Raw genomic sequence first — 57,366 nt, 5'->3', positions numbered from 1 at the left:
CAGCGCGGCGCCCTGCTCGACCATATTGTTCGAGTTCATCAGCTTGGTATAGGGCGCGGCGATCCAGCGGTTCGCGGCGCTGGGCGTCGCGATCTCCGCGGCGGTGTGCGCACGCGGCGTCCAGGCATACGGGTTGCGGGCGGCGACCTCGCTGAACCCCGCCCACAGCGCGCCGATCGCGTCGCGATGTTCGGCGATGGACCGGCCGGCGCCGAGCCGCAGTGCCTGTTCGAACAGGGGGTAGATATACGCGGGTCGGTCCAGCCCGGCCCGCATCTCGGTCTCCGAACGCATCGGCACCTCGGGAACGAGGATCGGCGCGGCCGGTACGGATTCGTCCTGCACCGTCCAGTCCGGTCGGATCCCTTCGGCGCGCAATTTCATCCGGGTCCGCCACGATTCGGCACCGCCGATCAGAACGACATCGGTCCGTCCGGCCGCGATATCCTCGGCGGCCGCATTGACCAGCACCTGCGGGGTGCTGCCGCCGCTGCCGGTGTATCCGGTATGCCGGGGTTCGGCGCCGATCCGGTCGCCCACCAGCGCACCGGGGTCGCGGTAGCGCCACGACAGCAGCCCGACGATCCGCACCGAGTCGACGAGTTCGAGCAGTTTCGCGCTGCCGGCTTCGTCGGCCGCACGCCGTGCCGCGTCGGCGATCAGGTCGACCGGTTCGCGGCCACCCGCGCGGTCGCTGATCTGACCGCCGCCGACGAGTACCGGGGTCCGTGGATCCAGGGTCACGACCGCACCGCCTCGAGAATCCGCTCCCGGGATTCGGGCCGGGGCCAACCGCCGAGTATCAGTGTGGTCAGGCAGGTGGGTTTCCAGCGTTTCACGATGTCCTCACAGATCTTGTCGACCGGTCCGATGAGCGCGACATCCTCCACCATTTCCGTCGGCACCGCCTGCGCCGCGTGGTCGGTCCGGCCGCTCAGGTACAGCTTCTGGATTTCGGCGCAGACATCGCCCCAGCCCATCCGGACGAACACGTCGTTGTGGAAGTTGGCTTCCTTCGCGCCCATCCCGCCCGCGTACAGCGCGATCACCGGTTTGAGCCGGTCCGCGGCGCGTTCCACATCCTCGTGCTCGACCAGCCAGCAAATATTGGCCACCTCGAAATCCTCGGCCCTCCGGCGCGCTCCGGGCCGGGCGAAGCCGTCGGCGAGCGCGGCGCGGTAGAAATCGTCGGTCTTCGGGGAGAACCACAGTGGGGTCCAGCCGTCCGCGATCTCGGCGGCCAGGGCCACATTCTTGGGGCCCTCGGCGCCGAGGTAGACGGGAATGTCGCGGCGCAGCGGATGCACGATCGATTTCAGCGGTTTACCGAGTCCGGTGCCGTCCGGGTACGGGAGCTCGTAATGCCGGCCCTGGTACGTCACCGGTTCTTCCCGTGCCCACACCGCGCGCATGATCTCGACGTACTCGCGAGTGCGTTCCAGCGGCCGCGGGTACGGGCGGCCATACCAGCCCTCCACCACTTGGGGGCCGGACGCTCCGATGCCGAGGATGAGCCGGCCGCCGCTGAGGTGGTCGATGGTCTGCGCGGCCATTGCCAGCGCCGTCGGCGTGCGGGCCGAGATCTGGCACACCGAGGTGCCCAGCGCGATCCGCTCGGTGCTCGCACCCCACCAGGCCAGCGGTGTCAGGGCATCGGAACCGTAGCTTTCCGCGGTCCAGAAACTGTCCACTCCCAGCGCCTCGGCCTCGGCGATCGTCTGCGCCATCCGCCGCGGCGGCCCCGCGCCCCAGTAGCCGGCCGCGATTCCGACCTTCATCCTCACCACCTGCCGTTCCGGCGTTTCGTCACAGCTGTCGTCCTCTCAGTGATTGCGGTAGACCGGCGGGCGCTTCTCCAGGAAAGAGTGCACGGCTTCGCGGTGGTCCTTGGTCATGGCGCTGAGGATCTGGGTGCGGTTCTCCAGGTCGATCGCGGCACGCAGACTGGGCACCTCGAGGTTGGACCACATCACCTCTTTCGTCATCCACACCCCGAACGGGCTGTTCCCGGCGATGACCTCGGCGGTGTCCAGTGCCACGTCGAGCAGGCGCTCCGCGGACTCCACCGATGAGACGATCCCGATGCGCTCGGCTTCGGCCGCATCGACCGATCGGCCGGTGAGCAGGATCTGCGCCGCCCGGGAGAAGCCGATCATCCGCGGCAGCAGCCAGCTCACCCCGATATCGCAGTTCGACAACCCGCGCTTGATGAAGGAGGCGTGCAGCGCGGCGGTATCGGCCATGATCCGGATATCGGCCATGAGCGCCAGCGCCATGCCCCCGCCCGCCGCGGCGCCGTTCACCGCGGCGATCACCGGCGCCCGCACACCCCGGAACGCCTCGACCAGCGAGGCGATGTGCTGCTGCACCCGGAGCCCGGCCTGCGGCCGCCCCTCTCCCTCCGCCGCACCGGGCGGCGTGCCGTAGCCGCGCAGATCCAGTCCGGCACAGAACGCCTTGCCGTTTCCGGTGAGCACCAGGGCACGGACCTCGGAATCGGTGCGCACCTCGGCCAGTACGCCGTGCAGTGCTTCGATGAGATCGGTGTTCATCGCATTGAGCGCCTCGGGACGATTCAGGCGCACGAGCAGCACACCCGGCCGCGGCCGCTCGGTCTGGATCAGGTCGGACATGTATCGCATCACCTCGGACGGTCGGCACAGCCCTTCCATCGGGTCGGGCAGTTGCGACTAAAGCTAACGCCTTTAGATTAATTCCTCAAGGCCCGCACCACTCCACGCGCCGCGCGACAGCGCTCCCGGCAGTGATCGCACAGAGGACCGGCCGCCACCCGCCCGGCCGGGCGAGCACCGCATCACGTCGAACCCGCACAGCACCTCCAACGGGCGGGCATCGACAAACTAAAGCTAATGACTTTAGATTAATTATCGGAGATGTCACCGCCCGGGAAGCAGAGGTAAACCATGGCCGAAGCGCACGAACTACAGGGGAAGGTCGCCGTCGTGACCGGTGGCGCGAGCGGTATCGGCGCCGCGACCTGCGCCCTGGTGGCCCGCCGTGGTGCCCGGGTGGTGGTCACCGATATCGACGACGACCGTGGTGAAACGGTGGCCGCCGGCCTGGGTGAACACGGCTGCTACCTGCACACCGATGTCACCCGCGAGGACCACCTCGCCGCCGCCGTCCGCACCGCCGTCGACCGCTTCGGAAGACTCGACGCGATGATCAACAACGCCGGCCGGGTCGGCGCGTGGACCTATCTCGCCGGTACCACCACCGAGGAGTGGGACAACTCCTTCGCTGTCCTGGCGCGCAGCGCTTTCCTCGGCACCAAACACGCGGCGCGGGTGATGCGCGACCAGGGCTTCGGCGCCATCGTCAACGTCTCGTCGGTGGCCGGTGTGCGCACCGGATTCGGGCCGCATCCGTACGGCGCGGCCAAAGCGGCCGTCCTCCAGCTGACCCGCAGTGCGGCACGGGAACTCGCCGAGCACCGGGTCCGCGTCAATGCCGTCACCCCGGGCGGGGTCGCGACCCGCATCGTCGGTCATGGGGCCGGTTTGGCCGGGCCGGATCTCGACGCCGGCGTCGACGAGGTCCGCCGCGGACTTCGGAAATTCCAGCCGATCCCCCGAGCCGGCGAAGGCGACGATATCGCCGCCGCCATCGCCTATCTCGTCTCCGACTCCGCCTCCTTCGTCACCGGCCAGAATCTCGTGGTCGACGGCGGGCTCACGCTCGGCAAGGCCTGGCCGGGCAACTACCGCGCCGAAGCCGAGGCGACCGCGACGCGATCGCACATCGGCTGATTCGGCGGGTACTCACCCGGCCACCGACACCCGTCCGGGTACGGTCACGCCGGTTCGGCGGCCTGCACCGGCGGGTGCGCCGCGGCCGTACCGGACGGCTTCCGCGGAACCGACGACACCAGCACCGCGGCCGCCACACCGGCGCCCGCGAAGGCGAAGTAGGCCCAGTTCGCGCCGAGTGCCGAATCCATGATCAGACCGGTCAGCACCGGCCCGAAGACCCCGCCCAGCCGGCCGAGACCCACCGCCAGGCCGAGCGCCGTCCCGCGTGCCGCGGCCGGATAGTAGACCCCGACGAACCCGTAGACGCTAGACCGGGCCACCCAGCCAGACCCCGACCTCCTCGCCGGATACATGCCGGCCCTCGTCGCTCACCAGGAACGACACCGTGGCGGCGATCGACTCCGCGGGAATACGGGGCCAACTGGCCGCCAGCGTGTTCACCGCGTCCGGACCGCCGGAGGCGATGATGTCGGTCTCGACGAATCCGGGCATGACCGCGTTGACGGTGATGCCCCGGCGGGCGACCTCGAGGGCGAGGGTGCGGGTCATACCGAGCAGGCCGGCCTTCGCCGCGGCATAGGCGCTCATGGTGGGGGCGGGCCGGCGGCCGCCGGACGGGCTGCTGACGAATATCACTCGGCCCCAGCCGTTGTCGTACATGGCGGGAAGGGCGGCGTGGGTGCAGTAGAACGCCCCACTCAAGTTGACACCGATCACCCGGTCCCACTCTCGGGGTGACTGTTTGCGCGCGGAGCCGGCGAGGTTCATTCCGGCGTTGTTCACGAGCACGGTCGGCGCGCCCAGTTCGGCTGTGGTCACGGTGATCAAGGCGGCTGCCTGTTCGGCGTCGGAGATATCGGCGCGGACAGGTACCGCCCGGCCGCCGGAGGCGGTGATCTCGCGGGCCACCTCTTCCGCGTGTGCAGCGCTCGACGAATAGTTGACCGCGACCGCGAACCCGTCGGCGGCCAGCCGCCGGGAGATCGCGGCGCCGATCCCCCGGCCGCCACCGGTGACGACCGCGACCCCCCGGTCTTGCGTAGCTTCCGTTCCGGCGTCCTGGGCGGTCATTCGCTCGACCTCGTATCCGCCGGCGCCCGGTCCGCGCGCAGCACTTCGACATTGATTCCGGTGAGATGGGATTGATTGCTCAGGGCGTCGTACCCCGCCCGGCCGGTGGGCGCGAGGTGGTTCGCGTTCACGCCGGCCTTGTGCCGGGCCACGCCGAGGCCGCGGGCGCGATGCTGACCCCAGCCGTGGGTCATGGCGACGACGCCGGTGCGTAGTGATTCGTCGTACTGCAACTCCGCCTCGACCGCACCGTATCGATTCCGGACGAGCACCGAATCGCCTTCGACCAAACCCCGGTGCCGTGCGTCCCGCGGATGCATCCACAACGGGTTGCCCCGGTGGATGCCCTGGTCGAAGACCGGGAGGTTGTGCAGCCAGCTGTTGACCATATGGTGTGTCCGCCGGGTGATGAGCTTCAGCTGATCGGGCTTTTCGGCCGCCAACTCGGTGAGGATCGCTTCCGCGGTGTCATAGGAGCGGCCGAACAGCTCCGGGCAGCAGTCGATCAGGCCGTCGTCGTGCTGCACCGCGATATCGAAAACGTGCGCCGGGTCGGCCTCCGGGAGGACCTGGGTGCCGCACGGCAGCTCGGCGAGCCGGTCCAGGCTGGTACCGGCGTCGCGCAGGACGGCATCGACGGGCGCGAAGGGGTCCGGGTCGGGGTCGTCGAGCAGCGTCGGGACGCCGAGTTCCTCCTGGATACGCGAGAGGATCCACCAGTCGTCGCGCCGCTCACCCGCGGGTTCGACGACGGCGGGCGTGTATTGCACGTACGGTTCCAGGGCCACGCCGAGGGTGTTGAGGAAGTTGATATCGGCATGTTCCAGCCAATCGGTCGCGGGCAGCACGTAATCGGCCATCTCGCCGGTGACGGTCCGGTACAGATCGATCGTGACGAGGAGTTCGAGCTTCTCGAACGCCCGGCGCAGCCGCTGTTCGCCGCCCACCGAGAGCAGCGGGTTACCGGAGACGACGATCAGGGCGCGGACCGGTTCATCGGCCTGTTCGATGAACTCTGGCAGCAGGGCCGCCGGTAGATCACCGCTCACCGTGCGGAGTTCGCCCAGCGGGCTGTCGAAGTACGGATCGGTGCGGCGCCGTGTGGACCCCCGGACCGCGTCGGCGATGCCCCGGGAGTAGATATTGCCGCCGCGCCGGCCGAGGTTCCCGGAGAACAGGCTGATCATGGTGAGCATCCAGTACGCCGGCGCGCCCAGCCGGCCCTGATTGACGCCGGTCGCCATGTAGACGCTGGCGCTGGGGGCGGCGCAGAGGTCGTCGGCGACCCGGCGGATCACCGCCGCGTCGATACCGGTCACGCCGGCGACCCGGTCGGGCGGGTAGCGGCGGACGAAGTCGAGCAGGCCGTCGATATTGCGGGCATGCCGGGCGACGGCGCCGTGGTCGTAGCCGATCCGGAAGACGATCTCGTGCAGCAGCGCGGCGAGGAAGAAGAAATCGGTATCCGGCACGATCTGCAGGACGTCACCGGTGTCCGGGGCCGAGGATTCGATGCGGCGCGGGTTGACGAAGAGCACGGTCCCGCCGCGCGCCCGCACGGCCCGGATCTTGGCCATCGGATCCGAGATGTGCAGCAGGGTCATATGGGACACTGCCGGGTTGCTGCCGAGGCACAGAAAGTAGTGGGTGTGCAGCAGATCGGGAATCGGATGGGCCATCGCGGCGCCGTAGACGGCTTCGCTGGCGGCGTATTTGGCGGACGTGTCCTGAGTTCCGGCGCTGAACCGCATCCGGGTATCGAAACCGCGCGCGATCCGGGCGGCATTCGCGTAGTAGGCGCCGTTGAACGCGGAGGGATTGCCCTGATAGACGGCGAGAGCGTTGCGGCCGTGGCGTTTTCGCAGCTGCTGTACGCGGGCCGCGATCTCGCCCACCGCGACATCCCATTCGACCGGCTCGAATTCGCCGGAGCCGGCGCTGCGTTTCAGCGGACGATCGAGGCGGTCGGGGTCGTCGTGCACCTGGAGGTAGTGCACGCCTTTGTGACAGCAGAACCCTTTGTGCACCGGGTGTTCGGCGTCGGGACGCAGTCGGGTGACCTTACCGTCGTGCACCTCGGCGAGCAGGCCGCAGCCCGGTTCGCAGATACGGCAGAAGGTGTGGATCTGATCGGCGGCCACGGGTTCACCGCTCGCCGCGGTCGGCGGCGGCGACCAGCGCGGCCTGCACGCGATCGACGATCTTGACCCGGGGCCGTCCCGACTCCTGCCCACGCCGGCGCTCGTATCGGTCGATCGCCCGCCAGTCCGCACCGCTCAACGCCTCCGGGCACCGTTCGCGAAGCAGTCCCGCGAACTCCGCGGTGCCCGCCACCGGGGCGGGCAGCCGGCCGTGCCGGTGATCCTCGACCAGCGCCGCGACCGTTTCCGCGGCGCAATGCCGGTTGGTTCCGATGACACCGGTCGCGCCGCGCTTGATCCAGCCGGCCACGTATTGGCCGGGGACCGGTTCGCCGCTGTTCGGATCGATCACGCGACCCGCCGCATGCGTCACCGTCCCGGTGGTCTCGTCGAACGGGAGACCGGCGATCGGCAGCCCCCGGTAACCGACGGCTCGGATCACCAGCCCGCACGGGATCGTTTCGCTCACCCCGGTTTCCGTGCCGCGTACGCCCAGCGCCTCGGCGCGCTCGACGCCGTCCACCGATACCGGCGTGTACCCGAACCGCAGCACGATCCGCTTGTTTCCCGGCTTCGGCCGCCGCCGGGCGTACTCGGCCAGCACCCGGGTCTTCATCGGATCGCCTGCTGTCACGGCGACCGGACCGTCCACCAGGACATCGACCCCCGGCAGCGAATCCAGCGCCAGCAGTTCGGGAGTCGTACAGGCCGCGGACTCGGGACCGCGCCGGCCGAGTACGACCACCTCGTCCACCGCACTGTCCGCCAGCGCCGTCAGGGCGTGATCGGCCATATCGGTGGCGGCCAGCGTCGCGTTGTCCGTGACCAGGATGCGTGCGATATCCAGGGCGACATTGCCGGTACCGATCACCACCGCGCGGCGGGCCGACAGGTCGAAGGTGCGGTCCGCATGGTCGGGGTGGCCGTTGTACCAGGCCACGAACTCGCGTGCGGAATGGCTTCCCGGCAGGTCCTCGCCGGGAATACCGAGCCGGCGGTCCCCGGCGGCACCGGAGGCGTGGATGACGGCGTGGTGGTGCTCCAGCAGCTCGGCCACGGTCACATCCCGCCCGACCTCGATACCGAGGTGCATGGTGAATCCATCCCGGCGGGCGGTGCGGGCGAACACCCGGTCGACGGTCTTGGTGCGCCAGTGATCGGGTGCGACGCCGAACCGCACCAGGCCACCGGCCACCGGCAGCCGTTCCAGCACAGTCACATCGGCGGCGATATCGCGGCGGGCCAGCAGTTCCTCCGCGGCATAGAACGCGGACGGGCCGGAACCGACCACGGCCACCCACAGCGGTGCCGCGTCGTCGCGGCCGGCGGTCGCCAGGGACAGCGGTAGCGGCTGGACGTGGGCGCCCGGTGCCGCCGTACGCGGATGACGGGCGAAGTACTCCGCGGTCAAGTCGCGGTACGGCTGCTGGTCGGGGCGCAGCGAGTCCGCGGCGGCGATGGCGTCCACCGGGCACACATCGGCGCAGGCACCGCAGTCGATACAGGTATCCGGATCGATGTAGAGCATCTCGGTGGTGTGGTACTCACGTTCACCGGGCGTGGGGTGGATACAGTCCACCGGGCAGACCGCCACGCAGGTCGCGTCGTTGCAGCAGTTCTGGGTGATCACATAGCTCATCGGGGATCCTCCTCGCGGCAGCGGGTGACGGTGACCGGCACACCGTTGAAGATCGGCGCCGCGGTCAGCGGTTCGAGCGCGGCGGTATCGTCCACCAGCGCGTTGTAGTCGGCGCCGGGCGCGGCAGCCGAGCGGGTGGTGCGCAGGCCGGGGCCGCGATGCCCCCAGCCGTGCGGCATGCTCACCACACCGGGCCGCAGGGCGTCGTCGAGGCGCAGTTCCGCGGTGACCGAGGTGACCGGTGAGGTGACGAGCACCCGGTCGCCGTCGACCAGGCGGTGCCCGGCCGCGTCGCCCGGGTTCATCAGCAGCGCGCACTGACCGTCATCCGGTTGCGGCAGGGCGTTGTGCAGCCACGAGTTCATCCCGCGGCGCTGGCGCCGGTTGATCAGCAGTAGTTCCGGCACCGGGCGCACGAGACTCGCCCGCAATCGGGGGATATCGGCGACGATCATTTCGGGTACCAGATCGATCCGGCCGCCGGGTGTGCGCAGCACCTCCGGCAGCCGCGGACGCAACGGTCCGTAATCGATACCGTCCGGATGGGCTTCCAGCAGTGCGAGGGTCAGCCCGCCGGGCTCCTCGCCGAATCGGTCACCGTAGGGGCCGCTGCGCAGCCGCAGGTCCAATAGCCGCTGCGGACCGCGACGACCGGCGGTCGACGCATAGGCCCGGTCCGGTGCGACTCCTGCCAGCTTCGACGCGCGGCGTGCGGCGACAACCGCAACCTCGTCGTCCAATTCCGCTGTCGTACGCCCGGTTTCACCCTTAGCGAGCGCGGCCAGCCGCAACAGGATCTGCCATTCGGCGAGCTCGCCCTCGCCGAGATCGAGCAGCGGCGGGGTATAGCGGGCGACATTGCGGACCTGGAAATGAGCCAGCGTGACATCGTGATGTCCCCGGGTCGCCAGCGGCGGAGGCGGCAGGATCACATCGGCATGGCGGGTGGTCTCGTTGACGTAGCAGTCCACCGACACCATGAATTCCAGTGCCCGCAGCGCCTCTTCGACATGCGCGGTATTGGGCAGCGACCGAGCGGGATTGCCCGCCACGGTCATCAGGGCACGAGTCCGTCCCGGCCCGGAGTCAGGATCTCCTCGGCGAGGCAGACCGCGGGCAGTTCCCCCATGGCTTCGGGCAGCCCGCGGACCCGAGACCGCCACCGGCCCACCATCGGCCGCGCGGTGGATATCGGCCAGGTGTTCGGCCCGCCGCCGGGGGGCAGGGCGAACATCGCGCCGCCGGGACGGTCCAGGTTCCCGGTGACGATGGTGAGCACCTCGACCAGCCAGTTCGCGAGGGTACCGAATTCCTGCATACAGCTGCCCATCCGGGAGTGCGCCACCGCCGAATCGGCCGCGGCGAAGCCCCGGGCGACCCGGCGGATCAGCTCGGGCTCGACACCGCAGGCGGGGCCGACATCCTCCGGCGAGAACTCCCGCGCCAGGTCCAGTACCTCGGGCAGCCCGTCCACCTGCTCCGGTATCCGCTCCGGCCGCACCGCACGCTCCGCCGCGAGTACCGACAGCACACCGAACAGGAAGAGCGCGTCGGTCCCCGGCCTGATCGGTACGTGCAGATCGGCGAGCGCGGCGGTATCGGTCCGCACAGGATCGACCACGACCAGCGTGCCACCGCGGGCGCGCAGCCGGCGCAACCGCTCGGCCATACCGGGCGCGGTGATCGTACTCCCGTTCGACACCACCGGATTCGAGCCGAGGATCAGCAGGTGGTCGGTGCGGTCGATATCCGGCAGGCTCAGCCCGAGCCCGGTGCCGTACAGCAGGATATGCGCCAGGTTCTTGGGCCAGGTGTCGACGCTCGCCGGTGAATAGATATTGCGAGTGCCGAGGGCCGCGATCAGTTCGCCCAGATAGAAGGTGGTGTCGAGATGATGCGCACCGGGGTTGCCGTGGTAGATCGCGCAGCTGCCCGGATCGCCGCTGACGTACTCCGGCAGCCGGCGGCCGATCTCGGCGAACGCCTCATCCCATGTCGCGGTGCGGAACTCGCCGCTCGCGGTGCGCAGCAGCGGGGTTCGCACCCGGTCCGGATCGGATTCCAGCGCGCCGAGCCCGAGGCCCTTGGCGCAGCTGTGCCCGGCGCTGAACACATCGCGGGGATTGGGCGTGACGCGGCTGATCCGACGGTCGTCGATATCGACGAGCAGGCCACAGGTCGATTCGCACAGCGGGCAGATCCGATACGCGGCGCGCACGGTCGTCATCCGGCCTCCGGGTTCGGTCGGGGCGCCGGTTCCACGGAGACCGGTATCGCCGTCATGGTCGGCATCGCGTTGATCGCCTGCGCCCCGGCGGTTCCGGTGAGCGCGTTGACGTTCACACCCAGCTCTTCTTCCGGGTCGAGCGAGCCGAAGCAGTGGGTCATCGTGACGGTGCCGGGCGAAACCGTGGCGTCGGCGCGCACGGTGGTGCGCACCCGGCCGGCCGCGGAACGGACAGTAACCGAGGCGCCGTCGCCCAAGCCGAGCGCGGCGAGGTCGGTGGGGTGCAGTGCCGCCGGGTTGGTGGCACCGGGCACCAACCCGGGAACACGAGTGCCGGTGGAGTTGATCGCTTCCCGGATCCGGCGCACTATCAGGCGTAATGGGAAGCCGGGTGCCGGCACGGACTCGGTGAGCGCGTCCCGCAGCTCGGCCCGGACATCATCGGGCATGGTGCGCAGGCGGTGACCGGCCGCGCCGGGCTCCGGGGGCCCGACCAGCGCGCCGGACGGGCCCGCGAGTACCCCGTGCGGTGCGCCGGTGAGCTCGCCGAACGGCACCCGCCCGCGTTCGGCCAGCATGGCCAGCAGTTCGTCCGCGGTGGGCGGCCGCCGCGGATCGAGGATCCGCCCGGCGAATTTCACCGGCCGGCCGGAGGCGGCGGCGAGGTCGAAGAAGAACCGCCAGTCGTCGATCACTCCCGGCGGCGGCTCCAGCACCGGCGGTGTGTACTGGGCGAACGGTCGCGGGAAGAACGGTTCCATGATCGCGGTGTGGTCGGCGCGCTCGTACATCGTGGTCGGCGCGATCACGTAGTCGGCCAGGCGGGCGGTGTCCGAGAGCCGCGGGTCGATGCATACCAGCAGGTCGAGCGATCGCAACGCCCGCAGCGTTTTCGCCCGGCCCGGTAGCGCCGCCGCGGGGTTTCCGCCGGACACGATCAGCGCGCGTACCCGGTCCGGGCCAGGGGCCAGGATCTCGTCGGCGAGGACACCGGACGGCAGTTCACCCCGGATCGCCCGCACCCCGGCCCGGCTGCGAAAGCCCTGGACAGAATTCCGAGTAGGGGGCGCGACCTCCGCACGGGCCGGGATATGACGGGTGAGCACGGCCCGGTCGTCCGCGCGCTCCCCCTCCCGCAGGTAGCGACCGCATACGACGTTCAATGCCGCGACCAGATGTTCGGCGAGATTCGAATGCGGTCCCATGCACACCCCGGTGCCGGTGGTGGCCATCCCGCGCTGCCCACCGGCGAAAACGCGTGCTGCCGCGGACAAGTCGTCCTCGGGTACACCGCAGATCCGGCGGACCACCGCGGGCGTCACCGGCGCGACCGCCGCGGCGAGTGCGGGCAGATCCGCGACGTAGCGGGCGCAGAAATCCGCGTCGTGCCGCCGCTCGGTGAGCACCAGCCGCAGCAGTCCGGCAAACAGCACGGCGTCGGTGCCGGGTCTGGGTGCCAGGTGCAGATCGGCCAGGGCGGCGGTTTCGGTGCGGCGCGGGTCCACCACGATCAACCGCAGACCCCGGGCGCGGGCGGCACGCACGGTGACCGAGGGGTTCTGCACCACCGCGCCGTCGCCGTCGCCGCCGTTTCCGGAGACGATCGGGTTGGTTCCGGCCAGCAACCACACATCGGCGTCCTCGAACCGCTGCCTGCCGCCGAGGTAGGTGCCCATCCGCTCGGCCACCACCCATTTCGCCGACTGGTCGACGGTCATGGTGGAGAACAGCTTGTGCGAACCGGTCCCCCGGAACCAGGCGCGCGCCAGCATCGGTGTGAGCGCCGCGAAATTCTGCTGGGTCCCCATGAACAACGCCACCGAGTCGGGGCCGTGCCGAGCGACGAGGGCACCGAGCCGGTCGGCGATCTCGCGCACCGCCACCACGGCCGGCACCGGCGTGTGCTGCCCGGTGCGGGTACGGCGGAACGAGGTGGTCAGCCGGTCCGGTCCGTGCGCGAGGTCTCCGGCCCGGCGGCCTTTGGGACACGAATAACCGCCGGAGATCGGGTGTCGCGCATCGCCGAGAACACGCTGCACTCGTCCGCCCTCGATATCGAGGAGCACCCCGCACGAAGAGGCGCACAGGCGGCAATAGGAAATGCGGCGCTCGGTGGTTTCACGCGCGGGTGCCACGGCGGCTACTCCTTCCGGATGCCTGCGGACCACCCGGCCCGCACCGCTCCGGACCGGGCCGGAGCACCGGCATCTCCCATTCGACCGACCCGGCAGCGACCATCGCGCCACCCGCTGCCGCCCTCATCGCTTTCGGCAGCGAGGCCCGCTGGAACACCGCGGCCGCGCCGATCGGCCGGCGCCGGGCCGGTCGTACCCGCAGTCGTGCGGCAGCGAACGGACGGAGCCGCACACTCATGCGCCGGCGGCGCTGCGCTCGACCGCCACCGCATCGGCCGGCACCTCCGGGAACCGCTGCCGCAGCGTGGGTTTGGCGAGTTTTCCGGAGAACGTGCGGGGCAGCGGCTCGTCCGATGCCACCGCGTGTTTCGGCCGTTTGAACTTCGCGAGATCGGTCTCCGCCACGGCCGCGATATCGGCGACGACCGCCGCGGCGGGGCGTTCGCTGTGGAAGATCACCATCGGCACCTCGCCCCAGCGATCGTCACGCACCCCGATCACCGCGAGATCGAGAAGCCCCTCGATACCGTGCAGCGCTCGTTCGATCTCCGCCGGGTACACGTTCAGGCCGCCGGAGATCAGCATATCCTTGCTGCGATCCACGATCTTGAGGAAACCGCCCTCGTCCTGTATGCCCAGATCACCGGTGCGCAGCCACCCGTCGACCAGCGTGGCGGCCGTCGCCTCCGGTTTGTTCCAGTACTCGCGCATCACGTGCTCGCCCCGCACCATGATCTCCCCGACCTCGCCGGGTGCGGTCTCCACACCGGGTTCCCCGATTTTGACCTGGGTGCCCACCAGCGCGAGCCCCGCGAATCCGGGCCGGGTGCGGGCATCGGCATAACTCAGTGTGGCGACCATGCCCGAGGCCTCGGTGAGACCGTAGGCCTGGGTGAGCGGAATCCCGTGCGACCGGTAGAACTCCACCAGGTCGAGGCTCACCGGGGCGCCGCCGGTGCCGGCGAAGGTGAACTTCGCCAGCTTGCGGGAGCCGAAATCGGGCAGGGTGGTCATCCGCTCCCAGATCACCGGCACGGTGGTGGTGGCGGTGATCTGCTCGCGTTCGAGGGTGTCCAGCGCGATCTCCGGATCGTATTCCCGCAGCAGCACCATGGTCGCGCCCGGAACCACCACCAGCTGCATGAAGATCGACAGCACCGACCCGGTGTACACCAGGGGCGCCGAACACAGGACCCGGTCGCGAGCGGTGAACCCGTGGCTGACGGTCTGCGAGATACCCGGCGCCATCGCACTCCGATGAGTGACCAGGGCGCCCTTCTGGACCCCGGTGGTGCCGGAGGTGTAACAGATGAAGGCCGCGTCGTCGCCGGCGATATCCACCCGCGCCGCCGGGCCGGGGTCGAACAGGCTGTCGTACGGGCGGTGCGCGTCGCCACCGATGGCGAAGGTCTCGAAATCGACCTGTTCGGCGGCGACCTCCAGCAACGGAGCGAAATCGTCCTCCACGATCACCACCCGCGGCGCCGCATCCAGCACCATCGGAGCCAGCTCCTTGGCGGTGAGCCGGAAGTTCAGCGGGACGCTGATGGCGCCCAGTTTGAGGGTGGCCAGGATGAGGTGCGCCAGTTCCGGGCGGTTGAGCATCATGACCGCGACCCGGTCGCCTTTGCCGACCCCGCGAGCGGCCAGACCACGCGCGAGCGCGTCGGTCACCGCGTCCACTTCGGCCCAGGTCTCGGCGGAATCGCCGAACACGATGGCCTGCTGGTCCGGGCGGGTCTTGCCCCAATAGCGAGTCAAGTCCGCAAGATTCATCTGAGCTCCTCGTTATCCGCCGGAGACGCCGGCCGTAGACAGGGGCGATGTGATCGCGCTCACTGCGTGCCGTAAACCTAACACCTGTAGGTAGCTGGTGCAATACCCGATTTCGGCGAAATGCCCGGATCCACCTGCGCACACGACGACGACACCCGCGGCGAAATGCACACCGGGGCGTCGTCTACAGCGGTATCGCTGAATCAGCCCTCCGCGGAGGCTCCTTCACGTACCGATTGCCCGTCGGTAGCCGCGGCGATCCGCTCATCGTCGTAGCCCGCGATCTCACGCAACACCCGCGCGGTATCGGCCCCCACCGCCGGGGGCAGAGCGGGCGCGAACTTCTCCCCCGCGACCCGGACGGGACTCACCAGGAACTCGAGCTCCCCGGCGCCCGCATACTCGACGCGGTAGGTGTTCTCCCGCGCCCGGAAATGCGGATCGGCGAGCATATCGGACACCGTATTGACCGGGCCGCCGGCAATCTGATGCTCGACGAACAATTGCACCCACTCGTCCCTGGTGCGCTGCGCGAAGATCTCGGTCAGCGCCCGCCAGACGAGATCCGCGCGCGCGGGCGCCTCGTCGTCGGTGCCGGTCAGGTCCACCTCGACGAGATCGTCCCGCCCGACCGCGACCAGGAAATTACGCCAGAACTTCTCCACATGGGCCCCGAAGAGAATGGCCGCGCCATCCTTGGTCCGGTAGGCCTCGAGTCGTGGCCAGTCCGGTAGCCGCCCATCCGGCAGCCAGGTGGGCCGCGGTATCGACCGGTCACGGTTCAACTCCGCGTCCGCCAGATCCGGCATCCACGCGGCCGCGATATCGATCCCGGACACCTCCACCCGGCATCCGGCACCGGTGGCACGGGCCCGGTGCAGCGCCGCGAGCAGCCCCATCGCCCCGTACGCGCCGAGTGCGTACATGGCGATAGGCGGGCTGGTGGAGCCGGCGATACCGGTGACCGGCGGCTCGTTCGGAGTGGTCACCTCGCGCAATCCCGCGTAGGCGTCGAACACCGGGCCGCCCGTGCCGAGAGTGCGGTAGGGGCCGTCGGTGCCCATCCCGGATACGGTGCACAGCACGATCGCCGGATTCACGGTGCGCAATGCGTCGAAGCCGATACCGAGCCAGTCCAGATAGCCTCCGCGCATCCCCTCGATCACGGCGTCGCAGGAGCGTGCCAGATCGAGGAAGGCCTGTTTTCCCTCGGGCGTCCGCAGATCGAGTGCCACCGACTTCTTACCCCGGTTCCAGCGCAGGTGCATGAACGCCGGGCCGTCCGGTTCACCGACCGCGCGGCTGCCGCCGACCCGCACCGGATCACCCACCGGCGCGGATTCGATCTTGATTACCTCGGCACCGAGATCGGCCAGGTGCCCGCCCAGTGAAGACGGTGCGAGCTGGGCCACCTCGAGTACCCGCACGCCGTTCAGCAGCGAGAAACCGCTCATCGCCCGGCTCCTTCCTGTCCATCGGAGATATTGTGTGTCTGTCCGGGTTTCAGCTCGATCCACAGACCGTCCGCTTCGGCGAGCAACTGATCACCGTGGTGGAGCGCACCGCGCATGAAACGCTTCCGGCCCTCCTGCCGCACAAAATGAGCGGTCACCGTCAGTTCGGTGTGCAACGGCGCGGGCGCCCGGAAATCGACGCCGAGATGCGCGGTCCGCGCCCACGGCCGACCGTGGTTGGCCAGCCGGGCCAGGATCTCGTCGAATATCAGTGGGGTCACGCCACCGTTCATCGCGTACCGCCCGGAGTGGAAACGACCCACCGTGACCCGGCCCCGCGCCGAGGTCGCGGTGATTTCGTCGAGATGCAGTGGCGGCGCCAGAGCATGCCCGCGTCCGGCCAGCTCCCAGCGCTTACCGGCGGTCTGCGTGTCCTCGTCGACCTCGAATTCCCGCATCGTGGTAGCGATCTCGGACAGACACGCACCGGCTGCCGCGGCCACCGCCGGAGTCGGCCGACTCCTGGTGACCGCCTCCTGCACGGCCCGCAGGGCCCGGACGAGTCCGGAGTATTCGTCGCCGGACTCTCTGGTCGGCCGGAAGGGATCGTCCCAGCCGAGGTCATTCGCGCCGGTCCCACCGGGCACGGCCGAGTCCCCGGCGGGATCGTGCTGCAGTACCACCCCCGGGCCGGACCTGCTCGCGCTCTGTTCATCCGGCCCGAGCGAAGGCCCTACCCGGTCCTGCCGCGCTACCACCTCGGGCCTCGACCCACTCATACCTCGACCTCCGGATCCCGGCTCCGGGCCGCGAAGAAGGACGAGAACATCTCGGAAATCGGCTGCTCCGCCAGATTCGATCGCACCGCGGTGTTCTCCCGGTCGAACCGGTCACGCAGGCTCCGCCCGGCGCCTTCCAGCAGCAGCGCCTTGATCTCCCGCAACCCCGCGGCCGGCCGCTCGGCGATCAGCTCCGCAAGACCCACCGCCGCCCCCGCGACATCGACCGCGTAGCGATGCAGCAACCCGATCCGATGAGCCTCGGCGCCACGCACCTCGCGCGCTGTCAACAGCAGGTCACGAGCGTGCGCCCCGCCGATCAGCGAATCGAGCAGCCAGGTGAGGTTCACACCCCCGTATTTCGCGGCGGAGACGGCGATCGAGGTCTCCGCGCCGCCGACCCGCAGGTCCGAGCACACGGCCAGCATGGTGCCCGCACCGTGCGCCGCGCCGTGCACGGCCGCCACGGTCGGTTTGGGAAAGGTGGCATACCGCCACAGCAGCTCCTCGCGCTCGGCGGTCGCCGCCACGGCCTGCGCGGGCGTCATCGCGGCGAGTTCGGCCAGGTCGTACCCGGCGCTGAACGCCCGGTCTCCCGCCCCGGCGAGAACCACCGCCCGCACCGAGTGGTCCGACGCGGCCGCGGACAGCTCGGCATCCATCCGCCGGTGCAGGGCCAGGGTGATCGCGTTACGCACAGCGGGCCGGTTCAGGGTCAGCCGCAGCACCCCCGGCACCGGCCGGTCCACGCGCAGATCGTTATCGCACACGATGCCGCTACCGGCTGGGCACCGGCCGGGCCGCGCGCTGCCGATCGAGCGTGGCGACATCGGCGGCGACCATATTGTGGAACATCTGGCCGGGCAGTTCGTTACGTCCGTAGATCAATTCGCGAACCTGGCCGTGCGCGGCATTGTCGGTGATCGTCTTGGTGACGAACCAGTCCTCGGCGTGCAGGGTCTCCATGAGCAGTTCCCAGTTCTTCTCCAGGATCCGTTCTTCCCGCGGCGTCTCCGGTTTGCCGGGTGACAGCAGCCGGATGGTGCAGTAACTGACGTTGGGGTCGTCCTTGTCCGGGACGATGGTCCAGATCTCGAAGTGGTTCGGCTCGGTGACCAGCATGGTGCCCGGATAGACCGTGTAGTTCGCCAGCGAGTAGTCGCGCACGTCGAAGCTGTCCGGATCGGCGTCGCGCACCTCGGTGATCGCCTTGCGCGCCACCACCAGCCGCCAGGACCGGCCCACCGGGTCGAAGGCGGTGATATTGCCCTCGAGGTAGTTGCAGACCGTCTTGGTGTGCAACTGGCAGAGGTGATAGGAGTCCTGGACCCCGTCCACGGCGATCTTCCAGTTCATGCCCAGCCGCCAGGTCTCCTTGCGGACCTGATAGGAGCCGGCCATCCCGGTATCGGTGACCTCGGCGTCGTGCTTGGGGCCCAGCACCGCGGCGATATCCAGGTCCGCGTCCACCGTCGGCACCACCCAGATCAACCCGTGCCGCACCTCGCACGGGAATTCGACCAGCCCGTACTCCGAACGGTCCATACCCTCGAATCCGTCGGCGTGCGGTAACCCCCGCAGCGACCCGTCCTTGCCATAGGACCAGTTGTGATACGGACAGGAGAAGACCCGCTTGCAGCCCGACTCACCGAATTCGACCTTCGAACCACGGTGCCGGCACACATTGGAGAAGGCCTTCACGCTCCCGTCGTTCTGTTTCACCACCAGCAGCGGAGTACCGATCAACTCGGTGGTCAGGAAGTCGCCGGACTTCTGCAGTTCGTCGACGTGCGCCACGATATGCGGAAACCGGCGCACCACCTCGCGTTCCTTGGCGGCCAGTTCCGGATCGTCGAACACCGAGAAGGGCACGCGGAGCAGATCGTCCGCATAGTCGGTGGTGTCGTTGTCCACATGAGCGATCAGCCGCTGCGTGAGCCTGATCTTCTCCTCGCGCTCCATACATCCGAGCGTGGCACGTGTTACAAATTTTGTCTAGCGTCTTATCTAAAGCTTTTCGATTTAAACGGTCCTTGGTACGGTGCGATCCGTGACAGCGAGCGGCACCAGGACAGCGAACGGGACCGACCCACGGTCGGCCATCCTGGCCGCGGCGGAATCGTGCTTCGCCCGCTACGGCATCACCAAGACCACCATGGAAGATGTGGCGCGCGCAGCGTCGGTCTCCCGGGCCACCGTGTACCGCTACTTCTCCGATCGCGACTCATTGGTCGCCGAATCCGTGACCCGTCGGGCCCGGGCGAACATGGGTCCGGCCCGCGCCTACATCGCGCGCTGGCCGAGCATCGAGGAGAAGCTGGTCGAAGGAATCTGCGAGGATATCCGCAAGGGCATGCTCGACCCGATGATGCACCGCCTGGTCTCGCCGGCGGAAATGATCCTGTCCACCCAGTTGCTCACCGATTCCGGACGCGCGGTCGAGCTCACCTACGAACTATGGGAACCGATACTCGCCACGGCGCAGCGGACCGGCGAGATCCCGCCCGAGCTGGATCTGCGTCTGGTCTGCGAATGGATCTCCGAGATAGAGATCATGTACATCAGCCGGAGCGCCGAGGAAGCGGGCTCCCTGGATCGGATCCGCGAGAAAGTCCGCACTTTCGTGCTACCGGCCCTTGTCACGGGCGCCGCAGGGCGCGCGGGGCCCAGGGATCTCGACAACCCGGGATAACCGCGCCCGGGACATACGAAAACGGCGTGACCCCTTCATGCCACTCCCCGGCCAGGCCCGAGAACCCTGACGGCCACCCCGGACAGGCCCGGAACCGAGCGACGCAGTCATCGGATCGCCGGTCCGCTGCAGCGGGAGGCGCGACGCGCCCCTACCGCAGCAACCCCCGCCGGCCCGCACGTCCGGCGCGGCCCGGCAGCCGGGCTCCGGGCGAACCAGGCCCCCCGGCGGAAGGACCCCGCCACGCACAGACCGGGGTACGACCGCCATGGGCTCCGACCGCACGAAAAGTGCTGTTGAATAGCATCTTTCGAAGACTGCAAGGCGCCCGCGAGAGCTGCTGACAAATTACGATTGACGTCACACGTTTGTTGAAGTACCTTTCATGTGACCTACAACACTCTTTGCCCGGTGCGCTCCGACGCGGCCGACCGCTCGAGCCGAGCCACCGGCCTCGCTCGAGCGACAGCGCCCAGGGCACATCGCACTACTCGAGAGTGGAGACGCCATCCATGAAGTCCGCACACTCCCTCGCCGGCACCACCGCGACCGGATCGCCCCGATGACCCCGGCACCTCGCCTTCGACGTGGCCCCGGAGCGGAAGCCGACCCGGGGGCCTCCGGTAACAGCACCGCCGCGGTCCGTCTCGTCGTCGACCGCCGCGTCTGCGCAGGTCACGGCATGTGTTACTGCACCGCACCCGACCTGGTCGAACCCGATGAACAGGGCGATCCGGTGATCGTGCTGGACCCGGTACCCGACATCCACCGCGGTGACGCCGAGACGGCCGTCGCCGCCTGTCCCGAACGTGCGCTCACGCTGGCGCTCACCACCACACCCCCCACTTCCGAGGAATCACCGCGATGACCACCGCCGCCGAAGTACCCACCGACCTCGTAGTCGATTTCGATATCTACGACCAATCCCTCACTGTCCCGTCCGATACCGTCCAGGAACGGGTGGCCGAACTCGCGACCAAGGGAGCGGTCGTCTACTCCTCCGCGCACGGCGGCCACTGGATCGTGACCGGTTACAAAGAGATCCACGAGGTGCTGCGCGATCACGCGACCTTCTCGAGTCATCCGAACAATCTGGTCACCACGACCGCCGGGTTCGGCAAATTCCTCCCGCTCGAACTCGATCCGCCGGAGCACACCGGGTACCGGCGCGCGCTGCAGCCACTGTTCGGCCCGACCCGCATGAAAGCGCTCGAGGACGATATCCGTTCAGTGATCAACGAGCTCATCGACGGTTTCGCGTACCGCGGCCGGGCCGAGTTCATCAGCGAGTTCGCGCACGAACTACCCACCCGGATCTTCCTGGCGCTGATGGACTGGCCGATCGAGGACGCCCAGCTGTTCACCGATTCGACCGATATCCTGCTCACCGGCATTCCCGGAGCCGGTGAAGAGGAGTCGAACCGGGCCCGCGGCGAGGCCGCCTCCACCATGCTGGGCTACTTCCAGTCCATGATCGACGAGCGCCGCCGGCATCCGGGCGACGACATCACCTCGCAGATCATCGGCACCGAATTCGAATTGCACGACGGCCCAGGACTGCTCACCGACGAAGAACTCAACCGAATGTTCTTCCTGCTGCTGATCGCCGGACTGCACACCGTCCAGGGCTCGCTGGCGTGGAGCATCATCCACCTGGCCGGCAACCCCGACCAGCGCCGGGAGATCATCGAAGACCACGCCGTCATCCCCACCGCCGTCGAGGAGATCCTGCGGTTCGAGGCCGCGGTCGTCCCGGGCCGACGAGCGACCCGGGCAACGGAACTGGGCGGCGTCCGCATCGCCGAAGGCGATCAATTGATCCTGATGCTGTGTTCGGCCAACCGCGACGGCGCGGAATTCGACGAACCCGCCGAACTCCGGATCGACCGGCTGCCGAACCGGCACCTCTCCTTCGGCGCGGGTGCGCACCGTTGCCTCGGTTCCCATCTCGCCCGCCTCGAACTCCGGCTGGCACTGGAGGAGATCCACCGGCGGATACCGGATTACGAGCTCGTCCCCAACGATCCCCCGGTCCTGCACGCCGGCCAGGTGCGCGGGTGCACGCGACTGCCGATCACATTCACCCCCTCCTGAGGTCGAGCGTTTCAACGAACGGGGGTTTCCGTCGGCGACTACTCCATGTCGTGCTCCCAGCTGCCGCGCGTGTCGACGGCCGCAGCATCCGCCAGCGCCTCCAACTCCGCGATCTCCTCGTCGGCGAGTTCGATACCGTGAGCTCGGACCAACCCGTCGATGTAACCCGCCTTCGTGACCCCGATGATCGGGGTGGTCCCCTTGGCGATGGCCCAGGCGGTGGCGACGTCGGCGGCGGACGCGCCCCGGTCCTCGCCGATCGCCCCCATCCTGTCCGTCAGCACCTGCAGCCGTGGCAGGACGCCGTTGTACACGGCCGCCCGGCTGCTGCCCTCCGGCAACGGGTGAGCCGGGCTGTACCTGCCGGTCAGCGCCCCTTGTTCGAGGACCATGTAGGAAAAGAACCGCACATCGTGCTCGCGGCAGTGATCGAGGATGCCCGCGCGCTCAGAGCTCCGGTACAGGAGGCTGTAGTGGTTCTGGACCGCCTCCACACGGAAGCCGGCCTCGCCGAGGATCTGATCGGCAAGAGCGATCTCCTTCATATTGTGGTTCGAGACGCCGACATGTTTGATCCTGCCGCTCTGCAGCAGCGGAATCAGGAGCGGCGTCCAACGGGCCACATCGGCAGGGTTGTGGATCCAGTACAGATCCGCATAGTCCGTGCCCAGTCGGTCGAGGCTCTGCTCCAGCATGTCCGCGACCGGATCGTCGCCGTCGCCCGCGACCTGCGGGGTGAACTTCGTCGACAGCTGGTACTCGCTGCGGGCGTGGCCCTTCAGCGCCTGAGCGAGGGCCGTCTCCGAATGGCCCATGCCGTACACCACCGCGGTATCCCACAGGGTGAACCCGTGCGATTGTGCCTTCTCGACGACTTCTCGCAGGCCGGACCCGGTCAGCCGACTGCCGAAATAGCCGTCGCCCACCTCGCCGCTGTCTCCCCAGGCCCACGTGCCCAGCGCCACCGCCGGCGCTGTCAGCGTCTGGCTCGTCATATCGCCTACCTCCGGTCTCATTTCTCATCACCACTGGGATCGTGTCGGAACGTTCGATCCCCAGGAGACCGCGATGGCCGCCACCGGAGAAGGCCGCGTTTATAGGGGGTATGACTTCAACCCCCCTCGCGCCGTAACCAGCGGCTACCGTGAACGACATGGAGCAGCAGCCCGGAAATCGCGGCGAGGTCCGGCACTTCCTTGCCGGCCGGCGCGCCAAGATCACCCCGACGCAGGCGGGGCTGCCGGCCAACACCCGTCGCCGGGTCGCCGGGCTGCGGCGCGAGGAGGTCGCCGTCCTGGCCGGCGTGAGCACGGAGTGGTACACGCGGCTGGAGAAGGGGCATATCGGCGGCGTGTCCGACGACGTGCTCGACGCGGTCGCTCGCGCCCTGCAACTGGACGACGACGAACGCACCTACCTGTTCGACCTGGCCCGGTCATCGCGGCCCGAGGGTCGCACGCCGTCGCGTCGCCGGGATGTCGAGGTCCCGCCCCAGGTCCAGTGGCTGCTCGACTCCATGACGATGTCCTCGGCGTTCGTACGCAACGGCCGCACGGACATCGTCGCCGGCAACCCCTTGGCCCGAGCCCTGCTCGCGCCGATGTTCGACAGCGCCACCATCGACCGGCGCGGCCGCCCCAACATCGCCCGCTACGTCTTCCTCGACCTCGGCGCCCATGACTTCTTCGTCGACTGGGACGCCGCCGCCAATGCCACCGCCGCCCTGCTGCGCGCCGAGGCCGGGCGCGAGCCCCGCGACCGGGCACTGCGCGAACTCGTCGGCGAGCTGTGCGCCCTCAGCCCCGAGTTCCGCGGCCTATGGGCCGCACACGATGTCCTGATTCGCCACGACGGCATCAAACGGCTCCAGCACCCCGACGTCGGCCACCTGGAACTGACCTTCCGGGACCTCGACCTACCTTTGCCCGGCCGAGCCGTGCACAACCTGATCACCTATACCGCCGAACCCGGCACCGCATCCGAAGACCGGCTCACACGCCTCGTCGGCTGGGCAGCTACACACTCTCGGGCAGCAGAGCCCACCCGCCACTCTTCTCGGCCCGGGCCGCTCTGATCCGTCGCGGTTCGCCCGGCCGATCCCTTCGGGGCTTACCGCACCCACTGCTAGTGTGAACATATGTTCGAATACGGTCCGGGAGCCCCCGCGCCGGGGCCGCCCGAGGATCCGGTGGAGACCGCGCCGCCCGCACGGCCCACCCGGCGGCCGCGGATCGCCGCCCGGGATCACGCGTCGATCCTGCACGCGGACCTGGACTCCTTCTATGCCTCGGTGGAGCAGCGGGATCAGCCGCGGCTGCGCGGCAGACCGGTCCTGGTGGGCGGCGGAGTCGTTCTGGCCGCCAGTTACGAGGCCAAGGCCGCGGGTGTCCGGACGCCGATGAACATCGGCAAGGCATTGAGCCTGTGCCCGGAGGCGACGGTGGTCCCGCCGCGGATGCCGGTCTACGCCGAGGCCAGCCGGTCGGTGTTCGAGATCTTCGCCGATACCACCCCGATCGTGGAGGGAATATCGATCGACGAGGCGTTTCTCGATGTCGCGGGACTGCGCCGGATCGCGGGTGAACCCGAGGCCATTGCCGCCGATCTGCGGGTGCGGGTGCGGCGGGAGGTCGGGCTGCCGATCTCGGTCGGCATCGCGGGGACGAAGTTCCTGGCCAAGGTGGCCAGCGCGGTCGCGAAACCGGACGGGTTGCTGCGGGTGGAACCGGCCGAGGAGCTCGGGTTCCTGCATCCGCTGCCGGTGCACCGACTGTGGGGTGTGGGCCCGGTGACCGAACGCGCCCTGCACGCGCACGGTATCGAGCGAATCGGACAGTTGGCGGAGCTTGGCGAGGCGGGGCTGCGGCCGATCGTCGGCGTGGCCGCGGCCCGGCATCTACACGCGCTGTCCTGGGCGCGCGATCCACGACGGGTGGAGACGGGGCGGCGGCGACGATCCCTCGGTGCGCAGCGCGCGCTGGGCCGCCGGCCGCACCCGCCGGCGGAAATCGAGGCATATCTGCACGGCCTCACCGACCGGCTCGGCCGCCGGCTACGGGCCGCCCGGCGGAGCTGCCGCACGGTGGTGCTGCGGATGCGGTTCGACGATTTCACCCGCGCCACCCGGTCGCACACCCTGCCCGCGGCCACCGACCACACCGAGACGATCCTGCGGGCCGCCCGGAGCCTGCTGACCGAGGCGATGCCGCTGATCACCGCACGCGGGCTGACCCTGATCGGGCTGGCATTGACGAATCTGGAGAACGCCGACCCCAGGCAGCTCGCCCTGCCGTTCGACCAGGAGGCCGCGCCGGCGTTGGACACCGCCCTGGATGCACTGCGCACCCGGTTCGGCTCCGGGGCGGTCACCCGCGCCGCGCTTCTACGGCACGGTGAAGGTCTGTCGGTACCGCTGCTCCCGGACTGACCCGAGCAGATCATCGATCGGCCCGATATGGCGCTGCCGCAGTTCTGGCCGGACGGGAACACTGCCGTTCCAGCCGAACGAGACCGCCGCCCGAACGAGACCGCCGCCGTTCCAGCCGAACGAGACCGCCGCCGTTCCAGCCGAACGAGACCGCTACTCGCCGAGAGCATCGGGCGCGGTGCGCATTCGAGGTGCGACCGGCCGGGACTGCATCTGGACGTTTGTTCAACAGTGTGGTTCGCTGCCAGTCGAGCAGGAAGGACATCTCGATGGTGGCAACCTCCGAAACCCGGTCCGCGGCACGACCCGCGGATTCCGACCAGGCGGCGTTCCCCCGCCGCACGGTACTGGCGGGAGCGGCGGCCGGAACGGTCGCGCTGGGCGCACTCACCACGATCGCGCCGGGTCTCGGCGAGCGGCTCGCCGCCAACGCACAGGCCGCGCCCGGCGGCTATCTCGTGGGTCTGGGCATCTCCGATATCACCGGGCCCGCCGCGGAATGCGGCATGATGGGCTACTCCCAGCAGGATCAGACCACCGCCGGAATCCACCTGCGCCCCCGCGCGCGAGCGTTCGTCTTCGCTTCCGGGGCGGAGCGGGTCGTCTTCGCCGTCGCCGAGAACGCGATGATCTTCCAATCGGTGCACCGCGGCGTGCTCACCGAACTGGGCCGCCGTTTCGGCGATCTGTACACCGAACGCAATGTCCTGCTCACGTCGACGCATTCGCACGCGGTCTGCGGCGGGGCCGCTCACGACTACGCCTACAACCTGTCGATTCTCGGGTTCAAACAGCAGGTGTACGACGCCGAGGTGAACGGTCTCGTCGAAGCCATCGCGGCCGCGCACGCCGACCTCTCCCCCGGCACGCTCGCCCTCGGCCGTGCCGAATTGCACAACGCCAGCGTCAACCGGTCCCGGGTCGCCTTCGATCGCAACCCCGCCGCGGACCGGGCGCACTTCCCGGACGCGATCGATCCGGCGGTCACCACGGTAGCGATCGGCAAGGGCGGCGAAGAGGTCGGTGCGATCACCTGGTTCGCCACCCACAACACCTCGATGACGAATAAGAACCGGCTGATCAGCTCGGACAACAAGGGTTACGCGGCATTCGCCTGCGAGCACACCGACCACGGCGTGCGCTACCTGGACGGCGCGCCGGGTTACGTCGCCGCCTTCGCCCAGACCAATGCCGGTGATATGTCACCCAACCTGGATCTGCGGCCCGGTTCGGGTCCGACCGGCAACGAATTCGACAACACCCGCATCCTCGGTGAGCGCCAGCACGACGCCGCCCGCGCGGCAGTCGCGGCCGCGAGCCCCATGAACGGCCCGGTGGGGTCGGTGTTCTGCTATATCGACCTGTCCGATATAGCGGTCGACGGACGGTTCACGCCCGACGGCGCCGCCCGCCGCACCGCACCGCCCGCCGCGGGTGTGTCACTACTCGCCGGGAGCGTCGAGGACGGCCCGGGCCTGCCGGGCGGCCCGATTCCGGAGGGCGTGCGCAACCCCTTCCTCGACTTCCTCGGCGACCCACATCAGCCCGCACCCGGCTGGCTCGCCGATGCCCAGGCGCCCAAGGCGATCGCGGTGCCGTTCGATCTGCTGCCGCCGGCACCGTGGGTGCCCAGTGTGGTGCCGATCCAGATCGTCCGCCTCGGCGAGTTGTATCTGGCGGCGGCCGGCGGTGAGTTCACCATCGTGGCCGGCCTGCGGGTCCGCCGGGCAGTGGCGGCGGCGCTCGGGGTCGCGCTGGATCAGGTACTGCTCCAAGGGTACGCCAACGCCTACCACGAATACGTCACCACGCCGGAGGAATACGACGCGCAGCAGTACGAGGGCGCGTCCACCCTGTTCGGCCGGTACACGCTGCCCGCCTACCAGCAGGAGTTCACGCGACTGGCCACCGCGCTGGCCACCGGCGCGGCCGTCGATCGGGGCCCGGCCCCGCGCGACCTCTCGCATCTGCAACCCGACTTCGTCCCCGCCCCCGGCCCAGATACCGCCCTGCCGGGACACGACTTCGGCGCGACACTCACCCCGCCGGCCGCGCACTACACCCGCGGCGCCCGGGCCGAGGTGGAATTCGCCTCCGCCCACCCGAAACACAACCCCCGCCGCAACGGCACCTTCCTGGAGGTGCAGCGGCTGGTGGACGGGAGGTGGGTGCGCGTCGCGAACGAGGGCGAATGGGCCGTGCGCTTCCACTGGAGCACACGCGGCCCGGGGACCTCGGTGGCATCCTTCACCTGGGATATCCCCACCGATGCCGCACCGGGACGTCATCGTTTCGTGCACTTCGCGGATCGGCTCACCCCCGGCGGCCGCCTGGAGCCGATCGTGGGGACCAGTACCGAATTCGACATCGCCTGATACCGCTCGACCGCCGCGGCACGGCGATCGAGCGACCCGTTCAGGGCAGGATGGAATCGATGTAGCCGCCGTCCACACGGACCGCGCCCCCGGTCGTGGCGGAGGCCTGATCCGAGGCGAGGTAGACCACCATATTGCCGATCTCGGCGGGTTCGATCAGTCGCTGGATCAGCGAATGCGGACGATGCTCCTGCATGAAGCGGTGCTGGGCCTCCTCCCAGGGCAGTTCGGAGCCGACCAGGTCGCGGACGAAATCCTCGACGCCGGGTGTCTGGGTCGGACCCGCCATCACGGAATTGACGGTGACCCCCGTACCCGCCGCGGCTTTCGCGTATCCGCGGGTGACGGCGAGCAGCGCGGTTTTCGTCGTGCCGTAGTGCACCATTTCGAGCGGGGTCACCACCGCCGAATCGCTGGCGATGTTCATGACGCGACCGAAACCCTGCTGCATCATGCCGGGCAGATACATTCGGATGAGCCGGATGGCGGACAGTACATTGACCTCGAAGTAGCGCCGCCAGTCGTCGTCGTCGATCTCTAGTACCGGTTTCGCCTCGAAGATCCCGAGATTGTTGACGAGGATGTCCACCTCGGGGACCTTCTCCTGCATTATTCCGGCCCCCACCGCGGAGGACAGGTCGGCAGCGACGGCGCGCACCGAGGCCCCGGGCACCTCCTCCAGAATGCGAGTGCGGGCCGCTTCGGTTTTATCCGGCCCGCGCCCGTTCACGATCACCGACGCACCGGCCCGCGCCAGCGCGGTGGCGATGGCCAGGCCGATGCCCTGGCTGGAACCCGTGACCAGTGCGTGCCGTCCGGACAGGTCGATATTCATCCCCTCATCGTGCCGCACCACCGCGCACCGCCCGGGCGTGCCACGCGGACTCTCCTCACCCAGGGTGCCCATAATCCGCCATTGACAAATGGCACATTGGTGAATGATTCTGAACGCATGACTAGGTCGACGAGGACCTCGCGCTCCGATGTGCCACGGACGCCCTCGCTGCGTTCACAGCTGGCCGCGACCGCGGCGGAATACGGGCTGCGCCCGATCAACTGCGCGGTGCCGCTGAACCCGCCGGGCGTACTGTTCGCCCGCACCCTCATCGCGACGATCATGGAACTGGCCGGGCCGCCCCTGCGCGGAACAGCCGTCCAGGAGGTCCGGGCCGCCGGTGTCCGCGGCGAATGGGTGCGCGCCCCCGGCGTCCGGGCCGGTAACCGGGCCATCTACTACGTGCACGGCAGCGGATATGTGCTCTGCTCGGCCCGGACCCATCGCGGCCTGGCCTCCCGGCTGTCCCGCGACACCGGACTGCCCGTATTCGTCGTGGACTACCGGCTGGCCCCCGAGCATCGCTTCCCGGCCGCCGCCGACGATATCGCCGCCGGTTTCGAGTGGCTGCTCGGCCAGGGCTTCGCGGCGCACGACCTGGTGATCGCCGCCGATTCCGCGGGCGGGCACCTCACCCTCGACCTCCTCCTGGAGAACGCCGCCCGGGGTGCGGCACAGCCGGCCGCCGTCGCCCTGTTCTCCCCGCTGATCGATCTCACCTTCGCCCTGGCGACCGACCAGGAACGGCGGCGGCGCGATCCGGTGATCTCGGCCCGGGCCGCCCGCCGGCTCCCCCGGGTCTACACCAGCGGGCACCCCGACGACACCCCGCGGCTGCGGCTCACCGTCGCGGCCGGCACCGCGCTGCCGCCGATGCTGGTCCAGGCCGGCGGCGCCGAGATGCTCAGCGCCGACGCCCGGCACCTGCACACGATGGTGCGGACCGCGGGCGGTGACTGCACGCTCGAGATCTGGCCGGGCCAGGTGCATGTGTTCCAGGCGCTGCCGCGCCTGGCTCCCGAGGCCGACGCCGCCCTGGGCCGGGCCGCCGAATTCCTGTGCGCGGCATTCACGGTCGGCACCCCACGGAAAGTGAGCTGAGATGACAGCCCTGCGCAACCTCCTGCCGTTCGGCGGTTCGGGCCGCACCCACGGCGCCCGCGCGGTGGTCACCGGCGCCGGGAGCGGAATCGGCCGTGCCCTGGCCCGCGAACTGGCCGCCCGGGGCGGCCAGATCGTCTGCGCCGATATCGACGAGAGCCGCGCCGCGGAAACGGTGGCCCTCATCGAACGCGAACACCCCGGCGCCGCCCACACCTTCCGCTGCGATGTCGCCCGCCGGGAGGATGTGGAGATCCTTGCCCGGTTCGCCGACTCGGTATTCGACGGTCCGGTCTCGCTGATGGTCAACAACGCCGGCGTCGGAATCGGCGGGAAACCGGTCGGCGAGATCGGATTCGGCGACTGGGAGTGGGCGCTCGGTATCAACCTGTGGGGTGTGGTGCACGGATGCGAGATCTTCGCACCCCGGCTGCGGGCCACCGGCCGCGGCGGCATCATCAATGTGGCCTCGGCCGCCGGTTTCGCGGCCGCGCCCTCGATGGCGGTCTACAACACGTCCAAGGCCGGCGTGCTCGCCCTGTCGGAGACGATGGCCGCGGAGTTCAGCGGCACCGATATCGCGGTCACCGTACTCTGCCCCACCTTCGTCCGGACCAATGTCACCCGGGACGGGCGCATCACCACAGGTTCGCGTGACCTCGCCGACACCCTCATGCGCTGGACCGGCTTCTCCCCCGAGCGCGTCGCCCGCATCACCCTCGACGCGCACGATCGCGGCCGGTTGCATGTTCTCCCCCAGCCCGACGCCCAGCTGATCTGGCTGCTCAAACGCGCTTTTCCCGGACCGTACACGACCGTGGCGGGCCTGCTCGAGCGGCTGCTGCCGCAGGACGCGCCCGCCACGCCGACCACCACCCAGAGAACAGGAGTCTGATATGGCGACCATGGACTTCCAGGACATGCTCGGCAAGATCAAGGACCGCCAGTGGGCACTGGCCGATATCGATTGGGACGCGCCGGGCGCCGAAACGATCACCCCCGAACAGCACGCGCGCCTGAAACCGTTCATGTCGGATCTGATGTGGATCGAGAACGTGGGGGCGCGCGGATTCGCCGCCATGGCCAAGAAGGCCCCCGATGAGACCTTGCGGGAGATCTACCGTTATTTCCACGCCGAGGAGCAGAAGCACGCGAATGCCGAACTGGCGTTGATGCGGCGCTGGGGCATGCTCGAGGGTGACGAGATCCCGCAGCCGAATATCAATGTCAAACTGGTGATCGATTTCCTGGACAAATACGCCGACGAGATGTCGCTGTCGTTCCTGGGGACGGTGATCCCGATGCTCGAGGTGGCGCTGGACGGCGCACTCGTCAAATTCATCATGGACGAGATCGACGACCCGGTGTGCCAGGAGGCGTTCCGGCGGATCAATGCCGACGAATCCCGGCATCTGGCAGTCGATTTCGCGGTGATGGATGTGCTGGGCCACGCCGAGATGCGCAAACTGCTCATCGAACTGGTCGGCGGCTGGGTGAAACCGACCTTCCTGATCGGCGTACTGAGTTATATGCCGCTGCTGAACAAGATGCGCGACAACATCGTCGCGATGGGAGTGGATGAGAAGAAGCTGTACTCGGCGCTCGAGCGCTACCGGAAGGTGGGCGAGCGCAGCGAGTTCGCGCGCCGGCTGCCGATGTACCAGATCGTGAAGAGGCACGGTGACTGGGTCGTCGACCGCGGCCACCCGTATCACCTGCTCGCGGACACCCTGGTGAAGGTCACCGGGGCCATTCCGCGACGGCTGCTGCGCAAGGACCCGAGCTGGTCGAAGGAAATCACCTACACCCCCGCCGCGTGACGAGGACAACCATGACCACGACCAGCACAGCCCCGCTCGATGTCGCCGTGATCGGGGCGGGATTCGCCGGAATCGGCGCGGCCATCCGGCTCCGGGACCGCGGTATCACTAATTTCGCGGTGTTCGAACGCGGCGACGCCATCGGCGGAACCTGGCGAGACAACACCTATCCCGGCGCGGCCTGCGATATTCCCTCCCGGCTCTACTCCTACAGTTTCGCGCCCAATCCGGACTGGTCGCACACCTATTCCGGGAGCGGTGAGATCCTGGGTTATATCGACGCGATGGTGGCGAAATCCGGTATCGCGCCCCATATCCGGTTGCGGCACAACGTCACCGGAATGGAATTCGACGAGTCCACCGGAACCTGGGAGATCTCGATCGCGGGCTCCGGGGAAGTCCGCGCCCGCGCGGTGGTGCTGGCGTCCGGACCGCTGACCGAACCGGGCTACCCCGATATCCCGGGCATCGACTCCTTCGCCGGCCATACGATCCACAGTGCCCGCTGGGACCACGACTACGATTTCGCCGGAAAACGGGTCGCGGTCGTCGGCACCGGAGCCAGTGCGGTGCAGATCATTCCGGAACTGGTGGAACGGGCCGGTTCGGTGAAGGTTTTCCAGCGCACCCCCGGCTGGGTCCTGCCCCGGGTGAACCGGCGCACCGGCGCCCTCGCCAAAGAGCTCTACCGGCACGTTCCCGGCGCGCAGACCCTCGCGCGGCAGGCATGGTTCTACGGACACGAATCGGTGGCGCTCGGCGTCGTCTGGAACACCCCACTGACCCGGGTGGTCGAAATGGTCGGCCGGGCGCAATTGCGGCGGCAGGTCGCCGACCCGTGGCTGCGCCGGCAGCTCACCCCCGATTTCCGGGCGGGCTGCAAACGACTGCTCATGACCGACGACTACTACCCGGCGCTGCAACGAGAGAACTGCAAACTGATCACCTGGCCGATCGCCCGGATCGCACCGGACGGTATCCGGACCGCCGAGGGGATCGAGCATCGCGCCGACTGCATCGTGTTCGCCACAGGATTCGAGGTCTCCACAACGGGGACGCCGATACCGATCACCGGTCGCGACGGCCGGGTACTCGCCGAGGAATGGCGGCGCGGCGCGTTCGCGTACCGCAGTGTCGCGGTCTCGGGGTATCCGAACCTGTTCCTGACCTTCGGACCCAATTCCGGCCCGGGACACAACTCGGCCCTGGTGTACATGGAAGCGCAGATCGACTACCTGGTACAGGCGATCGGCCTGATCCTCGACCGTGATCTCCGGATGCTCGAGGTGCGCCCCGAGCGCCAAGAGCGTTACAACGCGGCGATCCAGCGTCGGCTCGGCGCGACCACCTGGAACTCGGGCTGCCGCAGCTGGTACCTGACCGAGGACGGGTTCAACGCCACCATGTACCCCGGGTTCGCCACCCAGTACCGCAACCAGTTGCGCGAGGTCGATCTCGACGACTACGCGGTGGTGGCGGCCGAGCCGCGGATCGCGCCGACGGTGGCATCGGTCTCATAGCCGGCGGCTAGACTCGGATTCGGCGAGCCGGAGTCACCGGCGCAGGCGGGCGAGGGAGGTGCGGATTCATGGCGCGATACCGGATCGATGATCTCGCCCGCGCCGCGGGCACCACCTCCCGCAATGTCCGCGCCTATCAGGAACGCGGACTGCTACCACCCCCGGCCGACCGTGACGGCCGGGCCAGTATCTACGACGATTCCCATCTCGAGCGGCTCCGCCTCATCGACGCGCTGCTGCAGCGCGGTTTCACCACCGCGCATATCGCCGATTTCATCACCAGCTGGGAAACCGGTAAGGACCTCACCGAGGTGCTGGGTCTGCAGCACGCCGTCACCGCGAACTGGTCGGAGGAGGAGACCTTCGAGGTCCCCCGGGAGCTGCTCGCCACCATCCTCGGTGAGCAGACCGACGAATTGGTGGCGCAGCTGGGCCGGATGGGTCTGGTCCGGGTGGACGGCGAGACGGTGGTGATCACCGATACCCAGCTGCTCACCTCGTTCACCGAACTCCACGAGTACGGGGTGGAACTGGGCACGCTGATCTCGGTGTACGCCGAGGTCGCGACGCGGATCGACGATATCAGCGAGTTGCTCATCAACGCGGCGAAGAAACATATCGTCGACGAGCACGGGCCCGGCTGGCTACCGGATTCCAACGACGAGATCGCCGCCACCACCCGCATGCTCAATACGATGCGCGAACTCGGTGTCGCCGCGGTGCACACCAGTCTGGCCCGGTCGCTCGACACCACCCTCCGCCGCGAACTCGGCGACTATCTCGCCACGGCGGCCGAACGGGAGCGGGAACGGAATATGGGCCGCGCCCAGCGCGACCGCTGAGTACCACGGCACTCGTCAGGCCAGATGGCACAGTGTTTTACCAGTGGTCGCGCCCGACAGCATCGCCACCAGGGCGGCCGCCGCCTGCTCGATCCCCTCGAACACCGATTCCCGGTGGACCAGTCGTCCGGCCGCGAGATGCGCACCGACTTCGGCGCGCATCGGCGCTTCGAGGTGGTTGAAGGATCCGGCCCGGAAACCCCGCATGCGCAGTCCTTTCGCCACCATGGTGAACAGGTTCGGCGGACCGGCCGGGGCGGCGGCGTCGTAACCGGACACCGCACCGCACAGCGCGATCCGGCCCTGCGGGCGCAGGGCGTCCAGCGCCGCGGTCAGATGGTCACCACCGACATTGTCGAAATACGCGTCGATTCCGTTGGGCGCGAGCGCGGCCAGCGATTCGGCGAGGGCGGGTTGGTGGTAGTCGAAGGCCGCGATGCCGAGTTCGTCGCGCAGGTAGGCGACTTTGTCCGGGCTCCCCGCCGAGCCGAGCACCGTGGCGCCGCGCAACACCGCGAGTTGTGCGGCGAGCGAGCCGACCGCACCGGCGGCCGACGACACCCACAGCGTGTCCGCCGCGGTCAGCTCGAGGATCTCGATCAGTCCCACATACGCGGTGAGTCCGGCACTGCCCAGCGGCCCGAGGAACCATTGCGGCGGCAGGTCCCCGGCCTCGATCCGGGTGGGCGCACCGTAGCCGCCGATGGTCTGCGCCCCGGCACCCACCAGCGCGTATTCGCGGTAGCCGAGGGTGTGGGAGACCAGATCGCCCACGGCGTAGTCCGGATGACGGGTCTCGGCGACCACGCCGAGTGCGAGACCGCTGAGACCTGCGCCCGGCCGCAGCGGCGGCAGGTACCCATCGGGTGTGGTCTCGGCCAGCCGGATGCGGATGGACGGGTCGATCGACAGCCAGGTGTTGCGCACCAGTATCTCGCCCGGACCGGGTTCGGGAACGGGTTCCTCGATCAGCTCGAGATCGGTGACGCTCAGCTTTCCGGCCGGGCGCCGGGCCAGGCAAAGGCGGCGATTCATCGGTGGTCCTCCTTGTCGGACGGGCCCGGGCCCGCACCGCTCAGCGCGCGAAGGCGACCTCGGGCGTCCGGGCGATGAGCAGCCGGCGCACCGCACCGGTGGCGTCGAGCTGGGCGGTGGCGTTGAACGACGCCTCGAACTCCCCGGCACGGGTAGTACGACCGAGCACGAGTTCGTATTCGCCGACCACCGCGCCCACGTCGATGTGATGGACCAGGGTGCTCTTCTCACGCTGGGCGAGGTAGGCGACCAGGCCCGCCCGATCCCCGACGAACTCGGCGCTCGCCCCGGATCCCTTGGAGAACTGCACCGACATGGTGAAATCGTCGGAGATCATGCCGAGCACCCGATCGGGATCGTCGGAATCCATATAACCGAACCACCGGGCCAGCACCAGCACATCCGTCGTCATTTCTGTTCTCCTTCGGTCGAGGACCGGTCCACGAGCGCGAAGTCCGCGCTGAACGTGACCTGATACCGGTCGATGAGCCCCGCCACGTCCAGGTGCATCGCGGCCACGAAGTATCCGGTGGTCACCGTGTCGTTCTCGGTGACGGCGCCGTGGGCGAACTGCACGTCGCCGTCGGCGGCCACCCGCAGCAGCACGTGTTTGCGGTTCACCGGCGGCCGGCCGCTGAGGTAATCGAACATGGCCGAGCGGCCGCGGCCCCGTTTCACCCCGGTGGGCAGGACCATCGTGAAGTCCACGTCCTCGGCCAGCAACGCCACCGCGTCCCGCAAGCCGCCACTGTCGACGGTGGCGTAGTACTCCTCGATCACGTAGCTCATGAAATGAACTTAGTTCAGCAAACCACTTCTTGTCGAGACCGCGAACCGCTAGGCTCGGTTTGCCGAATTGAACTCAAGTCAACCGGAGAATCATGTCCCCGACCTCAGCAGCTGCCGTCGAAGTTCCCTGGCCGCGGGCGGAACCGGCGGCCCTCACGCCCGGCCCCGAACAGGAACAACTGCGCGAAACACTGCGGGCGCTGCTCGCCAGGCACAGCGGTATCGACCAGGTCCGCGCGGCTGCGGAATCCGCGAGCGGATACTCCGAACCGCTGTGGCGACGTCTCGTCGACGAGATGTCGGTGACCTCGCTCGCCGTTCCGGAGGAACAGGGCGGGCTGGGCTACGGCACCGCCGAGCTGGCCGTCGTCCTCGAGGAATGCGGCCGGGCCCTGGTCTGCGAGCCCGTGATCAGCTCGGCGATCCTGGGCGTTCAGGCACTGCTGCCGGGCGCCGGGGAGCCCACCGAACTCTTCGCCGAGGTCCTCGCCGGCCGGTCGCTCGCCACCGTCGGCACCCTCGATCCGGCGACCGACGCACTGCGGGCCCGTCCCGAAGCCGGCGCCTGGCACGTCGACGGCACGGTCACCCACCTACCGGGCGGCGAGACCGCCGATATCGTGGTGGCCTCGGCGGATACCCCCGCGGGCCGCCGCCTCTTCGCCCTGCGGCCCGGTCCGGAGGCCGTCCGTAGCCCACGCCGGGTCTTGGACCCCACCCGCAGACAGGCCGACCTCACCGTCCGCGACTGCCCGGCCGTCGCATTGACCACACCGGAATCGACACCCGCCGCCGTCGCGCGGCTGCACGATCTGGCCACGCTCGCCACGGCCTGTGAGAACACCGGCATCGTCGAGCACCTGCTGGATCTCACGGTCGACTACGTCCGCACCCGCCGGCAGTTCGGGCGGCCGATCGGCTCCTTCCAGGCCGTCAAACACCGACTGGCCGATCTACTGGTCGAGCTGGAACGCGCGAGATCGGCGTCCCGGTATGCCGCCGCCCTGTACGCCGAGGACCCCGACTCGGCACGACTGGCCGTGGCGGTGGCGGGTGCCGTGTGCACCGACGCGGCCGTACTCGCGGCCTCCGAAGCGGTGCAGTTGCACGGCGGCGTCGGCTTCACCTGGGAGCATCCCGTGCACTCCTATTTCCGGCGTGCGCTCGGAAACGAAGCAGCACAAGGCGATTCGCGCACCCATCGCGCGCGCATCGCCGATCTGATCGGCGCCTGACCGACCCGGACCGGCGCGGAACTCTGTATTGACGCCCTCCGCGCCGTCGAGTACAACTGAAGTGAATCCAGTTCAATAACGGACAATGAAAGAGGCCCCCGATGGTTGACACCGACCACATCGTCCTGGAGAAAGACGGCGAGATCGCGCGTGTCTGGCTCAACCGGCCGCACAAGAAGAACGCGGTCACCGTGGAGCTGCTGCACCGGCTCGATGAGATCATCGTCGAGGTCGACAACGACCCCGAGCTGAAGGTCCTCGTACTGCGCGGCCGGGCCAACACCTTCTGCTCGGGCTTCGACCTGGACGAACTGCGGGAGAACTACGTCGGCAAGACCAACGCGATGGATGTCGCGGTGCTCTCGGCGAAGGTCTGCGACCGCCTGTACTCGATGAACACTCCGTCGGTGGCGGTGCTGGAGGGCTACGTCACCGCGGGCGGCTTCGAGCTGATGATCTCCTGCGATTTCGCGGTCGCCGCCGACGACGCCAAGATCGGCGACTTCCACATCCGCCGCGCACTCTTCGGTGGCGCGGGCCCGATCTACCGCCTGCCGCGCATGATCGGTATCCGCAAGACCAAGGAGCTGATGCTCACCGGCAAACTGCTTTCGGGCAAGGAAGCCGAGGCCTTCGATCTGATCAACGCCTCCGCCCCGGCGGCCGAACTCGATGCGCTGGTAGCCGATTTCATCGCGCCGATCATCGATAAGAGCCCGTTCGCCATGAAGCTCACCAAGATGACCATCGACCGCGGCCTGGATGCCGATATCCAGTCGCTGATGGTGATGGAACATCTGGCGGTCGGCAACGCCCTGCAGTCCGAGGACGCGCGCGAGGGTGTCAACGCCTTCCTCGAGAAGCGCGAACCCAAGTGGGTCGGTCGCTGAACCAGCGATCGGCGGACCGACCATAGGAAGGAACGACATGGGTGAGCAGGTGAAACCCGTATTGGAAGGCAGTAGGTGCCGGGAGTGCGGCACGGTCGGGTACCCGGCGAGCGCGATCTGCGCGCGCTGCGCCCGGCCGGCCGCCGACCCGCTTCCGCTCAGCGGCGACGGGGTGGTCTGGGCCTACACCGTCCAGCGGTTCCCACCGAAATCGCCACCGTATGTCGTTCCCGCCGAGGGGTTCACCCCGTACGCGGTCGGCTATGTCGAACTCCCCGAGGGGATCAAGATCGAGGCGATTCTCGACTGCGACGATTTCGCCGCCCTGGACCGGGCGCCGGTGCGACTGGTCGCGGTCACACCGGTCCCCCGGTTCACTACCACCCAGCAGAGCGAGGACCGGTGACAGAGCAGGTTTCGATCATCGGAAGCGGGCTGTCGCGCTTCGGCCGCCGCCCCGGGGTCAGTGGGCGGCAGATGGCGGTCGAGGCGATCACCGCCGCGGTGGCCGACGCCGGACTGTCCTGGCCCGATATCCAGGTCGCGTTCGGCGGCAGCGACGGGTCGGGACTGGCCGACACCCTGGTCGCCGAACTCGGTTTCACCGGTATCCCGTTCACCAATGTCAAGAACGGCTGCGCGACGGGCGGCAGCGCGCTGTTCTCCGCGGTCAACGCGGTGCGGTCCGGCGCCGCCGAGATCGCGCTCGCGGTCGGCTTCGACAAACATCCGCGCGGGGCGTTCGACCCCGACCCCGCCGACTGGGGTCTGCCCGAGGGCTACGGCGCGGCCGGACTCATGGTGACCACCCAGTTCTTCGGCGCCAAGATCGGCCGCTATATGCGCGAGCACGATATCTCCGCGGCGACGCTGGCGAAGGTCGCCGAGAAGGCCTACCGCAACGGCAGCCGCAATCCCAATGCCTGGCGGCGGGAGCCGATCCCGGCAGCGCAGATCGCCGCGGCGGATATGGTGAACGATCCGCTCACCAAGTTCATGTTCTGCTCCCCCGGCGAAGGGGGCGCGGCCGTGGTCGTCGCGAGCGAGGCCGCCGTGCGCCGGCTCGGCGGGCGCCCGGTGCGATTGCGGGCGATCAGTCATCGCACCCGGCGCTTCGGCTCCTTCGAGGTGTTCAGCCCCGCGGTCCAGGGCACCGGGGAACCGACCAGCGTCAGTACCGATGCCGCCACGGCGGCCTTCGAGCAGGCCGGGATCGGACCCGGCGAGATCGACGTCGCCCAGCTCCAGGACACCGAGAGCGGCGCGGAGATCATGCATATGGCCGAATGCGGGTTCTGCGAGCACGGCGCGCAGGAGGGACTGATCGCCGCGGGCGCTACCGAGATCGACGGCCGGCTGCCGATCAACACCGACGGCGGCTGTATCGCCAACGGCGAACCCATCGGCGCCTCGGGGCTGCGGCAGGTCCACGAGATCGTCACCCAGCTGCGGGGCGAGGCGGGCGAACGACAGGTGCCGGGCGGCCCGCGCCTCGGTTTCACACACGTCTACGGCGCTCCCGGAATCAGCGCCTGCACGGTCCTTTCGGTTTGAGGGCGAGGAAAACGCAGTGAGTACACAGACACTTCCGGATCTCGCCGAGTTCACCGAATCGGCCCGGGACTGGTTGCGCGGCGTCGCCGCGCCCCGCACCGAAGCAGCCTGGGGTCACGGTGACGATTCGGTCGCCGTATTCGAGAACTGGACCGCCGCGGAGGAGCGGCGGCACACCGACGCGATCCGCGACTACGAGCGCACCAAATTCGATGCGGGCTGGGGGGCGCTGAACTGGGCCGCCGAATACGGTGGGCGCGGGCTGCCGATGTCCTATGTGCTCGCGTTCCGGCGTGCCGAAGCGGAGTTCGAGGTACCGCGGCGAACCGAAATGTTCTCGGTCACCCAGCAATTGGTGGCGCCGACCATCGAACAGTGGGGTACGCCGGAACAGCGGGAGCGCTATGTCCGAGCCATGCTGCGCACCGATCTCATCGCCTGCCAGCTCTTCTCCGAAACCGAGGCCGGCTCCGATCTGGCCGCGGTACGGACCCGGGCCACCCACAACGCCGACGGCACCTGGACCCTCGACGGCCACAAGGTCTGGACCTCGGGCGCCCGCGTCGCCGACCTGGGCGTGGCGGTGTGCCGGACCGATCCGGCGGCCGCCAAGCACGCGGGGCTCACCGTATTCCTGGTCCCCATGGATGCCGCGGGTGTCACGGTCCGCCCGATCCGGCAGATGACCGGCGGCAGCTCGTTCAACGAGGTCTACCTCGACGGCGTGGTGATCGACGACGGGCTGCGGCTCGGACCGGCCGGGAAGGGCTGGCCGGTCGCGCTGACCGTGCTCGCCGCCGAACGCCTGGACGGCGCGACCCTGGGCCTGGCCAATGCCGACCAGGCGGTGACCCTGGCCCGCAATCTGGGGCGCGAGCTGTCCGACCTGGAACGCGACCGGGTCGCCGACCTGGTGACCCGCAGCTATGTGCAGCGGGTGGCGGGTATGCGGGTCGCCGCGGCGGTGGTCGCGGGCCGCGACCCAGGACCGGAGGCCTCGGCGGGCAAGCTGCTGGCCACCGACACCATGGCGCGCACCTCGGAGGTGGTGCGGCTGCTGCTCGGCCGCGACCTCGGCGCTGATTCGGGGCGCTGGGGAACCTACGCCTGGACCGAGCACGTCCTGGGCGCACCCGGCTACCGGATCGCCGGCGGCACCGACGAGATCCAGCACAACATCATCGCCGAGCGGGTACTCGGCCTGCCCAAGGAGCCACGCCCATGACGCTGGAACACCGGGTCCGCGACCGGCTGGCCGCCGAGCTCGGGGACGAACTCACCGCCTTCGAACGCCTACCGGGCGGCCATTCGGGACTCACCTACCGGGCGGTGACGACCGGCGGGACCTATGTGGTGAAAGCCGTACCCGAGGGCCGCGAACCCATCGGCCGCCACGATATGTTGCGCCAGGCCCGGATCATGCGCGCGCTGGCGCCGACCGGGGTCCCGGTGCCGCGCATCGTCGTCACGGACGAGAGCGAACCGGCCTGGTTCGCCATGGAATTCGTCTCCGGCGAATCGCTGGAACCCGTACTCGACGATCCGGCCGTGGCGCCGGATCTCGCCGCGGCCCGGATGCGCCGCGCGGCCGAGGTGCTGCCCCGGCTACACGCGGTCGCTCTCGACGCGGTGCCCGGAATCGAACCCGCGCTGACCCCCGCCGACGAACTGGCCCGCTGGGCCCGCACGCTCGGTGCGGTACCGCCGGAGCTGGTCACCGGCGGTGACCGTCTGCTCGAACTACTCGGCCGCCGCGTTCCGGAACCCTTGGCACCCGCCCTCGTGCACGGTGACTACCGGCTCGGCAACATCATCGCCGCGGGCACCGAACCCGTCGCGCTGATCGACTGGGAGATCTGGAGCGCCGGCGACCCCCGGGTCGAGCTCGGCTGGTTCCTGGTCTTCGCCGACGGCACCAATTTCCCCGGCGTGGGCCGCACGGTGCCCGGGCTGCCCAGTGCCGCCGAACTGGTGGAGCTGTACCGCGCGGGCGGCACCGACCTACCGGAACTGCCCTGGTTCGACGCGCTCGGCCGGCTCAAGATGGCCGCCATCATGGGCCACAACCTGCGACGGCACCGCGAAGGCCGGCACCACGACCCGGACCAGGAAAAGCTACCCGCGACCATCGACCGCCTCATCGAGACCGGGACCGCGCTGCTCGCCGGTTGAGGTCTCCTCCCCCAGTTCAGGAGCCGCACTGTGGATTTCTCCTACTCCGCCCGCACGGCGGACCTGCTCGACAAGCTCGGCCGATTCATGGACGACCACGTCTATCCGGCCGAGCGGGTCTACGACGAGCAGATCGCCGCGGCGGACAATCCGCACGAACAACCGCAGATCATGCGGGAATTGCAGGCCCGGGCCCGGGAACTGGGTCTGTGGAACCTTTTCATGACCCACGACGGATTGGGCGCCGGACTCACCAATCTGGAATACGCGCCGCTCGCCGAAATGGTCGGCCGGTCGATCATCGGTAACGAGGCGATCAACTGTTCGGCGCCCGATACCGGGAATATGGAAATCCTGGCCATGTTCGGGACCGAGGAACAGAAGGAGCGGTGGTTGCGGCCGCTGCTGGATTGCGAGATCCGGTCGGCTTTCGCCATGACCGAACCCGCTGTCGCCAGTTCCGACGCCACCAATATCACGTCGACCATCCGCCGCGACGGCGACGATTACGTCATCAACGGCCGAAAATGGTATACCTCCGGAATTCTCGACCCGGATTGCAAACTCGTGATCTTCATGGGCAAATCCGATCCGGAGGCGCCGACCTATCGACAGCAGAGCATGATCCTGGTCCCCGCCGACGCACCGGGCGTCGAAGTTCTGCGGGACCTGCCGATGTTCGGTTTCCACGACCGGCTCGGCCACGGCGAGGTCCAGTTCACCGATGTCCGGGTGCCGGCGGCGAATATGCTCGGCGCCGAAGGCGACGGATTCGCCATCGCGCAGGGCCGGTTGGGCCCGGGCCGGATGCACTACGCCATGCGGGCCATCGGAATGGCCGAACGCGCCCTGGATCTGATGTGCCGGCGTGCGCTGGAGCGCACCGCGTTCGGGGGTCCGCTGGCCGACCGGGGTGTGGTGCGGGAGTGGATCGCGCGCAGCCGGATCGAGATCGACCAGATCCGTCTACTGGTCCTGAAGTCGTCCTGGCTGATGGACACCAAGGGCAACGCGGCGGCGCGCTCGGAGGTCGCCGCGATCAAGGTGGCGGCCATGGAGGTGGCACACACGGTGGTCGACCGGGCGGTCCAGACCTTCGGCGCGGCCGGGGTCAGCAACGACACCGTGCTGGCCCGGATGCACGCGATCACCCGGGCACTGCAGATCGCCGACGGCCCCAACGAAGTACATCTGCGCACCATCGCGCGTCTGGAGTTGAAAAAGCACCGATGAGCACAACGGATCTGACCGGAAAGGTCGCGCTGGTGACCGGCGCGAGCCGTGGACTCGGGCTGGCGATCGCCCGCGGGTTACGGGATGCCGGCGCCACGGTAATCGTCTCCAGCCGCAAACTCGCGGCCTGCGAGGCGGCGGTCGCGGCCCTGGGTGACGGCCCCGGCAGCGCGCACCCGCTGGAACTGCACGTGGGCAGGTGGGACGGCATAGAACCCGCCGTCGACGGAATCATCGCCGAATTCGGCGGCCTCGACATCGTGGTCAACAATGCCGGGATCGCCCCACTCGCCGAGAATCTGGCGGCGGTGACCGAGGGCCTGTGGGACAAGACCCTCGAGGTGAACCTGAAGGGACCGTTCCGGCTGATGGCTGTCGCGGGGGCCCGGATGGCCGCCGCCGGCGGCGGCTCGATCATCAATATCTCCAGTATCGGCGCGGTCCGGCCCAGCCCGCCCGAGGCGATGTACGCCGCGGCGAAGAACGGTCTCAATGCGCTCACCATGGCGTTCGCACAGGAATACGCCCCGTCGGTGCGGGTGAACTGTGTGATGCCGGGCGGGTTCGCGACGGATATGGCCGAGCACTGGGACGACGAGTTCGTCGGCAAGATCGTCGACCGGCTCCCCGCGGGCCGGCTGGGGCGGCCGGAAGAGATCGCCGGGTTGGTCGTTCATCTGGCGAGCGAGGCCGCCGGGTACACGACCGGGGCCGTGATCCCGGTCGACGGCGGCCGGACGGCGGTGTACTGAGGTGGGTACGCAGCCGGGCGATCCGGATATCGCCACGCCGACGAGCCTGTTCGATCTGAGCGGACGCGTCGCCGTGGTCACCGGTGCCTCGTCGGGCCTCGGGCTGGGCTTCGCCCGCGTGCTGGCCGGCGCGGGCGCCACCGTCTACGCGGCCGCCCGCCGGGTGGACCGGCTGACCGAACTGGCGCGAACGGATTCCCGGATCGTGCCGGTGCCCTGTGACGTGACCCGGGACGCGGACCGTACCGCCCTGGTGGACCGCTGCTACACGGAGTCCGGGCGCCTGGACGTCCTGGTCAACAATGCGGGCCGGCCGGGTCCGCCGCAGGCGGAGCAGGAGACCGACGCGGAGTTCCGCGCGATCCTGGAGTTGAACCTGCTCGCCGGTTTCCACCTCGCCACCTACGCGGCGACCCGGCTGCCCGAGGGCGAAGAGGCGTCCTACATCAATATCTCCTCGGTGATCGGCCTGGTTTCCACCGCGCCGATCGGCGGCGCCAGCTATGCCGCTTCCAAGGCCGGAACGCTGGGACTCACCAGGGAACTCGCCGGCCAGTGGGGGCGGCGCGGTATCCGGGTGAACGCCGTGGTGCCGGGATGGTTCGATACCGAGATGACCGATGGCCTGTTCAGCAACGAGAAATCGGCGGGCTGGGTCCGGCGCAACACCATGCTAGGCCGGGGCGGCCGGACCGGCGAGGTGGACGGCGCAGTGCTGTTCCTCGCCTCGGACGCGTCGTCCTATATCACCGGGCAGACCCTGGTGGTCGACGGCGGCTGGACGGCACGCTGATGCTGGCCGTGCAGCTCACCGCCTGGGGCGCCGAACCCGAACTCCGCGAGATCCCCACGCCGCGGCCCAGCGGCGAGGAACTGCTGGTGCGGGTCGAGGCGGCCGGGCTGTGCCGCTCGGATCTGCACATCATGGATTCCGCCGCCGGTGCGTTCGGCTACCCGCTCCCGCTCACCCTCGGACACGAGGTCGCGGGCACCGTGCTCGAGGCGGGCTCCGCGGCCGACCGCCGCTGGATCGGGGAAACCGTGGTGGTCCACGGGATCTGGAGTTGTGGCGGGTGCCGCAACTGCGCGCGGGGGCGGGAGAACTACTGCCTGCGGCTGCGCCCGGGCCCGGACGGCCGGGGAAAAGCGATCGGTAACGGCCTCGGCCATCCGGGCGGGCTCGCCGAGGCGATGATCGTGCCCTCGGCCCGGTTCCTGGTGCCGGCGCGCGGTGTGGACCCGGTGCTCTGCGCGCCCCTGGCGGATGCCGGCCTCACCGCGTACCACGCGGTGCGGCAGCATCGCGACCTGATCGATGCCGGCAGCGTATGTCTCGTGGTGGGAGTCGGCGGGCTGGGCCATCTCGCGGTCCAGATCCTGCGCGAATTCGGCGCCGGACGGATCATCGCGATCGACAACCGGCCGGACGCACTCGGGGTGGCCCGCCGGCTGGGCGTGGACGCGACCTTTCCCGATATCCCATCCGCGACCACCGGCCTGGGCGACGGCGCGGATCTGATCCTCGACTTCGCGGGCGCCCCGGACACCGTGGGTGCGGCCGGGCCGGCGCTCGCGCCGGGCGGGCGCCTGGTGGTGGTGGGCAGCGCGGGCGGGCGACTCGAGGTCGGCAAGGATGTCGGCCTGGCCGCGGGCTGGACCGTGACGGCGCCGTTCTGGGGGCCGCGGTCGGACCTGGCGACAGTGGTCGATCTCGCACGCCGGGGCGCTCTGCACGTCACCGCGGAGACCTTCCCGCTCACCGAGGCGGTCGAGGTCTACCGCAGGCTGCGGTCGGGCGGGATCACCGGGCGCGCCGTCCTGGTCCCACCGGCGTGACAAGCGCATTCCACCCCGCGCGAGCGCGGCGACGAGTAAACAGAGAGCACAGCGGCACGAGGAACGGGCGATGAGAGTATTGGCGAAGGAGATGCTCGAACGGGCACGGCGCACACCGGCGGATATCGCGGTGATCGACGAACTCGGACAGCACACTCTGGGTGAGATCATGAAGGCGGCGAACGTCCTGGCCGAGCGGATAGCGGCCCTCGACGATCGTGCCCCCACGGCACTGATCCAGGCCGACAACACCTGGCGCACCCTGGCCGCGGCGCTCGCGGTCGGGCTGCGCGGCGGGGTGGTCGCCGTGTTCAGCCCGCACGCCACCGAATCGGAGTTCCGGCTCGCGATGGAGGACATCGGTCCCGACCTGGTGATCGGCGAACCCGAGGCGCTGCGCCACTGGGACGTGCCCGCGGAGGTCTACTCGCGCCGCGATACCGCCTTCGACGAGCATCTGCTGCTGGCCCGCGCCACGCCGTTCGAATCCGTCCGGCGCTGGCACGGCGGCAGCGCGATCGCGATGACCTCCGGTTCCACCGGACGGCCCAAATGCGTGGTCCAGTCCGAGGATGCCATCCGCTACGCCTGCCGCAGCACCGTCGACGCGGTCGGGCTGCGCCCCGGCGAGGCCGTGGGCGCGTTCGTCCCCCTGTCCTCGGTGGCCGCGTTCTGCTTCGGTATGTACCTGCCGGCGTTCCTCGGCGCCACCATGGTCACCATCGGTCGCTGGTCCCCCGGCGCCGCGCTCACGGCGATGGCCGAGCACCGGGTGGCGTGGACCATGCTGGTGCCGACCATGGCCCTGCAGCTCTCGGTGGTCGAGGGCAGTGCCGGGAAGCTGTCGGCCATGCGCGCGATGACGGTGGGCGGCGGGCCGATGAACCAGCGGGCGCTGGCCGAAGCCGAACAGAAGCTCGGGACCACGTTCCTGCGGGTGTTCGGTATGTCGGAGTGTCTCGGCCACACCACACCGCGGCTCGACGACCCGCCGGAGATCCGGCTGGGGCGCGACGGCCGCCCGTTCCCGGGCACCATGGTCCGCGCGGTCGACGAGACCGGTGCGGCACTGCCCGCCGGGGAGATCGGCGACGCCCAGGTGAAAGGCCCGTCCCTTTTCGTCGGATACGCCCGCGGGGGCGCCCCGGTGGCGCCCGCGCTCACCGACGACGGATTCCTGCCCACCGGTGATCTGGTGGAGGTGGCCGGGGATGGTTCCATCCGGGTGATGGGCCGGCAGAAGCAGATCATCATCCGCGGCGGGCGCAATATCGATATCAACGAGATGGAGGCGGCGATCGCGGCGCTGCCGGGCGTGGTGCAGGTGTGCGTCGTTCCGGTCCCCGACGATCTCCTCGGCGAACGCGCGGCGGCCCTGGTCGTCACCGATACCGCTGAGCTGACTCTGCCGACGGTGACCGCGCAGCTCGCCGCCGCGGATTTCCCCAAATTCAAATGGCCCGAATACCTGTTCACCGTCGCCGACCTCCCGCAGAATCGGGTCGGGAAATTATCCCGGCCGGACGCGGTCCGGCTCGCCGCGCAACTCGCCGCAGCCGACTCGAGTTCATATCGGGTGGGGTAGAGTTGAAGCATCCACATCGTCGAATCCTGGGGGCACTTCACTCATGACCGTTGATACCGGAGCTCGGCGGGAGAGCCCGCGTTCCAAGCGCGGAAGCATCCTGACCGCGGCGATCGAGCAATTCGGACGAATCGGTTACGAGCACACGAAATGGGCCTCCATCGCCGACGAAGTCGGAATCGGCCAGACGGCGCTGTACCACTATTTCGAATCGAAAGCGCACTGCCTGCTGACCATCATGCGGCTGGAATTGGCCGATTCCGCAGATCGTTTCGTCGCGGCCATCGAGGGTGCGGAAAACCCGGAAATGGCATTGCGCGCGGCGGTGGCCGCGGCATTGCGCGCCGAGCCCATCGACGCGCTGCAGCGACGCATCCTGCAGAACCATATGGATCTGCTCGCCGCCCCCCGGCAGTCCGAGAAAGAGGAAGCCGAACGGCTGCGCTCACGCGAACTGGTCCAGGAGATCGAACAGAACTGGACCGATCTGATCGCCCGCGGTGTCGAGACCGGCGATTTCGCCGGTGACGATCCGCGGGTACTGGGCCGGCTCGTACTCGCCGTGGTGATCAGCGTCTGGCGCTGGTACCGCCCGGACGGCACGCTCACCCTCGCCGAGATCACCGAAACGGTCACCGAGACCGCGGTGCGCATGGTGCGCGCGTAATCACCCTCGGCCGGGGTGCGCACTGTCGCACACCCTACGAAACCGAACAGAATTCAGTTAGGATGCGATCATGTACAACCTCATGGTGCTGGCGGCACGCCCGAGCGATTGGACCCACGACCAGTTCATCGAGTGGTGGCGCGGCGAACACGCCGAGGTCACCTATCCCCTGCCCGGCCTACTGCGCTGGCAGCACACCGAATTGCTCGACAGCTTCGACGAGCGGTCCGCCGGATGGGACGGGCTGTCCATCCTGAGCTTCGAATCCCGGGAGGCGCTCGACGCCGCGCTGGCCGGCCCGGAGTGGAAGGCGGCCGTCCGCCATGTCGGCGCCATGCGCGGTCGGCGCATGATCTGGTACGGCGAGGAACAGACCATGGTGCCATTGGCCGGCAGCGGCGAATGAGTGCCCACTGGGCCGAACCGGGCTGCTATCCGGTGGCCGAGGGTATTCACCGCATACCGCTGCAATTGCCCCAGGACGGACTGCGCGCGGTCAATGTCTACGCCGTCGAGACCGACGACGGGCTCGTCCTGATCGACGGCGGCTGGCACCGCCCACACACCTACGACGAACTCTCCGCCGGACTCGCGCGAATCGGCCGCTCCCCCGGCGAAATCCACGATGTCCTGGTCACCCATATCCACCGCGACCACTACACCTTCGCGGTGGAACTACGCCGCCGGCACGGTTGCCGGGTCCATCTGGGCGCCGGCGAGTCGGTGGGACTCGACGCGGTGCGTACGCTGGGCAGCAATTCCCCGGAGAGCTCCCTGCGCGAACTCCGGCGGGCCGGTGCGGCCGGTATCGCCGCGCGCGCGTATCTCGCCGCCGCCGACGAGCCCTTCGATCTCGCGGACTGGGAAGTACCGGACCACTGGCTGCGGCCCGGCCCGGTATCCCTCGGCGGTTACGAGCTCGAGGTCCTCGAGACCCCCGGACACACCAAGGGCCACACCGTCTTCCACGATCGGCGGTACCGGCTGGTCTTCACCGGCGACCATCTGCTCCCCACCATCACCCCGTCCATCGGATTCGAACTCGGCACCTGGGAACTCCCCCTGGACAAGTTCCTGCACTCGCTGACCCTGCTGCGTGACGACGACGACCGGACCATGCTGCCCGCACACGGACCCCACGGTGGCAGCGCAGGCGCACGGGCCCGCGCGCTACTCGCCCATCACGAGCGAAGATTCGACCAGATACGCACCGCCGTAACCGATCTTGCGCCGTGCACCGGTTACGAAGTCGCGCGGGCCCTGACCTGGACCCGCCGGGAACGCTCCTTCGCCACCCTGGATACGTTCAACCAGATGGTCGCGACCTGCGAAACCATGGCCCATCTGGATGTCCTCGTCACGCGGAACCTTCTCGCCGCCTATGACGTCGAAGGTGTGGACATCTTCCGCCTCGCACACTGAACGTCGGCAGGGAAGCCCTCGCCACAGGCCCGGCAATATCAGCGTGCCGGCAACCACACCGTCGAGATCCCCGCCCGGTACCACGTAGTCGGCGACGACTTCGGCAGATACGCCGTGGGCTCGCGGGTCCGTGAACATCTGCACTGCGGCCGGCGATGTCATCTCGGCCGGTCGACCGAACGACGACCGACACCGGCCTTCACTCGGACGTACGCAGTGCCCGGGTGACCAACCGGAATTGGGCGGGACCGCCGGGATTGACGAGGATGTCGACATCTGGCGGGACGATATCCGCGAGGGCACCTCCCCATATTTTCCGCCAGCGCACCGGGCCGACTCGCTGCTTGTGCACTTCAGCGGTAGCGACCGGCACACAAGTCACACCGTCCGGTGCGGGACCGACCAGCGGCTCGCCCGCTTCGTCGCAACCGATATGGACGATCGAATCACGAATGACCGGGACGATACGGTCGGTCACATTCTCGCCGGCGACCGCGCGCCGCAGGACCGTGTCGATGGGGTCGGTAGGCGTGGCCGCGTCGGAGGGACGGTAGTCGGGATTCGGCTCGAATGGCCCTGCCGCCCCCGACTCGTCGAGTCCCCACCCACCCATGATCGCCGTGGCCGGCGGATTCCCGCCCGCGGCGTCGGCCGTCCACCGGGGATCCAGCAAAACCAGCCAGTCGCCACGTCTGATGGTTCGGAACGCCGGATCCACTGGAGGCCCAACCCTTCGTATCGGAGGCAACGACCCCGACGACATGGACTTTCGACACCTGCCGGGACCGGACTTCTCACCGGACATCCTATGCCCTAACCCGCGCCGTTCTCCCGTGCTGAGAATATTTACCAGCGAGCGCGAAACACGTACAGTAGCCTCACTTTTCAGGGTCCCGCCGGCCAAGGAGCTACCGTATGCGGACCATTGCCTCCGTCTTGGACAATGTGGGTGAACGCCTGATCACGATAGGCAACACCACCACCACCGAAGTCCGCGACCGCATAGTTATCGTATCGGCCGGTGCCGACTCAATGGGTCGCGTTCACCCAGCGTTCGACGGGCGAGCCGCTCATCTGCTCGACCCATTGCGCCGGTTCGAGCACGTGACCACGGCGGCCGGACCGCAACTCCCGATCACCGGTATCGAAAAGAGCACCGGTCACACCGTGGAGATCGACCCGGCGGATATCGTGAGCGTTCCCTTGCACGATGCCGACGGGAACCCGATCGGCGTGTTGTTCCCTTCACAACCGAAGGATGTCGAGAATTTCGTGCCCTGGGCAAGCATGCGAAACCGAACCAGTGACGAGTACATCCGGCCGAGCTACGAACGAATACCGGCGAGCGCGAGCGGGTCGGAAGCGGTCTATCACCACGGCCCCTTCATAGAAGCACCCTGGGCAAGAGAGGTCCGCCGAACAGGCATCCCACCGATCTACGTCATCGCCCATGCGAACTCGGCCGCTTACACTGTCCAGGTCCGGACGAAAAGTTCGCTGGAAACCATGTTCCTCGACGGGCCCCCACACGCTGCGGCCATTTCGGTGAATCCGCATGTGCTGCGTGCCATGGAAGGAAACGAATACGGCACGCTGGTGCCGATTTCATGCAGTCCGGCACAGCATCCGGGCAGCTCGACCGGACAGTTCGCGGCGCAGTACCTCATCGACGAAGCCGAAATGGACAGGAACATCCACATGCCGCGCGGCATCATGTTCCTGGGCAGGGACGAGGCCACGGGACAATCCTGGTTGGGCGCCGAAGCATTGGTCACCGAAACCGGTATTCACCTGCCCGAGTTCGACTCCTACTGGGGTTCTCCGTTCTCGAGCGAAGACAAGCCTTAGGCAAAACACCCGAAGGCCCCGACGTCACCGCGGCACCGAAGTACGACCGTCCTACCGACACAGCGCCCGATCCTGCCGGTCCGCCCGCGATAGCCGAAGATTTGACCTCAACTAATGTTCAGGTTCTAGCGTGGCGTCCGTGATCGACTCACGACCTCCCACGACCGTTCTGGTGACCGGCGGCACCGGCAACATAGGCCGCGAACTGCTGCGCCAACTCGCCGAGCGGGATGATGTTCACGTCCGTGCCGCGACCCGCGATCCGTCCGGTGCCGCGCTGCCCGGCGCGGTCGAGGCGGTTCGCGCCGATCTGCGCCGGCCGGACTCGCTGCGGTCCGCGCTCGCGGGAGTCACTGCCCTGTTCCTTGTGTCGCAGGTAGGCGACGACGCCGGCATCCTTGCCGCAGCTCGCCGTGCCCGTGTGGAGCATGTCGTGCTGGTGTCCTCGATCACCGTGCAGAGCCATCCCCATCTGGGGCCGGCCCAGGACAATGCCGGGGTGGAACGGCGGCTCGAGACCAGCGGTATGGACTGGACGATCCTGCGTCCCACTCAGTTCGCGTCCAACGCCCTGTGGTGGGCAGACTCGATTCGCGAATCCCGCAGTGTGGAGCTGCCTTTCGCCGATGTAGGACTGCCCACCGTCGATCCCGCCGATATCGCCGCGGTGGCCCGGGTGGCGCTGACCGAGCCCGGGCATCGAGGGCGCCAGTACGCGTTGACGGGACCCGCCCGGATCAGCCCGCGCCGGCAGATCGACGCGATCGCCGCGGCGCTCGGAGAGCGGATCTCGATCACCGAGATCGGCCGGGCCCGGGCGCGGGAACGGATGGTTCCGCAGTTCGGTCCCCGGACGGCGGACGCGCTGCTCGATGTGACAGGTGGCGATATCAACGAGGAACTGCTGACGGTCCGTGACACCGTCGCCGAGGTGACCGGTTCCGGCGCCCGGACATTCGACGACTGGGTCGCCCGCAATGTGTCCGCGTTCCGCTGAGGCGAGCACTCCGGTCCGGACTACCCGGGCCACTTCACCCTCATCCGATGAAGTGACCCGGGCGCGGGGTCAGGCGCAGGTCCAGCCGCCATCCACATAGAGTTCGGTGCCCGTCACGAAGGTGGAATCGTCGCCGGCCAGGAACGCGACCGCGGCGGCGACTTCCGCGGCGTGGCCGAGCCGGCCCATGGGCGTATGGGCCAGCATCGCCCGGTGGCGCTCGGTGCCCTCGTACCGCGCGCGCAACTGCTCGGTCTCGATGAAACCCGGATGGATCGAATTCACCCGGACCCCTTTCGTGGCCCAGTGCAGCGCGGCGTTCTTGGTCATCGTGCGGACCGCACCCTTGGCCGCCGCGTAGGCGAGACTGTTGCCCAATCCGCCGACCGTGCCCAGGATCGAGCAGAGGTTGACGATCGACCCGCCTCCGCTGTCCTCGATCAGGGCGCCCGCGTGTTTCATGCCCAGCCAGGTCCCGGTCTGGCTCACCTCGATCACCCGGTTGTAGCGCTCGAGGTCTTCGTCGACCACGGAGGCGAGGCTGCCGATGGCGCCATTGTTGATCAGCGCGTCCAGCCGTCCGTATCGCCGGCGCACGGCGTCGACGCTCTCCCGCCACTCGTCCTCGCGGGCGATATCGAGCGGCCGGGTGAGGTGCCGGTCCGGCTCGTCCAGGCCGGCGACGAGTTCGGCGCAGGCGGCCTCGTCGAGATCGGTCACCACCAGCACGGCGCCTTCCGTGGCGAGACGGCGCACGATCTCCACGCCGATCCCGCCCGTCGATCCGGTCACCAGGACGACCTTGTCCCGAAGCCTCGTGGCACCCGTTGTCATCGCGGCCCTTTCTGTTGCGGTGACGGTAGATAACTCCCGCGTCACAGTTTGTTCAGGACGTTTCGGCCGCCCACCAGCATCGCGACCGCGACACCGGCGGTGGTGACCGCGGTCATCAGCAGGGCCATGGCGGCGACCAGCGGATAGGACCCGTTCTGCCACAGATCGAACAGCAGGGTGCCCATCACCTGGGTGGTCGAGGCCCGCACCAGCAGCGACGCCGCGAACTCGTGGGTCAGCAGGATGAACATCAGCGCGACGGCGCTGAGGATGGTGGGTCGCATCAACGGCAGCATGATGCGCAGGTTTGTCACCAGCGGCGACGCACCGCTGGTCGCCGACGCCTCACTGTAGGTGTTACCGAGCGAGAGCATGGCCGTCATCTGCATTCTGGTCGCGTACGGCAGCATCAGGACGATGTAGACCAGGATGATGACGGTTTTGGTGCCGTACAGGATCAGCGGCGGCTCGGTGTAGGTGAGCAGGAATCCGACACCGAAGATGACCGCCGGAATTCCCAGTGGCAGCGCGGTGACGAGATCGGCCAGCAGGGCGAGCACCTTGAACTGCCGTCCCCGCACCAGCAGGGTCGCCATCAGATAGCCCAGTGGTACGCAGATGACCACGGCGGCCAGCGAGGTCGACACGCTGGTGAGCACCGATTCCACGATGGCGTTGTCGGCGGCCAGCGTGCGGAAGTTGTCCAGTGTCAGCAGATCCCACGACAGCGATCCCGACCAGTAGGGCGTCAACGAGACGATGACCAGACCGATCAGCGGGATGACCAGAGCGAACAGCGCGTAGACGACGATGGTGAGAGTGGCCCACAGCGACCGCCCACCGGCCGGCGCGAAGGCCTTCCCACCGTGGGTGACGAACCGGGACTGATTGCCCAGCAGGCCCTTCTGGATCAGCACCAGCACCAGGCCGAAGATCACCAGCGGGGAACCGGCCGCCGCGGCGGCGGCGAAATCCGAGGGTGATTCCGACACCCGCCGGTACATTTCGGTGGTCAGCACCTTCACGCCGTAGTTCTGGCCGAGCAGCAGGGGCCCGGTGAACTGTCCCAGCCCGAGCAGCAGGGCGATACCACCGCCGTAGATCAGCGAGGGCCGCAGCAGTGGCAGGACGACCCGGAAGAACACACCCACGGTCGAGGATCCGCTGATCTGCGCGGCTTCCAGATGTTCGGCGCTGATGTTCTGCATTCCGGCGCTGACGAACAGGTACACGAACGAGGTGAGGCCGAAACCGGTCAGGATGATGATCCACGGCACCGTGTAGACATCGATCGGCCCGGAATCCGAACCGCTCCACCACGGTAGCTTCCGCAGCAGCACATTGAGGTACCCCGGCCCCGGGGACAGCAGGAACGCCCAGCCGACGATATTGGCCACCGCCGGCATCACGATCGGCAGGATCGGAATGATCCGCAGGAAGCCGAGCCGGTCGGGCAGGCGGCTGGCGGCGAAGGCCAGCAGGGTGCCGAGCACCATCGCGATCACCAGCGATCCCAGCGCCAGCGCGATGGTGGTCTGGATGGTCTCCCCGATATCGAAGCGGGTGTACTGCGCGCGATAACCGCGGGCGCCGTCCTCGAAAGCCAGCGATTGCAGCCGGATCATCGGCAGCACCACCAGATAGCCCAGCACAGCCAGCAGTGCCAGGTAGCCGAGGCGTGACCGCCACTGCGCCGGGACGGCGAACGAGCGGCCCGCGGCTGTCGACAGAGTGGCCATCAGGAGTTCCCTCCCGCCGTGGCGGCCACCGGCTCGGGGGCTTCGGCCGGATTTTCTCCCGAGGTCGGGAAGACCCGCAGACTCGCGGGCGAGAAGCTGACCACCAGCGGCGCTCCCGGCCGGCTCCCGCGCAGCGCCGAACTGTGCTGGGCCGCGGGCGCGCGCAGAATCAGCTGTTCGCCGCCGGTTTCGACGGTGACATCGAAGTAGCGGCCGCCGTACTCATAGGTCACGAGTTCGGCATGCAGCGCCACATTGCCCAGCGGTACCTCGTCGGTCGTGGCATGCAGCAGTACATCGTCGGGGCGCAACCGGGCCACCGCGGCGCTGTTCTCGTCGGCACGTTCACGAACCACCGCGTGGGTGAGATCGATCGGATCTCCCGCCGCGGTGCTCCACCCGTCGTGGCCGCGGCGCAGCGACAACCGGTTGCTCATGCCGATGAAGGCGGCCACATAGTCCGAGACCGGGTTCTCGAATACTCGCTCCGGCGTGTCGTACTGCTCGATCTTGCCCGATTTCATGATGGCCAGGCGATCGCCGAGAGCGAACGCCTCGGACTGATCATGGGTGACGAATACCGCGGTGAAACCGAGCTGTTGATGCAGCCGGTGGATCTGGGTGCGTACCTGGTCGCGCAGGCGGGCGTCCAGATTGCTCAGCGGTTCGTCGAAGAGCACCAGATCGGGCCGCGCCACCAGGCCACGGGCCACCGCCACCCGCTGCTGCTGGCCGCCGCTGAGCTGTGAGGGGTAGCGGTCGAGCAGTTGCGCGCAGTCGACCATTTCGGCGGCGGCCTCCACCGCGCCTTCCGCGACGGCGTCCTTCATCTTGCGCACCTTCAGCGGATAGCCGATGTTCTTGCGCACCGTCATATGCGGCCACAGCGCATACGACTGGAAGACCATGCCGATATTGCGTTTGTGCGCGGGCACGTTCACCCGGGCCGCGGCGTCGAACACGGTGTGGTCCTTGAACGCGATGGAACCGCCCTGCGGGTTCTCCAGACCCGCCAGACACCGTAGGGTCGTGGTCTTCCCGCATCCGCTGGGCCCCAGCAGGACCAGGAATTCACCGTCTTCGATGGTGAGGTCCAGCTGGTCGACGACGGCATTCGCGCCGTAGGTCTTGGTGAGGCCGGAAACGGTGAATTGCGACGTCATCTCATGCCTTCTGAGTCGAGAGTTTGGGAGTGCGGACACCGGCGGCGGTCCCGCCGTCGACCAGGAGGTCGATACCGGTGACATAGCTGCTGTCGGCGGTCGCCAGGAAGGCGATCACCGCCGCCACCTCCGCCGGGGAGCCGCGACGCTGCATCGGGATACTGCGGACGTATGTCTCCATATCGTCGGCGGCGAAACCGGGCGCCGAGGTGATCTCGGTGGTGATACTGCCGGGGCAGACCGAATTGACCCGGATACCCTGCTCGGCCAATTCCAGCGCCGCGACCTTGGTCAGTGCGCGGACCCCGGATTTCGCCGCGCCGTAGGCGCCGAGTTCGGCGGTTGCCAGGACACCGCGCAACGAGGAGATGGTCACGATGGTGCCCCCACCGGTCATGGCCGCCGCGGCGGTCCGCAATCCGAGGAACGTACCGACCAGATGCTGGTCGATCATCCGGCGGAACTGCGCGAGCGTCGTCTGCGCCAAGGGCGCCTTCAGTGCGGTCCCGGCACTGTTCACCAGTACGTTCATCGGGTGCCCGGCCTGCTCCATCGCGGTCGCCACGGCGTGCCAGTCACCCTCGTCGGTGACGTCCAGATGGTGGTAGTGGGCCCGGGGGCCGAGCGCCAGCGCACGCTTCCGGCCCGCGATATCGTCCACATCGGTGAGGTGGACGGTCGCACCCCTGGCGGCGAACAGTTCGGCGGTCGCCCCACCGATCCCCCCGGAGGCCCCGGTCACCAGCACGTGGGTGCCCTGCAGGGGCTCGGCCCTGTTGTCCATAGCGGTCCTTCATCGGTCGGTCTGGATCGGAGTCCGATCAGCTCTGGAAACGCCGCGCCCATTCCTGGGAGTACTCGGTGACCTTGTCCGGGGTGAGGTCGGCGGTGTCCGGGGCGGCGATCTCCTGCGCCTGCACGACCGCGCCCGGGATATCCGGCAGCGCCGCGGCGTATCCGTCGTTGAGGGCGGTCTGGCCCTCGCGGGTCGTCATGAAGTCGACCAGGACCTGCGCCGCGTTCGGATGCGGCGCGACACTCAGCGCGTGGGTGTACCAGGGTGTGCCCCAGGGCTGCGACGGCAGCGCCCAGTCGACCGGAGCGCCGGCCGCCACCTCGGTGACCAGCGGCTGTACCGACGGGGTCGCCACGATCTCACCGGAGGTGAGCGCCTGGGCGATACCGAGCGCGCTCGGATAGATGCGCGGTTTCAACTCGGCGATCCGATCCCAGTAGTCCTCGCCGTAGGTTCGCGCGTAGAAGCGGTAGAGATCGACATAGGACGCGATACCGGTGGGGTTGACGATGCCGATCTTGCCCCGGTACTTCGGATCGAGTAGATCCTGCGGGGATCGCAGACCGCCGGGTACCGCGGCGGTGTTCCAGCCGAGCGCGAAGACGGCCGCGCTGCTCAGCGCGAACCGGTTCTCCAGCACACTGGTTTCCGGCCGGTACTCCGGCGCCTGCAGATGGGGTCCGACCAGGTCGGCCGAATAGCTGCCCGATTGGGCCGCATTGGTGACCCAGGTCGCGTCGGTGAGCATATGGACGTCCGCCGTGCCGCGCCCGGTGCGGTTCTCCGTTTCCACTCGCGGGTTGATATCGGCGTCGGTACCGCGCACGAACTCGAGGTCTATGCGCGGGTATTTCGTTTCGAACGCCTTCTCCAGCCGTTCCAGGTTGGCGGGTTTCTGGCTCGAGTAGAGCAGAACGCTGCCCTCTTCTTCGGCGGCCGCCTCGACGTCGGACCAGGCGCCCGATACGGGTCCGGTGGCGCCCGGGCTCGACCCGCACGCCGTGAGAACCGAAATGACAGCGAGGGCCGTCGCGGCCGCCGTGACCTTGAACAACAACTTCATGGTGCGAATACCCACATCCCGCGAACTGAACTGATGTCAGTTTGAAACTATGCCA

52 protein-coding genes and 1 pseudogene (1 of these 53 cut by a window edge) are annotated in these 57,366 nt (G+C 68.6%); 28 read left to right on the top strand and 25 right to left on the bottom strand.

What is annotated here, in order from left to right; translation table 11 throughout:
- The 3 genes in view from IG75_RS0102955 to IG75_RS0102945 are tightly spaced (at most 45 nt apart) and all read right to left on the bottom strand, a layout consistent with a single transcriptional unit that may run on beyond the window.
- Positions 1-744: the start of an acetyl-CoA acetyltransferase gene (locus tag IG75_RS0102955; protein ID WP_030519574.1), read on the bottom strand. Its footprint begins 744 nt before the window's first position; the window shows 744 of its 1,488 coding nt (coding positions 1-744); it begins with the start codon at positions 742-744; the stop codon falls past the left edge of the window.
- Positions 741-1,778 (bottom strand): LLM class F420-dependent oxidoreductase, encoded by a 1,038-nt coding sequence (locus IG75_RS0102950; RefSeq protein ID WP_030519573.1) that lies wholly within the window; start codon positions 1,776-1,778, stop codon positions 741-743. Before IG75_RS0102950 ends, IG75_RS0102955 begins: the two co-directional genes overlap by 4 nt.
- Positions 1,779-1,823: 45 nt before the next feature.
- Positions 1,824-2,633, bottom strand: coding sequence for an enoyl-CoA hydratase/isomerase family protein (locus IG75_RS0102945; protein ID WP_030519572.1), 810 nt, complete (start codon positions 2,631-2,633; stop codon positions 1,824-1,826).
- A gap of 291 nt (positions 2,634-2,924) precedes the next feature.
- Between IG75_RS0102945 and IG75_RS0102940 the strand changes: the two genes are divergently transcribed.
- Positions 2,925-3,770, top strand: coding sequence for a glucose 1-dehydrogenase (locus tag IG75_RS0102940; protein WP_030519571.1), 846 nt, complete (start codon positions 2,925-2,927; stop codon positions 3,768-3,770).
- Positions 3,771-3,814: 44 nt separating this feature from the next.
- Here the strand turns inward: IG75_RS0102940 and IG75_RS0102935 are convergent, their stop codons facing one another.
- From IG75_RS0102935 to IG75_RS0102880, 11 genes and pseudogenes are all read right to left on the bottom strand, one after another.
- Positions 3,815-4,093, bottom strand: coding sequence for an MFS transporter (locus tag IG75_RS0102935; RefSeq protein WP_030519570.1), 279 nt, complete (start codon positions 4,091-4,093; stop codon positions 3,815-3,817).
- A complete protein-coding gene (locus IG75_RS0102930; RefSeq protein ID WP_030519569.1) occupies positions 4,080-4,844 on the bottom strand; it encodes an SDR family oxidoreductase in 765 nt (254 codons plus the stop codon). Before IG75_RS0102930 ends, IG75_RS0102935 begins: the two co-directional genes overlap by 14 nt.
- Positions 4,841-6,985: a molybdopterin-containing oxidoreductase family protein gene (locus tag IG75_RS0102925; protein ID WP_030519568.1), complete on the bottom strand. Its 2,145-nt coding sequence runs from the start codon at positions 6,983-6,985 to the stop codon at positions 4,841-4,843. The genes IG75_RS0102930 and IG75_RS0102925 overlap by 4 nt, the downstream gene beginning before the upstream one ends.
- Before the next feature lie 4 nt (positions 6,986-6,989).
- Complete coding sequence (locus tag IG75_RS0102920; protein WP_030519567.1) at positions 6,990-8,624, bottom strand: 4Fe-4S binding protein; 1,635 nt, start codon at positions 8,622-8,624, stop codon at positions 6,990-6,992.
- Positions 8,621-10,851, bottom strand: a pseudogene (locus IG75_RS35965) (molybdopterin-dependent oxidoreductase). Before IG75_RS35965 ends, IG75_RS0102920 begins: the two are co-directional and overlap by 4 nt.
- A complete protein-coding gene (locus IG75_RS0102910; protein ID WP_156058599.1) occupies positions 10,848-12,986 on the bottom strand; it encodes a molybdopterin-containing oxidoreductase family protein in 2,139 nt (712 codons plus the stop codon). The pseudogene IG75_RS35965 and the gene IG75_RS0102910 overlap by 4 nt, the downstream one beginning before the upstream one ends.
- Positions 12,987-13,220: 234 nt before the next feature.
- On the bottom strand, positions 13,221-14,762 hold the full coding sequence (locus IG75_RS0102900; RefSeq protein ID WP_030519564.1) for a class I adenylate-forming enzyme family protein: 1,542 nt from the start codon (positions 14,760-14,762) through the stop codon (positions 13,221-13,223).
- 203 nt (positions 14,763-14,965) lie between these two features.
- Positions 14,966-16,216: a CaiB/BaiF CoA transferase family protein gene (locus IG75_RS0102895; protein ID WP_030519563.1), complete on the bottom strand. Its 1,251-nt coding sequence runs from the start codon at positions 16,214-16,216 to the stop codon at positions 14,966-14,968.
- Entirely contained in the window at positions 16,213-16,995 is a 783-nt protein-coding gene (locus IG75_RS0102890; RefSeq protein ID WP_081876598.1) for a PaaI family thioesterase, read from the bottom strand. The genes IG75_RS0102895 and IG75_RS0102890 overlap by 4 nt, the downstream gene beginning before the upstream one ends.
- Positions 16,992-17,765 (bottom strand): enoyl-CoA hydratase/isomerase family protein, encoded by a 774-nt coding sequence (locus tag IG75_RS0102885; protein WP_030519561.1) that lies wholly within the window; start codon positions 17,763-17,765, stop codon positions 16,992-16,994. The genes IG75_RS0102890 and IG75_RS0102885 overlap by 4 nt, the downstream gene beginning before the upstream one ends.
- 7 nt (positions 17,766-17,772) lie before the next feature.
- The gene (locus IG75_RS0102880) at positions 17,773-18,957 is read right to left on the bottom strand and encodes an aromatic ring-hydroxylating oxygenase subunit alpha (protein WP_030519560.1); all 1,185 of its coding nucleotides are present in this window, start codon (positions 18,955-18,957) and stop codon (positions 17,773-17,775) included.
- An 88-nt stretch (positions 18,958-19,045) separates the two neighbouring features.
- Between IG75_RS0102880 and IG75_RS0102875 the strand changes: the two genes are divergently transcribed.
- From IG75_RS0102875 to IG75_RS0102865, 3 genes are all read left to right on the top strand, one after another.
- A complete protein-coding gene (locus IG75_RS0102875) occupies positions 19,046-19,687 on the top strand; it encodes a TetR/AcrR family transcriptional regulator (protein WP_051714153.1) in 642 nt (213 codons plus the stop codon).
- A 562-nt stretch (positions 19,688-20,249) separates the two neighbouring features.
- Complete coding sequence (locus tag IG75_RS40585; protein ID WP_081876596.1) at positions 20,250-20,555, top strand: ferredoxin; 306 nt, start codon at positions 20,250-20,252, stop codon at positions 20,553-20,555.
- Positions 20,552-21,781, top strand: coding sequence for a cytochrome P450 (locus IG75_RS0102865; protein ID WP_030519557.1), 1,230 nt, complete (start codon positions 20,552-20,554; stop codon positions 21,779-21,781). Before IG75_RS40585 ends, IG75_RS0102865 begins: the two co-directional genes overlap by 4 nt.
- Before the next feature lie 38 nt (positions 21,782-21,819).
- On the opposite strand, the gene IG75_RS0102860 is transcribed toward IG75_RS0102865, so the two are convergent.
- Positions 21,820-22,776, bottom strand: coding sequence for an aldo/keto reductase (locus IG75_RS0102860; RefSeq protein WP_030519556.1), 957 nt, complete (start codon positions 22,774-22,776; stop codon positions 21,820-21,822).
- Positions 22,777-22,934: 158 nt separating this feature from the next.
- Between IG75_RS0102860 and IG75_RS0102855 the strand changes: the two genes are divergently transcribed.
- From IG75_RS0102855 to IG75_RS0102845, 3 genes are all read left to right on the top strand, one after another.
- Entirely contained in the window at positions 22,935-23,855 is a 921-nt protein-coding gene (locus IG75_RS0102855) for a helix-turn-helix transcriptional regulator (RefSeq protein ID WP_030519555.1), read from the top strand.
- A 63-nt stretch (positions 23,856-23,918) separates the two neighbouring features.
- Positions 23,919-25,208, top strand: coding sequence for a DNA polymerase IV (dinB, locus tag IG75_RS0102850; RefSeq protein WP_081876595.1), 1,290 nt, complete (start codon positions 23,919-23,921; stop codon positions 25,206-25,208).
- 269 nt (positions 25,209-25,477) lie between these two features.
- Positions 25,478-27,583, top strand: a complete 2,106-nt coding sequence (locus IG75_RS0102845; RefSeq protein WP_081876594.1) for a neutral/alkaline non-lysosomal ceramidase N-terminal domain-containing protein — start codon at positions 25,478-25,480, stop codon at positions 27,581-27,583.
- A gap of 40 nt (positions 27,584-27,623) precedes the next feature.
- Here IG75_RS0102845 and IG75_RS0102840 read toward each other — a convergent pair whose 3' ends face one another.
- A complete protein-coding gene (locus IG75_RS0102840; RefSeq protein WP_030519551.1) occupies positions 27,624-28,418 on the bottom strand; it encodes an SDR family NAD(P)-dependent oxidoreductase in 795 nt (264 codons plus the stop codon).
- Positions 28,419-28,535: 117 nt separating this feature from the next.
- On the opposite strand from IG75_RS0102840, the gene IG75_RS0102835 reads away from it, so the two are divergent.
- The 5 genes from IG75_RS0102835 to IG75_RS0102815 all read left to right on the top strand — a co-directional run bounded on the left by IG75_RS0102835 (position 28,536) and on the right by IG75_RS0102815 (position 33,701).
- On the top strand, positions 28,536-29,519 hold the full coding sequence (locus tag IG75_RS0102835; protein ID WP_036512102.1) for an alpha/beta hydrolase: 984 nt from the start codon (positions 28,536-28,538) through the stop codon (positions 29,517-29,519).
- A gap of 1 nt (position 29,520) precedes the next feature.
- Positions 29,521-30,414 (top strand): SDR family NAD(P)-dependent oxidoreductase, encoded by an 894-nt coding sequence (locus tag IG75_RS0102830; RefSeq protein ID WP_030519549.1) that lies wholly within the window; start codon positions 29,521-29,523, stop codon positions 30,412-30,414.
- A 1-nt stretch (position 30,415) separates the two neighbouring features.
- Positions 30,416-31,339, top strand: a complete 924-nt coding sequence (locus IG75_RS0102825) for a ferritin family protein (protein WP_030519548.1) — start codon at positions 30,416-30,418, stop codon at positions 31,337-31,339.
- A gap of 11 nt (positions 31,340-31,350) precedes the next feature.
- Positions 31,351-32,859, top strand: coding sequence for a flavin-containing monooxygenase (locus IG75_RS0102820; protein ID WP_030519547.1), 1,509 nt, complete (start codon positions 31,351-31,353; stop codon positions 32,857-32,859).
- Between the two features lie 68 nt (positions 32,860-32,927).
- Entirely contained in the window at positions 32,928-33,701 is a 774-nt protein-coding gene (locus tag IG75_RS0102815; protein WP_030519546.1) for a MerR family transcriptional regulator, read from the top strand.
- Positions 33,702-33,716: 15 nt separating this feature from the next.
- Here the strand turns inward: IG75_RS0102815 and IG75_RS0102810 are convergent, their stop codons facing one another.
- The 3 genes from IG75_RS0102810 to IG75_RS0102800 are packed head-to-tail and all read right to left on the bottom strand — an operon-like array spanning position 33,717 to position 35,525.
- Complete coding sequence (locus tag IG75_RS0102810) at positions 33,717-34,736, bottom strand: NADP-dependent oxidoreductase (protein WP_030519545.1); 1,020 nt, start codon at positions 34,734-34,736, stop codon at positions 33,717-33,719.
- Positions 34,737-34,776: 40 nt separating this feature from the next.
- Positions 34,777-35,148: a hypothetical protein gene (locus tag IG75_RS0102805; RefSeq protein WP_030519544.1), complete on the bottom strand. Its 372-nt coding sequence runs from the start codon at positions 35,146-35,148 to the stop codon at positions 34,777-34,779.
- A complete protein-coding gene (locus tag IG75_RS0102800) occupies positions 35,145-35,525 on the bottom strand; it encodes a nuclear transport factor 2 family protein (protein ID WP_030519543.1) in 381 nt (126 codons plus the stop codon). The genes IG75_RS0102805 and IG75_RS0102800 overlap by 4 nt, the downstream gene beginning before the upstream one ends.
- Positions 35,526-35,617: 92 nt before the next feature.
- Between IG75_RS0102800 and IG75_RS0102795 the strand changes: the two genes are divergently transcribed.
- From IG75_RS0102795 to IG75_RS0102730, 14 genes are all read left to right on the top strand, one after another.
- Positions 35,618-36,760, top strand: coding sequence for an acyl-CoA dehydrogenase family protein (locus IG75_RS0102795; protein ID WP_030519542.1), 1,143 nt, complete (start codon positions 35,618-35,620; stop codon positions 36,758-36,760).
- Between the two features lie 101 nt (positions 36,761-36,861).
- The gene (locus IG75_RS0102790; RefSeq protein WP_030519541.1) at positions 36,862-37,650 is read left to right on the top strand and encodes an enoyl-CoA hydratase/isomerase family protein; all 789 of its coding nucleotides are present in this window, start codon (positions 36,862-36,864) and stop codon (positions 37,648-37,650) included.
- Between the two features lie 37 nt (positions 37,651-37,687).
- Positions 37,688-38,056 carry a Zn-ribbon domain-containing OB-fold protein gene (locus IG75_RS0102785; protein WP_030519540.1) on the top strand — a complete coding sequence of 123 codons (369 nt, stop codon included), beginning with the start codon at positions 37,688-37,690 and terminating at the stop codon, positions 38,054-38,056.
- Positions 38,053-39,204, top strand: coding sequence for a thiolase family protein (locus tag IG75_RS0102780; protein WP_030519539.1), 1,152 nt, complete (start codon positions 38,053-38,055; stop codon positions 39,202-39,204). The genes IG75_RS0102785 and IG75_RS0102780 overlap by 4 nt, the downstream gene beginning before the upstream one ends.
- Before the next feature lie 16 nt (positions 39,205-39,220).
- Positions 39,221-40,429: an acyl-CoA dehydrogenase family protein gene (locus IG75_RS0102775; RefSeq protein ID WP_030519538.1), complete on the top strand. Its 1,209-nt coding sequence runs from the start codon at positions 39,221-39,223 to the stop codon at positions 40,427-40,429.
- Positions 40,426-41,376: a phosphotransferase family protein gene (locus IG75_RS0102770; protein ID WP_030519537.1), complete on the top strand. Its 951-nt coding sequence runs from the start codon at positions 40,426-40,428 to the stop codon at positions 41,374-41,376. Before IG75_RS0102775 ends, IG75_RS0102770 begins: the two co-directional genes overlap by 4 nt.
- Before the next feature lie 30 nt (positions 41,377-41,406).
- On the top strand, positions 41,407-42,609 hold the full coding sequence (locus IG75_RS0102765) for an acyl-CoA dehydrogenase family protein (protein ID WP_030519536.1): 1,203 nt from the start codon (positions 41,407-41,409) through the stop codon (positions 42,607-42,609).
- The gene (locus IG75_RS0102760) at positions 42,606-43,361 is read left to right on the top strand and encodes an SDR family NAD(P)-dependent oxidoreductase (protein WP_030519535.1); all 756 of its coding nucleotides are present in this window, start codon (positions 42,606-42,608) and stop codon (positions 43,359-43,361) included. The genes IG75_RS0102765 and IG75_RS0102760 overlap by 4 nt, the downstream gene beginning before the upstream one ends.
- A 1-nt stretch (position 43,362) precedes the next feature.
- Complete coding sequence (locus IG75_RS0102755; protein WP_245713117.1) at positions 43,363-44,154, top strand: SDR family NAD(P)-dependent oxidoreductase; 792 nt, start codon at positions 43,363-43,365, stop codon at positions 44,152-44,154.
- On the top strand, positions 44,154-45,197 hold the full coding sequence (locus IG75_RS0102750) for an NAD(P)-dependent alcohol dehydrogenase (RefSeq protein ID WP_030519533.1): 1,044 nt from the start codon (positions 44,154-44,156) through the stop codon (positions 45,195-45,197). The genes IG75_RS0102755 and IG75_RS0102750 overlap by 1 nt, the downstream gene beginning before the upstream one ends.
- Before the next feature lie 70 nt (positions 45,198-45,267).
- Complete coding sequence (locus IG75_RS0102745) at positions 45,268-46,782, top strand: class I adenylate-forming enzyme family protein (protein ID WP_030519532.1); 1,515 nt, start codon at positions 45,268-45,270, stop codon at positions 46,780-46,782.
- 43 nt (positions 46,783-46,825) lie between these two features.
- Complete coding sequence (locus IG75_RS0102740) at positions 46,826-47,449, top strand: TetR/AcrR family transcriptional regulator (protein ID WP_030519531.1); 624 nt, start codon at positions 46,826-46,828, stop codon at positions 47,447-47,449.
- A gap of 70 nt (positions 47,450-47,519) precedes the next feature.
- Positions 47,520-47,855 (top strand): EthD family reductase, encoded by a 336-nt coding sequence (locus IG75_RS0102735; RefSeq protein WP_030519530.1) that lies wholly within the window; start codon positions 47,520-47,522, stop codon positions 47,853-47,855.
- Positions 47,852-48,871: an MBL fold metallo-hydrolase gene (locus IG75_RS0102730; RefSeq protein WP_030519529.1), complete on the top strand. Its 1,020-nt coding sequence runs from the start codon at positions 47,852-47,854 to the stop codon at positions 48,869-48,871. Before IG75_RS0102735 ends, IG75_RS0102730 begins: the two co-directional genes overlap by 4 nt.
- A 199-nt stretch (positions 48,872-49,070) precedes the next feature.
- Here IG75_RS0102730 and IG75_RS0102725 read toward each other — a convergent pair whose 3' ends face one another.
- Entirely contained in the window at positions 49,071-49,544 is a 474-nt protein-coding gene (locus IG75_RS0102725; protein WP_162183770.1) for a type VII secretion system-associated protein, read from the bottom strand.
- 242 nt (positions 49,545-49,786) lie between these two features.
- Here IG75_RS0102725 and IG75_RS0102720 point away from each other — a divergent pair, with 242 nt between their 5' ends.
- Entirely contained in the window at positions 49,787-50,719 is a 933-nt protein-coding gene (locus tag IG75_RS0102720) for a hypothetical protein (protein WP_063045244.1), read from the top strand.
- 139 nt (positions 50,720-50,858) lie between these two features.
- The gene (locus IG75_RS0102715; protein WP_210436753.1) at positions 50,859-51,716 is read left to right on the top strand and encodes an SDR family oxidoreductase; all 858 of its coding nucleotides are present in this window, start codon (positions 50,859-50,861) and stop codon (positions 51,714-51,716) included.
- Between the two features lie 69 nt (positions 51,717-51,785).
- Here IG75_RS0102715 and IG75_RS0102710 read toward each other — a convergent pair whose 3' ends face one another.
- Genes IG75_RS0102710 through IG75_RS0102690 form a run of 5 tightly spaced genes read right to left on the bottom strand, consistent with a single transcriptional unit; the run spans position 51,786 to position 57,311 of the window.
- On the bottom strand, positions 51,786-52,550 hold the full coding sequence (locus IG75_RS0102710) for an SDR family NAD(P)-dependent oxidoreductase (protein ID WP_030519525.1): 765 nt from the start codon (positions 52,548-52,550) through the stop codon (positions 51,786-51,788).
- Between the two features lie 41 nt (positions 52,551-52,591).
- Complete coding sequence (locus tag IG75_RS0102705; protein WP_030519524.1) at positions 52,592-54,289, bottom strand: ABC transporter permease; 1,698 nt, start codon at positions 54,287-54,289, stop codon at positions 52,592-52,594.
- The gene (locus tag IG75_RS0102700) at positions 54,289-55,452 is read right to left on the bottom strand and encodes an ABC transporter ATP-binding protein (RefSeq protein ID WP_030519523.1); all 1,164 of its coding nucleotides are present in this window, start codon (positions 55,450-55,452) and stop codon (positions 54,289-54,291) included. Before IG75_RS0102700 ends, IG75_RS0102705 begins: the two co-directional genes overlap by 1 nt.
- Before the next feature lies 1 nt (position 55,453).
- Positions 55,454-56,236, bottom strand: coding sequence for an SDR family NAD(P)-dependent oxidoreductase (locus IG75_RS0102695; protein ID WP_030519522.1), 783 nt, complete (start codon positions 56,234-56,236; stop codon positions 55,454-55,456).
- A gap of 37 nt (positions 56,237-56,273) precedes the next feature.
- Entirely contained in the window at positions 56,274-57,311 is a 1,038-nt protein-coding gene (locus IG75_RS0102690) for an ABC transporter substrate-binding protein (RefSeq protein ID WP_030519521.1), read from the bottom strand.
- Positions 57,312-57,366: the final 55 nt, after the last annotated feature.

The organism is Nocardia rhamnosiphila NBRC 108938, from assembly GCF_000720425.1.
GTDB lineage: Bacteria > Actinomycetota > Actinomycetes > Mycobacteriales > Mycobacteriaceae > Nocardia > Nocardia rhamnosiphila.
This window is presented reverse-complemented; position numbering and strand designations above follow the sequence as displayed.

Excerpts from the sequence above, each read along its gene's own strand:
- IG75_RS0102950 (WP_030519573.1), bottom strand. The coding sequence starts at position 1,778 with ATGAAGGTCGGAATCGCGGCCGGCTACTGGGGCGCGGGGCCGCCGCGG.
- IG75_RS0102945 (WP_030519572.1), bottom strand. The coding sequence starts at position 2,633 with ATGTCCGACCTGATCCAGACCGAGCGGCCGCGGCCGGGTGTGCTGCTC.
- IG75_RS0102940 (WP_030519571.1), top strand. The coding sequence starts at position 2,925 with ATGGCCGAAGCGCACGAACTACAGGGGAAGGTCGCCGTCGTGACCGGT.
- IG75_RS0102930 (WP_030519569.1), bottom strand. The coding sequence starts at position 4,844 with ATGACCGCCCAGGACGCCGGAACGGAAGCTACGCAAGACCGGGGGGTC.
- IG75_RS0102920 (WP_030519567.1), bottom strand. The coding sequence starts at position 8,624 with ATGAGCTATGTGATCACCCAGAACTGCTGCAACGACGCGACCTGCGTG.
- IG75_RS0102900 (WP_030519564.1), bottom strand. The coding sequence starts at position 14,762 with ATGAATCTTGCGGACTTGACTCGCTATTGGGGCAAGACCCGCCCGGAC.
- IG75_RS0102895 (WP_030519563.1), bottom strand. The coding sequence starts at position 16,216 with ATGAGCGGTTTCTCGCTGCTGAACGGCGTGCGGGTACTCGAGGTGGCC.
- IG75_RS0102890 (WP_081876598.1), bottom strand. The coding sequence starts at position 16,995 with ATGAGTGGGTCGAGGCCCGAGGTGGTAGCGCGGCAGGACCGGGTAGGG.
- IG75_RS0102880 (WP_030519560.1), bottom strand. The coding sequence starts at position 18,957 with ATGGAGCGCGAGGAGAAGATCAGGCTCACGCAGCGGCTGATCGCTCAT.
- IG75_RS40585 (WP_081876596.1), top strand. The coding sequence starts at position 20,250 with ATGACCCCGGCACCTCGCCTTCGACGTGGCCCCGGAGCGGAAGCCGAC.
- IG75_RS0102865 (WP_030519557.1), top strand. The coding sequence starts at position 20,552 with ATGACCACCGCCGCCGAAGTACCCACCGACCTCGTAGTCGATTTCGAT.
- IG75_RS0102860 (WP_030519556.1), bottom strand. The coding sequence starts at position 22,776 with ATGACGAGCCAGACGCTGACAGCGCCGGCGGTGGCGCTGGGCACGTGG.
- IG75_RS0102855 (WP_030519555.1), top strand. The coding sequence starts at position 22,935 with ATGGAGCAGCAGCCCGGAAATCGCGGCGAGGTCCGGCACTTCCTTGCC.
- dinB (WP_081876595.1), top strand. The coding sequence starts at position 23,919 with ATGTTCGAATACGGTCCGGGAGCCCCCGCGCCGGGGCCGCCCGAGGAT.
- IG75_RS0102845 (WP_081876594.1), top strand. The coding sequence starts at position 25,478 with ATGGTGGCAACCTCCGAAACCCGGTCCGCGGCACGACCCGCGGATTCC.
- IG75_RS0102840 (WP_030519551.1), bottom strand. The coding sequence starts at position 28,418 with ATGAATATCGACCTGTCCGGACGGCACGCACTGGTCACGGGTTCCAGC.
- IG75_RS0102835 (WP_036512102.1), top strand. The coding sequence starts at position 28,536 with ATGACTAGGTCGACGAGGACCTCGCGCTCCGATGTGCCACGGACGCCC.
- IG75_RS0102830 (WP_030519549.1), top strand. The coding sequence starts at position 29,521 with ATGACAGCCCTGCGCAACCTCCTGCCGTTCGGCGGTTCGGGCCGCACC.
- IG75_RS0102825 (WP_030519548.1), top strand. The coding sequence starts at position 30,416 with ATGGCGACCATGGACTTCCAGGACATGCTCGGCAAGATCAAGGACCGC.
- IG75_RS0102820 (WP_030519547.1), top strand. The coding sequence starts at position 31,351 with ATGACCACGACCAGCACAGCCCCGCTCGATGTCGCCGTGATCGGGGCG.
- IG75_RS0102815 (WP_030519546.1), top strand. The coding sequence starts at position 32,928 with ATGGCGCGATACCGGATCGATGATCTCGCCCGCGCCGCGGGCACCACC.
- IG75_RS0102810 (WP_030519545.1), bottom strand. The coding sequence starts at position 34,736 with ATGAATCGCCGCCTTTGCCTGGCCCGGCGCCCGGCCGGAAAGCTGAGC.
- IG75_RS0102805 (WP_030519544.1), bottom strand. The coding sequence starts at position 35,148 with ATGACGACGGATGTGCTGGTGCTGGCCCGGTGGTTCGGTTATATGGAT.
- IG75_RS0102800 (WP_030519543.1), bottom strand. The coding sequence starts at position 35,525 with ATGAGCTACGTGATCGAGGAGTACTACGCCACCGTCGACAGTGGCGGC.
- IG75_RS0102795 (WP_030519542.1), top strand. The coding sequence starts at position 35,618 with ATGTCCCCGACCTCAGCAGCTGCCGTCGAAGTTCCCTGGCCGCGGGCG.
- IG75_RS0102790 (WP_030519541.1), top strand. The coding sequence starts at position 36,862 with ATGGTTGACACCGACCACATCGTCCTGGAGAAAGACGGCGAGATCGCG.
- IG75_RS0102785 (WP_030519540.1), top strand. The coding sequence starts at position 37,688 with ATGGGTGAGCAGGTGAAACCCGTATTGGAAGGCAGTAGGTGCCGGGAG.
- IG75_RS0102770 (WP_030519537.1), top strand. The coding sequence starts at position 40,426 with ATGACGCTGGAACACCGGGTCCGCGACCGGCTGGCCGCCGAGCTCGGG.
- IG75_RS0102760 (WP_030519535.1), top strand. The coding sequence starts at position 42,606 with ATGAGCACAACGGATCTGACCGGAAAGGTCGCGCTGGTGACCGGCGCG.
- IG75_RS0102750 (WP_030519533.1), top strand. The coding sequence starts at position 44,154 with ATGCTGGCCGTGCAGCTCACCGCCTGGGGCGCCGAACCCGAACTCCGC.
- IG75_RS0102745 (WP_030519532.1), top strand. The coding sequence starts at position 45,268 with ATGAGAGTATTGGCGAAGGAGATGCTCGAACGGGCACGGCGCACACCG.
- IG75_RS0102740 (WP_030519531.1), top strand. The coding sequence starts at position 46,826 with ATGACCGTTGATACCGGAGCTCGGCGGGAGAGCCCGCGTTCCAAGCGC.
- IG75_RS0102735 (WP_030519530.1), top strand. The coding sequence starts at position 47,520 with ATGTACAACCTCATGGTGCTGGCGGCACGCCCGAGCGATTGGACCCAC.
- IG75_RS0102730 (WP_030519529.1), top strand. The coding sequence starts at position 47,852 with ATGAGTGCCCACTGGGCCGAACCGGGCTGCTATCCGGTGGCCGAGGGT.
- IG75_RS0102720 (WP_063045244.1), top strand. The coding sequence starts at position 49,787 with ATGCGGACCATTGCCTCCGTCTTGGACAATGTGGGTGAACGCCTGATC.
- IG75_RS0102710 (WP_030519525.1), bottom strand. The coding sequence starts at position 52,550 with ATGACAACGGGTGCCACGAGGCTTCGGGACAAGGTCGTCCTGGTGACC.
- IG75_RS0102705 (WP_030519524.1), bottom strand. The coding sequence starts at position 54,289 with ATGGCCACTCTGTCGACAGCCGCGGGCCGCTCGTTCGCCGTCCCGGCG.
- IG75_RS0102700 (WP_030519523.1), bottom strand. The coding sequence starts at position 55,452 with ATGACGTCGCAATTCACCGTTTCCGGCCTCACCAAGACCTACGGCGCG.
- IG75_RS0102695 (WP_030519522.1), bottom strand. The coding sequence starts at position 56,236 with ATGGACAACAGGGCCGAGCCCCTGCAGGGCACCCACGTGCTGGTGACC.
- IG75_RS0102690 (WP_030519521.1), bottom strand. The coding sequence starts at position 57,311 with ATGAAGTTGTTGTTCAAGGTCACGGCGGCCGCGACGGCCCTCGCTGTC.